The 57,671-nt window shown below is 54.1% G+C and carries 48 protein-coding genes (1 of these 48 running past the window's edge); 33 read left to right on the top strand and 15 right to left on the bottom strand.

The genetic code is table 11. From position 1 onward, the window contains the following. The 9 genes from tnpC to TH25_RS11765 all read left to right on the top strand — a co-directional run. Positions 1–888: IS66 family transposase (gene tnpC / locus TH25_RS11725; RefSeq protein WP_114088617.1), on the top strand; the 888-nt coding region annotated here is incomplete at its 5' end. A gap of 45 nt (positions 889–933) precedes the next feature. Continuing rightward, complete coding sequence (locus TH25_RS11730; protein WP_114088618.1) at positions 934–3,087, top strand: type I secretion system permease/ATPase; 2,154 nt, start codon at positions 934–936, stop codon at positions 3,085–3,087. Continuing rightward, positions 3,071–4,513, top strand: coding sequence for an HlyD family type I secretion periplasmic adaptor subunit (locus TH25_RS11735; protein ID WP_114088619.1), 1,443 nt, complete (start codon positions 3,071–3,073; stop codon positions 4,511–4,513). The genes TH25_RS11730 and TH25_RS11735 overlap by 17 nt, the downstream gene beginning before the upstream one ends. 668 nt (positions 4,514–5,181) lie before the next feature. After that, positions 5,182–6,222, top strand: coding sequence for an amidohydrolase family protein (locus TH25_RS11740; RefSeq protein WP_114088620.1), 1,041 nt, complete (start codon positions 5,182–5,184; stop codon positions 6,220–6,222). A 2-nt stretch (positions 6,223–6,224) separates the two neighbouring features. Continuing rightward, positions 6,225–7,184: a Bug family tripartite tricarboxylate transporter substrate binding protein gene (locus tag TH25_RS11745; protein WP_220151400.1), complete on the top strand. Its 960-nt coding sequence runs from the start codon at positions 6,225–6,227 to the stop codon at positions 7,182–7,184. Positions 7,185–7,258: 74 nt separating this feature from the next. Continuing rightward, positions 7,259–8,236, top strand: coding sequence for a TRAP transporter substrate-binding protein DctP (dctP, locus tag TH25_RS11750; protein WP_181847582.1), 978 nt, complete (start codon positions 7,259–7,261; stop codon positions 8,234–8,236). 26 nt (positions 8,237–8,262) lie between these two features. Beyond that, positions 8,263–8,763 (top strand): TRAP transporter small permease, encoded by a 501-nt coding sequence (locus tag TH25_RS11755; RefSeq protein WP_181847584.1) that lies wholly within the window; start codon positions 8,263–8,265, stop codon positions 8,761–8,763. Then, the gene (locus tag TH25_RS11760) at positions 8,763–10,058 is read left to right on the top strand and encodes a TRAP transporter large permease (protein WP_114088622.1); all 1,296 of its coding nucleotides are present in this window, start codon (positions 8,763–8,765) and stop codon (positions 10,056–10,058) included. Before TH25_RS11755 ends, TH25_RS11760 begins: the two co-directional genes overlap by 1 nt. 3 nt (positions 10,059–10,061) lie before the next feature. Further along, positions 10,062–11,009 (top strand): SMP-30/gluconolactonase/LRE family protein, encoded by a 948-nt coding sequence (locus TH25_RS11765; protein WP_114088623.1) that lies wholly within the window; start codon positions 10,062–10,064, stop codon positions 11,007–11,009. 93 nt (positions 11,010–11,102) lie between these two features. On the opposite strand, the gene TH25_RS11770 is transcribed toward TH25_RS11765, so the two are convergent. The 6 genes from TH25_RS11770 to TH25_RS11795 form a co-directional block, all read right to left on the bottom strand. After that, complete coding sequence (locus TH25_RS11770) at positions 11,103–12,245, bottom strand: alpha-hydroxy acid oxidase (protein ID WP_114088624.1); 1,143 nt, start codon at positions 12,243–12,245, stop codon at positions 11,103–11,105. Beyond that, positions 12,242–13,756: a tripartite tricarboxylate transporter permease gene (locus tag TH25_RS11775; RefSeq protein WP_114088625.1), complete on the bottom strand. Its 1,515-nt coding sequence runs from the start codon at positions 13,754–13,756 to the stop codon at positions 12,242–12,244. Before TH25_RS11775 ends, TH25_RS11770 begins: the two co-directional genes overlap by 4 nt. A gap of 16 nt (positions 13,757–13,772) precedes the next feature. Beyond that, the gene (locus tag TH25_RS11780; protein WP_114088626.1) at positions 13,773–14,228 is read right to left on the bottom strand and encodes a tripartite tricarboxylate transporter TctB family protein; all 456 of its coding nucleotides are present in this window, start codon (positions 14,226–14,228) and stop codon (positions 13,773–13,775) included. Between the two features lie 185 nt (positions 14,229–14,413). Beyond that, complete coding sequence (locus TH25_RS11785) at positions 14,414–15,364, bottom strand: Bug family tripartite tricarboxylate transporter substrate binding protein (RefSeq protein ID WP_114088627.1); 951 nt, start codon at positions 15,362–15,364, stop codon at positions 14,414–14,416. A 280-nt stretch (positions 15,365–15,644) separates the two neighbouring features. Then, positions 15,645–16,325: an RraA family protein gene (locus tag TH25_RS11790; RefSeq protein WP_114088628.1), complete on the bottom strand. Its 681-nt coding sequence runs from the start codon at positions 16,323–16,325 to the stop codon at positions 15,645–15,647. Positions 16,326–16,347: 22 nt separating this feature from the next. Then, on the bottom strand, positions 16,348–17,370 hold the full coding sequence (locus TH25_RS11795) for a hydroxyacid dehydrogenase (protein ID WP_114088629.1): 1,023 nt from the start codon (positions 17,368–17,370) through the stop codon (positions 16,348–16,350). A gap of 177 nt (positions 17,371–17,547) precedes the next feature. Here TH25_RS11795 and TH25_RS11800 point away from each other — a divergent pair, with 177 nt between their 5' ends. Beyond that, on the top strand, positions 17,548–18,429 hold the full coding sequence (locus tag TH25_RS11800) for a LysR family transcriptional regulator (protein WP_114088630.1): 882 nt from the start codon (positions 17,548–17,550) through the stop codon (positions 18,427–18,429). Positions 18,430–18,676: 247 nt separating this feature from the next. On the opposite strand, the gene TH25_RS11805 is transcribed toward TH25_RS11800, so the two are convergent. Beyond that, positions 18,677–19,423, bottom strand: coding sequence for a GntR family transcriptional regulator (locus tag TH25_RS11805; RefSeq protein WP_220151401.1), 747 nt, complete (start codon positions 19,421–19,423; stop codon positions 18,677–18,679). Positions 19,424–19,548: 125 nt separating this feature from the next. Between TH25_RS11805 and TH25_RS11810 the strand changes: the two genes are divergently transcribed. The 9 genes from TH25_RS11810 (at position 19,549) to aptA (ending at position 29,848) form a co-directional block, all read left to right on the top strand. Further along, entirely contained in the window at positions 19,549–20,583 is a 1,035-nt protein-coding gene (locus TH25_RS11810; RefSeq protein WP_114088631.1) for a transporter substrate-binding domain-containing protein, read from the top strand. 93 nt (positions 20,584–20,676) lie between these two features. Further along, positions 20,677–21,846: an ABC transporter permease subunit gene (locus TH25_RS11815; RefSeq protein WP_114088632.1), complete on the top strand. Its 1,170-nt coding sequence runs from the start codon at positions 20,677–20,679 to the stop codon at positions 21,844–21,846. Positions 21,847–21,850: 4 nt separating this feature from the next. Next, complete coding sequence (locus tag TH25_RS11820) at positions 21,851–22,936, top strand: amino acid ABC transporter permease (RefSeq protein WP_114088633.1); 1,086 nt, start codon at positions 21,851–21,853, stop codon at positions 22,934–22,936. 12 nt (positions 22,937–22,948) lie between these two features. Beyond that, positions 22,949–23,689, top strand: a complete 741-nt coding sequence (locus TH25_RS11825; RefSeq protein WP_114088634.1) for an amino acid ABC transporter ATP-binding protein — start codon at positions 22,949–22,951, stop codon at positions 23,687–23,689. 51 nt (positions 23,690–23,740) lie between these two features. Next, positions 23,741–24,619: a dihydrodipicolinate synthase family protein gene (locus TH25_RS11830; RefSeq protein WP_114088635.1), complete on the top strand. Its 879-nt coding sequence runs from the start codon at positions 23,741–23,743 to the stop codon at positions 24,617–24,619. A 58-nt stretch (positions 24,620–24,677) separates the two neighbouring features. Continuing rightward, positions 24,678–25,916, top strand: a complete 1,239-nt coding sequence (locus TH25_RS11835; protein ID WP_114088636.1) for an NAD(P)/FAD-dependent oxidoreductase — start codon at positions 24,678–24,680, stop codon at positions 25,914–25,916. A gap of 24 nt (positions 25,917–25,940) precedes the next feature. Continuing rightward, positions 25,941–27,419 carry an aldehyde dehydrogenase family protein gene (locus TH25_RS11840; RefSeq protein WP_114088637.1) on the top strand — a complete coding sequence of 493 codons (1,479 nt, stop codon included), beginning with the start codon at positions 25,941–25,943 and terminating at the stop codon, positions 27,417–27,419. Positions 27,420–27,422: 3 nt separating this feature from the next. Further along, positions 27,423–28,469: a proline racemase family protein gene (locus TH25_RS11845; RefSeq protein ID WP_114088638.1), complete on the top strand. Its 1,047-nt coding sequence runs from the start codon at positions 27,423–27,425 to the stop codon at positions 28,467–28,469. A 59-nt stretch (positions 28,470–28,528) separates the two neighbouring features. After that, positions 28,529–29,848, top strand: coding sequence for an omega-aminotransferase AptA (gene aptA, locus TH25_RS11850; protein WP_114088639.1), 1,320 nt, complete (start codon positions 28,529–28,531; stop codon positions 29,846–29,848). A gap of 141 nt (positions 29,849–29,989) precedes the next feature. Here aptA and TH25_RS11855 read toward each other — a convergent pair whose 3' ends face one another. The 4 genes from TH25_RS11855 to nirB are packed head-to-tail and all read right to left on the bottom strand — an operon-like array spanning position 29,990 to position 36,512. Further along, a complete protein-coding gene (locus TH25_RS11855; RefSeq protein WP_114088640.1) occupies positions 29,990–31,018 on the bottom strand; it encodes a siroheme synthase in 1,029 nt (342 codons plus the stop codon). Continuing rightward, positions 30,990–33,698 (bottom strand): nitrate reductase, encoded by a 2,709-nt coding sequence (locus TH25_RS11860; protein ID WP_114088641.1) that lies wholly within the window; start codon positions 33,696–33,698, stop codon positions 30,990–30,992. The genes TH25_RS11855 and TH25_RS11860 overlap by 29 nt, the downstream gene beginning before the upstream one ends. Continuing rightward, positions 33,688–34,035 (bottom strand): nitrite reductase small subunit NirD, encoded by a 348-nt coding sequence (nirD, locus tag TH25_RS11865; protein WP_114088642.1) that lies wholly within the window; start codon positions 34,033–34,035, stop codon positions 33,688–33,690. Before nirD ends, TH25_RS11860 begins: the two co-directional genes overlap by 11 nt. A 5-nt stretch (positions 34,036–34,040) precedes the next feature. Further along, positions 34,041–36,512, bottom strand: coding sequence for a nitrite reductase large subunit NirB (gene nirB / locus TH25_RS11870; protein WP_114088643.1), 2,472 nt, complete (start codon positions 36,510–36,512; stop codon positions 34,041–34,043). A 715-nt stretch (positions 36,513–37,227) separates the two neighbouring features. Here nirB and TH25_RS11875 point away from each other — a divergent pair. The 3 genes from TH25_RS11875 (at position 37,228) to TH25_RS11885 (ending at position 40,513) form a co-directional block, all read left to right on the top strand. Beyond that, positions 37,228–38,595, top strand: coding sequence for a NarK family nitrate/nitrite MFS transporter (locus TH25_RS11875; protein ID WP_114088644.1), 1,368 nt, complete (start codon positions 37,228–37,230; stop codon positions 38,593–38,595). Between the two features lie 139 nt (positions 38,596–38,734). After that, positions 38,735–39,325, top strand: a complete 591-nt coding sequence (locus tag TH25_RS11880) for an ANTAR domain-containing response regulator (protein WP_114088645.1) — start codon at positions 38,735–38,737, stop codon at positions 39,323–39,325. A 3-nt stretch (positions 39,326–39,328) separates the two neighbouring features. Further along, positions 39,329–40,513, top strand: coding sequence for a CmpA/NrtA family ABC transporter substrate-binding protein (locus tag TH25_RS11885; protein WP_114088646.1), 1,185 nt, complete (start codon positions 39,329–39,331; stop codon positions 40,511–40,513). A 97-nt stretch (positions 40,514–40,610) separates the two neighbouring features. Here the strand turns inward: TH25_RS11885 and TH25_RS11890 are convergent, their stop codons facing one another. Then, positions 40,611–43,040, bottom strand: a complete 2,430-nt coding sequence (locus TH25_RS11890; protein ID WP_258549128.1) for a YbcC family protein — start codon at positions 43,038–43,040, stop codon at positions 40,611–40,613. After that, positions 43,037–44,623: a proton-conducting transporter transmembrane domain-containing protein gene (locus TH25_RS11895; RefSeq protein WP_114088647.1), complete on the bottom strand. Its 1,587-nt coding sequence runs from the start codon at positions 44,621–44,623 to the stop codon at positions 43,037–43,039. Before TH25_RS11895 ends, TH25_RS11890 begins: the two co-directional genes overlap by 4 nt. A gap of 102 nt (positions 44,624–44,725) precedes the next feature. Between TH25_RS11895 and TH25_RS11900 the strand changes: the two genes are divergently transcribed. After that, positions 44,726–45,604 (top strand): LysR family transcriptional regulator, encoded by an 879-nt coding sequence (locus TH25_RS11900; protein ID WP_114088648.1) that lies wholly within the window; start codon positions 44,726–44,728, stop codon positions 45,602–45,604. Between the two features lie 175 nt (positions 45,605–45,779). Here the strand turns inward: TH25_RS11900 and TH25_RS11905 are convergent, their stop codons facing one another. Next, entirely contained in the window at positions 45,780–46,547 is a 768-nt protein-coding gene (locus TH25_RS11905) for an SDR family oxidoreductase (protein WP_114088765.1), read from the bottom strand. Between the two features lie 255 nt (positions 46,548–46,802). Here TH25_RS11905 and nikA point away from each other — a divergent pair, with 255 nt between their 5' ends. Genes nikA through nikE form a run of 5 tightly spaced genes read left to right on the top strand, consistent with a single transcriptional unit; the run spans position 46,803 to position 51,838 of the window. Then, the gene (gene nikA / locus TH25_RS11910) at positions 46,803–48,389 is read left to right on the top strand and encodes a nickel ABC transporter substrate-binding protein (protein ID WP_258549129.1); all 1,587 of its coding nucleotides are present in this window, start codon (positions 46,803–46,805) and stop codon (positions 48,387–48,389) included. Next, positions 48,386–49,336 (top strand): nickel ABC transporter permease subunit NikB, encoded by a 951-nt coding sequence (nikB, locus tag TH25_RS11915; RefSeq protein ID WP_258549130.1) that lies wholly within the window; start codon positions 48,386–48,388, stop codon positions 49,334–49,336. The genes nikA and nikB overlap by 4 nt, the downstream gene beginning before the upstream one ends. Then, positions 49,333–50,211, top strand: coding sequence for a nickel ABC transporter permease subunit NikC (gene nikC / locus TH25_RS11920; RefSeq protein WP_114088649.1), 879 nt, complete (start codon positions 49,333–49,335; stop codon positions 50,209–50,211). Before nikB ends, nikC begins: the two co-directional genes overlap by 4 nt. After that, positions 50,211–50,996: a nickel import ATP-binding protein NikD gene (nikD, locus tag TH25_RS11925; protein WP_114088650.1), complete on the top strand. Its 786-nt coding sequence runs from the start codon at positions 50,211–50,213 to the stop codon at positions 50,994–50,996. Before nikC ends, nikD begins: the two co-directional genes overlap by 1 nt. Continuing rightward, positions 50,993–51,838 (top strand): nickel import ATP-binding protein NikE, encoded by an 846-nt coding sequence (gene nikE / locus TH25_RS11930; RefSeq protein ID WP_220151403.1) that lies wholly within the window; start codon positions 50,993–50,995, stop codon positions 51,836–51,838. The genes nikD and nikE overlap by 4 nt, the downstream gene beginning before the upstream one ends. 56 nt (positions 51,839–51,894) lie before the next feature. Here nikE and TH25_RS11935 read toward each other — a convergent pair whose 3' ends face one another. Beyond that, positions 51,895–52,785, bottom strand: a complete 891-nt coding sequence (locus TH25_RS11935) for a helix-turn-helix domain-containing protein (RefSeq protein ID WP_114088652.1) — start codon at positions 52,783–52,785, stop codon at positions 51,895–51,897. 190 nt (positions 52,786–52,975) lie between these two features. On the opposite strand from TH25_RS11935, the gene TH25_RS11940 reads away from it, so the two are divergent. The 5 genes from TH25_RS11940 to TH25_RS11960 all read left to right on the top strand — a co-directional run. Beyond that, positions 52,976–53,998, top strand: coding sequence for a TRAP transporter substrate-binding protein (locus tag TH25_RS11940; RefSeq protein ID WP_114088653.1), 1,023 nt, complete (start codon positions 52,976–52,978; stop codon positions 53,996–53,998). 112 nt (positions 53,999–54,110) lie between these two features. Next, positions 54,111–54,638, top strand: coding sequence for a TRAP transporter small permease (locus tag TH25_RS11945; RefSeq protein WP_114088654.1), 528 nt, complete (start codon positions 54,111–54,113; stop codon positions 54,636–54,638). Next, entirely contained in the window at positions 54,635–55,921 is a 1,287-nt protein-coding gene (locus TH25_RS11950; RefSeq protein ID WP_114088655.1) for a TRAP transporter large permease, read from the top strand. The genes TH25_RS11945 and TH25_RS11950 overlap by 4 nt, the downstream gene beginning before the upstream one ends. 11 nt (positions 55,922–55,932) lie before the next feature. Continuing rightward, complete coding sequence (locus TH25_RS11955) at positions 55,933–56,778, top strand: dihydroorotate dehydrogenase electron transfer subunit (RefSeq protein WP_114088656.1); 846 nt, start codon at positions 55,933–55,935, stop codon at positions 56,776–56,778. Beyond that, positions 56,772–57,671, top strand: the 5' portion of a protein-coding gene (locus TH25_RS11960; protein ID WP_114088657.1) for a dihydroorotate dehydrogenase. It continues 45 nt past the right edge of the window; 900 of the gene's 945 nt are visible here — the first part of the coding sequence; it begins with the start codon at positions 56,772–56,774; the stop codon falls past the right edge of the window. The genes TH25_RS11955 and TH25_RS11960 overlap by 7 nt, the downstream gene beginning before the upstream one ends.

Genomic DNA, 57,671 nt, shown 5'->3' on the forward strand with positions numbered 1-57,671 from the left:
TGGGTTGGCAAATGCGCAAGCCTGATGCGGCCCCTGATCGATGCGATTGAACGGCATGTTCTGGCCGGATCATATCTTCATGCCGATGATACACCGGTGCCGGTGCTTGATCCCGGTCGGGGAAAAACCAGGCAGGGACGGTTATGGATTTATCTTCGCGATGAACGACCTCATGGCAGCGACATACCGCCAGCCGCCCTTTATCGCTATACGCCTGATCGCAAGGGCCTGCATCCGCAGACGGTCTTAAAAGACTTCACCGGCCATCTGCATGCCGACGGATATGCCGGGTTCAACAAATTGTACGGCCCCGGCAATCAGCCTGTCCGGGAGGTGGCCTGCTGGGCGCATGTGCGGCGCAAGATCCATGATGTGTATGAGAAAACCGGATCAAAGCTGGCCAGGGAGGCTCTCGACCATATCGGGCATCTGTTCGACATCGAACGGCAGATTATCAACAAGCCGCCCGATGACCGTTTGGCGGTGCGTCAGTCTCACAGTCTGAGGCAACTTGACGAAACAAAAACCTGCTTCGAGCATTCCTTGCGCAAAATACCGGGCAAAAGCGATCTGGCCGGGGCGTTGCGTTATGCCCTGACACGGTGGGACGCTTTGATCTGCTATGCTTATGACGGCAGATGTGAGATCAGCAACAATGCCGCTGAACGGGCGATACGACCGTTGGCCATCGGTCGAAAGAACTGGTTATTTGCCGGTTCAGATACCGGAGGTGATCGGGCTGCTGCCATTTACAGCCTGATTGAGACGGCAAAGATGCAGGGCCTTGATCCGCGCAAATACCTCAGCATCGTCCTTCACCGCATTGCCGATCATCCGATCAATCGGATTGACGACCTGCTTCCCTGGAACATAGACATCCAGGACTGATCTACTCTCCGAAAGGCATTGTTGGCCCTGTCAAGGTAGCCGTGGCTGGACGCTTACCAAGAATCCAAAGATAGTGGGTTGTTGGCGTTGGTTACAATTTTGCGTTTTTTTAATATGCCTGCAGATCCAGAGCAGATCAGGCATCAGTTTGGGAAGCCTGGTGCATTTTTCGCAATTGAAGATCTGCAATTGGCGGCCAAGCGACTAAAATTGAAATCCCGAATTATTCAGTCAAGCTGGGAACGCCTATACAAAACACATCTTCCTGCCATTGCCGAGATCAGGAATGGCAGCTTTGTTATCATTGCCAAGATAGATGCAGAACAAGGAAAAGTCCTTTTGCAGGAACCGGTCGCAGGGCGTGCGGTTGCTGTTGATAAGGCCGAATTTGAAGATAAGTGGTCTGGGCGTTTGTTGCTGGCAACGCGCCGTGCGGCGATCCTTGGTCAGGGTGGGAAATTTGATATTTCCTGGTTTGTTGCGGCTCTGTCGAAATATCGCCGGATATTTATTGAAGTTCTGATCGCTTCCTTTTTCCTGCAATTATTTGCCCTGATTTCTCCGCTGTTTTTCCAAGTGGTGATCGATAAAGTTCTGGTTCATCGGGGGCTTACAACGCTTGATGTATTGGTTTTTGGGTTGCTTGTCGTCTCGGTGTTTGAGGTGTTACTGGGCACGCTTAGAACCTATATCTTCTCGCACACGACAAACCGGGTTGATGTCGAGCTTGGCGCGCGGTTGTTCCGGCATTTGCTGTCTTTGCCGATGGGATATTTTCAGGCACGTCAGGTCGGACAAAGTGTTGCGCGCGTGCGTGAGCTCGAAAGTATCCGAAATTTCATCACAGGCTCAGCTTTGACCCTTGTGATTGACCTGTTCTTCACCATCGTGTTTTTTGCGGTGATGTGGCATTTTAGTCCGCTTTTAACCGTGATCGTTCTTGGATCCATACCGTTCTTTGTTATTTTGGCCTTTGTTGTGACCCCGATCCTGCGCCGACGGCTGGATGAGAAGTTTCAGCGCGGGGCAGAAAACCAAGCCTTTTTGGTCGAAAGTGTGACCGGGGTTGAGACGCTTAAGGCGTTGGCGGTTGAGCCACAAATGCAGCGCCGATGGGAAGAGCAGCTTGCCGGTTATGTGCATTCAAGCTTCAAGACTGCCAATCTTGGGAATGTGGCAGGTCAGCTTACCCAGTTGATTTCAAAAGTTACCACGGCACTCACGCTTTATTTTGGGGCAACCGCTGTCATTACTGGGGACATGACCGTCGGACAACTCGTGGCATTTAATATGTTGGCTGGGCGTGTCACCGGACCGATCCTGCGTATGGCTCAGCTTTGGAATGATTTCCAGCAGGCCCGAATTTCAATTGATCGTCTTGGTGATATCCTTAATTCCCCGACCGAACCAACCTATAATCCGAACCGCTCAACGCTTGATGACATCAAGGGCGAGATTAAATTTGATCTGGTTACTTTCCGCTATCGTCTCGACGGCCCGGAAATCCTGCGTCGGGTCGATCTGAATATAAAAGCGGGTGAAGTCGTAGGAATTGTCGGGCCCAGTGGATCGGGCAAAAGCACCCTGACCAAACTTGTTCAACGGATGTATGTTCCAGAAAGCGGTCGCGTATTGGTCGATGGTATTGATCTTTCAATGGTCGATACCGCGTGGCTACGCCGTCAGGTTGGCGTGGTATTACAGGAGAACATTTTATTTAACCGGTCCCTCCGGGAGAATATCGCTTTATCCGATCCCGGTATGCCGATGGAACGCGTTATTGAAGCCGCCAAGTTGGCGGGTGCCCATGAATTTATACTTTCATTGTCTGATGGATATGACACCAAGATTGGAGAGCGGGGTTCAAATTTGTCGGGAGGGCAGCGCCAACGCGTGGCAATTGCGCGCGCCTTGATCAATAATCCCCGTATTTTGATCTTTGATGAAGCGACCAGTGCGCTGGACTATGAATCAGAAAAGATCATTCAGGAAAACATGCGGCGCATTTGTAAGGGGCGAACAGTTCTAATTATTGCTCACCGGTTGGCTGCTGTTCGTGATGCAGATCGAATTATCACAGTGGAATCCGGTCAGGTTATCGAAGACGGCACGCATGATGAATTGCTGCGCCAAGGAGGGCGTTACGCCAAGCTCTATCAATTACAGGCAGGGACGATAAGTAATGTCGCTGCGCAATAAGGTTCTGGGCATCTGGATAAGTGCAAAAAGAGCATTCAAAGCTGTTTGGGTGAAGCTTGCCAAGTTTTTCCCTTGTTTGAAGTCGGACAATCCTAAATCACGTCATGCTGCGCAGGAACGTCAGTTTCTACCAGCTGCAATTGAAATAATGGAAACGCCAGCTAACCCGATTGGTCGAGCCGTTGCTTTGTCGCTTGCTGGTTTCTTTATCATTGCACTGGGTTGGGCCGTGATTGGTGAAGTGGATGTAGTAGCTGTAGCGCAAGGCCGGCTCGTGCCAACAGGTGGTGTTAAACAAATACAACCACTTGAAATGGGTACGGTGCGGGCTATTCATGTTCGTGACGGACAGCACGTTCTTGCAGGGGATTTGCTGCTCGAACTAGATCCAACCGAAAGCGAAGCAGACAAGGGACAATTGCTGCATGAACGCGATGCGTCAGCTCTTGATATTGCGCGCCTCAAAACTTTTCTTGATGGTCTGGAAAACCGAGAAATTCCGGCTTTGCCAAGGCATGCTGCGCTTAATGATGAAATTCTGCAAACAGCAGAGCAAAAACTGCGCAGTGATCTTGCTGCTTTTTTTGCCAAACTTGCTGCCAAGGATGCTGAAGCTGCAAAGCTTCGGGCTGAGCGCGCTTCCATCAAGGCGGAGATCGCGAAAAGTCGTGAGCTCTTGCCTCTTTTAGTGGAACGTGAAGGGTCTCTTTCAGGACTCGTTTCAGAAGGTATAAGCACCAAACCGGTCTGGCTTGAGGTCAAACAACAACTGATTGAAACAAAAAGCAATCTGGAGATATATCGAAATCGCCTTGAAGAAGCTGATGCGTCGATTATGGCGGCAGAGAAAGATCGTGAAAACCTGATTGCGCAGACCAAGCAGCAAACGCTTGAAAAGCTGCTTGATGCACGTAACAAATTTGAGACCGCTGTGATTACACTTCGCAAGGCAGAAAGCCGCGAGAATCGTCAACAGTTGCGCGCACCTGTTAGTGGTACGATCCAGCAACTGTCGGTTCACACGGTTCGTGGTGTTGTTTCGCCTGCTGAAAGTTTGATGGTGGTGGTACCTGACGACGCAGAGCTTGAAGTGGTCGCTAAGATTCAGAATAAGGATGCTGGTTTTGTTCGTACAGGGCAGGCAGCTGTGATCAAAATTGATAGTTTTCCGTTTACCCGCTATGGCAAGATAGATGGGAAGATCAAAAGCATCTCGCGTGATGCTATTCAGGACGAAGATTTAGGGCTGGTATATGAGGTTCGTGCGACACTTGATACTTCAGAAATCTTCGCAGATGGACGGCTAGTTAAGCTGACGCCTGGGATGACCGCATCGGTTGAAGTGAAAACCGGAAAACGACGCATTATCGAATTCTTACTTTCCCCTGTGATGAAGTATGGAGATGAAGCGCTAAGAGAGAGATAACTGTCGGCGAGTAACACTACTTTCCTTCAAATTTCATCAAATCCTCAGAATGTCACCTTTTCTGTCAATTTAGCGGTTTTTTGTCAGCTTATCTGTCTATCCGTGTCAATTTGTCAGGAAATCGGAAAATACCAAGTGTTTGATTTTACGACATGTTGGATGTCAGCTTTTCTGGCACGTGACACCTAAATTCATATTTTATATCAATGATTTGTGGTTGTTTCTCCCCACGAAAATAAAAGCCGTGGGGAAAGACTTTTGATGATGCTCGCGACAGGTTGAGCTATCAATCAGGCCGGTTCGTGCACGGTGTGTTACATCCGTTCTCGATGACCTTTCAAACTTTCAGATCCCCGGTTTTGTCTCAATTGCATGCGGTTTGCGGGATGGCGCATTGTCGCCAATATGCCGGATCTTTGATATTCACCTTGTTGGATGAATTTATTAAGAAAAACTGCATTAAATAACTAAAATTATTCGCTTATGTGAAGCATGTTTCGTCCTGTAGGCTTTGCCGACATTAAAAATTGACCGAGCAAACCAAAGGTTAAGCCGGTTACGGGAGGAAACAGGAAGATGTGTCTTGATATACGCGCTGAGTCCGCCAAGGCGGGGAAGGTTATGCTCAAGGTTCCGCATCCCCTGCGCGTGAATGGAAAGTTGGTCTGATGAAAGGGCCGCATGCGCCTGTGCGCGTGGATTGGCTTTCACGGCATATGGAACCGATTCTTGATCCGGGGCAACCCATTCTCGATGCCCATCACCATCTGTGGGACCGTCCCGACAGCCGGTATCGTTGTGAAGATTTTCTGGCTGATATCGCGCACGGACACAATGTCCTTGCCAGCATCTATGTGCAATGTCGCACAGGCTACCGGCCGGATGGGCCGAAAATGTTGCGTCCTATTGGTGAGGTTGAAACCATTCGTAGATGGGCCTGCAATGCCGGGACAAATGCTTTTCCTGCCAAGCTTATTGCCCATGCTGATTTGTTGCTGGGATCATCTGCCCAGGCGGTGATCGACGCCTTGATGGAGGCCGGAGAGGGGACGATTTGCGGTATTCGCAATACCACGGCCTACCATCCTGACCCGACTTTGACATCAAACCCCAAACCTGCGCCGGCAGGATTATTGAAAGCCGATACATTCTTGCAGGGTGCCGGTGTCGTTGCACGGGCGGGGCTGGTTCTGGATATCTGGGCGTATCAAACCCAGCTTGATGACGTTTTTGATCTGGCGGCAGCACATTCTGATCTGACAGTTGTCATCGACCATATGGGCGGTCCGCTGGGTGCCGGGGCGTATCGGGAAAACCGTTCAGCCCATTTTGAAAGCTGGCGGGCAGGGATAGAGCGTTTGGCGCAATTGCCCAATACCCGGATCAAAATTGGCGGCTTTGGCCTGATGGTGATGGGGAAGGATTATCATCTGGCCGATACCCCGCCATCGTCAGAGCAACTTGCATATGACTGGCAGCATCATGTTGATGTTTGTCTGAACGCATTTGGTGCCCAGCGTGCCATGTTTGAAAGCAATTTCCCGGTTGATAAGGGCATGTTTTCCTATCCCGTGCTGTGGAATGCCTTCAAACGCCTTGCCAGCCCCCTTTCTGCCGATGAGCGTGCTGCCCTGTTTCACGGGACTGCGGCTGCGACCTATGGCATCGATTTTTCAAAATTTAAAATAAACACTTCAGGGAGAAAATGATCATGAAACCAATTCTGAGGTATCTGCTGTCCGGGGTCGCCGTTCTGGGCGTGTCCATCACGCCGGCTCTGGCCGATTCATATCCTGTGAAACCTGTCGAGATTATTGTCGGATATTCTGCCGGGGGTGGTACGGATGTGATGGCCCGTACCGTGGGAACTTACCTTGAGAAGGCCCTTGCTGGTGACGAAGGTGTGGTTGTCAAAAATATGCCCGGTGCTGGCGGTCAGATCGGCTTTACCGCCGTTGCCAAGGCGAAACCTGATGGATATACGCTTGGCACCTTCAATTTGCCGGCTGCGTTGGCACTGACCATAGATCGCAAGGCGGATTACACTGCCGGGAGTTTTACCTATCTGGCAAATTTTGTGAAAGATCCGAACACCATCGTGGTGTCCAGGGAATCCGGCATCAAAAGCCTGAAAGACTTGCTCGACCAGGCTGCAAAAACACCTGAAAGCGTGACGATGGGATTGTCGTCGCTAGGCGGGAACGATCATTTCGCAGCTATTTTGATGGAAAAGGCTGCACATGTTGATTTTTCCTTTGTGCCGTTCAAGGGGGCAGCCAATGCCCGCACGGCAATCATGGGAGGGCATGTGACAGCGGGTACCATGACCCTGGGACAGACCATCGGTTATGCCGACAATCTGCGTGTTCTTGCGGTGCTTGACGACGAACGCTCCCCCTTTGCGCCAGACGTTCCGACGGCCCGGGAACTGGGATATGACGTTGAGATGGGGTCTTATCGTGGCATTGTGGCGCCCGCAGGTTTGCCCGAAAAAATCCGTGACAAGCTGATTGCGGCACTTCGTGCGGTCAATGATGATCCGGATTTCCAGAAAACATCAGCCAAACAGGGCAGTCCGATTTCTTTTATTGCAGGGGATGATTTTGCCGCCCTGGCCAAACGACAGATTGCCGTTGCCAAAGATATTTGGGAATCAAGCCCTTGGAAATAAGGCCGAAATAAAGAATCGGCCGGTTGAATTTAACGTCGCAAAGGCGACGGTCTTATCGAGAACAGGAGGAAACGATGAAGCTTTTGAGAGTTACAACTGTTGCCTTGTCATTGGTGTTGGGAGCATCAGGTGCCAAGGCAACAGACTGGACGGCTTATACCTATTCGTCGGTGTCAACCACAGCAGCGGTGAAGGGGATGACCCGGATTGCCGAAAAGGTTTCCGAGCAAACAGGTAACGACCTGAATATCAAACTGCATTTGGGAAAAACGCTGCAAATTGCATCGTCGGACATTACCCAGGCGACAGGTGACGGCATTGTCGATTTTGCTGCGGATTATTTCTTTTCCGGCAGTGTGCCAATTGCCCGCGTTCTCAATTTGCCGCTTTTGATCGAGAATGATGCCGAATGGACCAAGGCCTATGCGGCGATGGAGCCGATCCTGAAAGAGGCCTTCGCCAAACAGGGTGTTGTGTATCTGGGGGGCTATCGTTATCCGTCGCAGGTTTTCTTTACCACGTTTGATATGAAATCGCTGGCCGATCTGAAAGGACATAAAATTCGTGTAACCTCCCCTGAACAGGGCCATTTTGTTGAGGCATTCGGGGGCGCGCCGATTACTTTGTCTGGTAGTGAAGTGCCAACCTCGCTTGAGCGTGGTGTGATTGACGGCGTGCTGACTGCAAGTGCAGGCGGTGCCAAGAACTGGCATGAATTCCTGCCTTACAATTATCGTTTCCCCGTGAATTACGGGAATTCGGTAATTATCGCCAATGCGGATTCTTATGACGATTTGCCGGAAAAAGACCGTCAGGTATTGAGCGATGTTGTCAGTGCAGAAGGCCCGGCAATTACGACGGCCTTTAACGAAGACGAGATTGTTCAGATGAACAAGCAGCGTGACGCAGGTATGAAAATTGTTGAAGTTGACCAATCGGAATTGCCTGAAGCACGCAGGAAAATGGCAGCCTATTGGGAAGAATGGGCCGCAGACAAGGGGCCGGAATATGTCAAGGCTTTGAAAATTGTGCGTGAAGCGATTGGCAAGTAATCATGTCGACGCACAAGGAAAAAGCGATGCCAGGCTTTTTGGGCCATTTGTTTAATGGTGTGGCGCATGGTGTTTCCGTTTTGGCCGGGGTGACGCTTGTCGCCCTGGTCGTTCTCGTTGTAGCCGAGATCATCGCGCGGTCTGTTTTCAATACCTCTCTGGCGGTCGTCGAGGAATGCGTCGGCTATTTCGTGGTTTTGCTGATGGTATTGGGTGCGGCGATGGCGTTGCGCAAGAACGATTTGTTCCGGGTTTCATTTATTGCCGATGTGCTGCCCCCCGCACTGGAGCGGGCAAGCCGGGCTGTGTATATCTTCATTGCCCTTGCCGTATGCTGCGTTTTTGTGTGGCGGACAGCCGATCTTGTCGCCAGTTCATTTTCCCGCGGCAAAATTTCCCAAACCGCAATGGAAACCCCGTTATGGATTCCACAGCTTGCCCTGCCGATTGGTTTTTGTGTGCTTGCCGTGTTTTTAATTGAACATCTGTTGCTGGTTCTTCGCAGCTCCGATACGGGAGGCAAATAATGGAAGTCATTCTTGCCTTCGGCCTTTTGATCGGTCTTATCCTTGGCGGGTTTTGGGTGCAATTCTCCGTTTCGACGGCGGGACTGTTCTATATCTGGTTGCTAAATGGTTTTTCGGGCTGGAAGGCGCTGGGGCTGGTGAGTTGGGGGGCTGCCAACAGCTTTACTCTGGCAGCTATTCCGTTATTTGTTTTTATGGCGGAAATTCTTCTGGGCAGCGGCTTGAGTGCCCGTCTTTATAATGGTGTCGCACCCTTTTTCCGCTGGCTTCCTGGTGGGTTGCTGCATACCAATATTGCCGGGTGCGGGATTTTTGCGGCCATTTCGGGGGGGAGTGCCCCGACTGCTGCGGCCATGTCAACGGTTGCCCTGCCGGAACTATCCGAACGTGGTTATAATCGTCGCATCGTGGCGGGATCGCTGGCTGCTGGCGGAACGCTCGGGATTTTGATCCCGCCCTCCATTACCATGATCATCTATGCGACCTTTACCGAAACATCTATTGCCCATCTGTTTGCGGCCGGGCTTGTTCCGGGCATTTTGCTGGCATTGGCCTATATGGGCTTTATCATGCTGCGTGTCTGGCGCAATCCGTCATTGGTGCCCGTCGAGCGGACCGTTTCCAGCCCCGGAGAGTTACGTCGTGCTGCTTGCGATATATTGCCGTTTTTACTGCTGATTGTTGTTGTTCTGGGCAGCATATATGGTGGTTTGGCGACGCCGACGGAAGCTGGTGCAATCGGGGTGGTTGGGGCATTGATGATTGCCACCCTTTATCGTCGCATGTCCAAAAACATGATAACAGAGGCCATTTCACGCACCTTGCGGATGAGCGGCAATATCCTTTTCATCGTTTTTACGTCGATGATTTTCGCTTATGCGACAGCCTTGTCCGGTGTTGGTGATCATTTGGCGCATTGGCTGGAGGCTTCCGGCTATTCCAAATTCGTCTTCCTGCTGATGATTATGGTCGTTTTCACCATTCTTGGATGCTTTATGGAAGGTTTGGGGATGATTGCGATTATCGTTCCCGTGATCTTTCCCGCCCTGATGGCAATGGGCGTTGATCCGGTCTGGTTTGGCGTATTTGTCGTGATTTTGGTGGAACTGGGGCAGTTGACGCCTCCTTTGGGCGTTATCCTGTTTGTTGTGGCCAGTTCGTCAAACAAGGTGACGGTTGAGGATGTTGCCTTGGGGGTTGCCCCCTTCTTTGGCATCATCTTTCTTTTCATTCTGCTTCTCATTGCCGTTCCTGAAATTGCATTGTGGTTTCCATCCTGGAGCCTAGGAGGATAAAATATGAGTTATCCGTTTCCAGAGCCCGTTGTGATTGACGCAACGGTTTTTACTGAATTGCCCGAGGTTTTCCGGCGGCGAAATACCAGTTCCTATTGGGCGGAACGTAACCGTCGGGGGGCGGCGGTAGATTGTTTTCTTGAGGGGCCGTCATTTGACAGGGATGGCAATCTGTATTTTGTCGATATTCCCTTCGGACGTATTTTCAGGGCAGAACCAGATGGTGTGATCAGCCAGATTGCTGAATATGACGGTCAGCCCAACGGTTTGAAAATTCATCAGGATGGACGGATTTTTATCGCCGACTTTCAGAACGGCATCATGTTGCTTGATCCGGCAACCGGTGCCGTAACGCCCGCACTTCGCGATGCTGAATCCGAGGGCTTCAAAGGATGCAATGACTTGCATTTTGATCGCAACGGCGTGCTTTATTTTACCGATCAGGGGCAGACAGGTTTGCAGGACCCGACAGGGCGCGTATTTCGCTGGAACCCCGATAGCGGTGAGTTGCGCTGTTTGATTGACAAGGTGCCCAGCCCGAATGGCCTGGTGCTTGATCTGGCAGAGCATGTTTTGTATTTGGCCGTGACACGGGCAAATGCCGTTTGGCGGCTGCCTTTGTCACCCAGCAATCGCGTGGTAAAGGCGGGCCTGTTTTTGCAATTCAGCGGCGGTCGGGCCGGGCCGGATGGTCTGGCGCTGACCGATGCCGGGGGTGTTGTGGTTTGCCAGACCGGAATGGGCCTGGTATGGGTCCATGATGCCCTGGGACGACCCATTGCAGTTGTGCGATCTCCGCGAGGACTGGGGACAACCAATTGTGCGTTTGGTGGCCCTGATAACCGGACGCTTTACATTACGGAATCTGACACGGGGACAATCCTCAAGGCGGAATTTGCGCCTGAACTGGGTATTAAAGGGCACGCCATGTATTCAGGGCATGGTGTATAATGCTGATCTGATCTATGACGACATGGGGCCGGATATTTGCGCCCTGATTGCGAAGAAGCCACTCAAAATAACGGGTGGCTTTTCCGTTTGGGGTCATAATTGCATAAGAATGTCAGGCGTTAATTCATCGATAGTGCGTTTCCCCAGTAAACCCATGTCACGATGCAGTTCGGATTTCATAATTTCGATTGCATTTCCAACACCGTTTAAGCCATCTGCGACTGCGGCATAAAGGAAGGGGCGCCCGATAAAAACAAAGGATGCCCCAAGCGCGATTGCCTTGATAACATCTGTGCCGCGACGAAAACCGCCATCAATCATAACCGGGATGTTACCCGCAGCCGTGACTGCCCCGGAAAGGACACGCAACGGGGAGACTGTTCCGTCAAGCTGACGCCCGCCATGATTTGACAAAATAATCCCGTCACAGCCAAGGGCTGCAATTTCCTGTATGTCCGGACCCGCCAGAACGCCTTTGACAACCAGTTTACCCTGCCATTGATCCCGGATCAGCTTTAAATGATCCAGGTTCAGGTGATCTTTCCGACCGAAATCACGCGCAACATTGCGTGACATGATCGGGGCGCTGCGTGTTGCATATGAATTTTCAAAATGCGGCATCCCTTTGCCTAACAGAGTGCGCGCGAATGTCCCAAAGACCCATCCCGGATGTGTTCCGAATTGCCACAGGACTTTGGGGGTGAACCGAAGAGGGGTGGAAAAACCGGCCCGGATGTTGTTTTCGCGATTGGCGAGAACTGCTGTATCGACGGTGATGACAAGCGTATGGAAGCCGGTGCGCGCTACGCGGGCGACAAGATCGCGAATTTTGTCCTCTTCACCAGGCAAATAGGCCTGAAACCAGCAGTCCGGGTTGGTTTGGTAAACTTCTTCCATCCGGGTCAGGGATGATCCACTCAGAATCATCGGGATATTTTGTTCGCCTGCAGCCTGTGCAAGTGCATTGTCCCCGTCATAAGCCATAAGGGCGGCAATGCCCATCGGGGCAATGCCAAAGGGGGCTGCATATGTTTTGGAAAACAGGCTAGCGGAGATGTGACGCTCGGAAACACCGCGCAAAACGCGCGGAACAAAGCCCCATTTGTGAAAAGCGGCCCTGTTGTCGTGCAGGGACGCCGATGTTTCCGCAGCACTGGAGATGTAGGTATACAGGGGGTGCGGAAGGCGGCTGCGTGCAGCCGCCTCATAGTCGTCAAGGCACAGGAAGTTCGTCATTGGCCTGAAGAGGCGTTGTCTGATTTACGGGCTCTGATCACGCGCATGACCAGTGGGCAAACAATGACACCGACTGTGATGGCAATGATGATCTGGCTTGTAGTGTTCTGCCATAGCGTTGACCAGTCATTGCGGCCAATGCGGAGTGCCAGGCGCAGGTTTTCTTCGGCGAAGCTGCCCAGGATGAGACCCAGAACCACAGGGGGAAGCGGGAATCTCAGTTTGTCCATGAAATATCCGACCAGGCCAAAGCCAAGGGTCAGATAAACATCAAACATCCGTCCGTTGATCGAATAAACCCCGATAAAGACCAGCGCGATGATAATGGCGCCCAGCATCGGTCGCGGCAGGCGAAGCACCTGGGCAAAGCTGTTGGTTGCCAGTGATCCGCCAAGGAAAATCAGCAATATCGCCCCAAACAGGAATTGCCACATAAACCCGAAAACAAGGTCGGGATTATCGCGAAACAGCATGGGGCCGGGTTGCAGGCCATGAATAAGAAGACCACCCAACATGACAGCGGCAACCGATGTTCCCGGTACGCCCAGCGTCAGGGCGGGGATCATGGCAGATGCCGTGTCGGCATTGTTGGCCGTTTCGGATGCCGCGACACCTTCAGGTTCACCTTTGCCCCATTCCGACGGATTTTTGGCCGCGCGTCGGGCTTCGTTATAGCTCAGAAATGCTGCCATCGAACCACCGGCACCGGGCAGAATGCCAATCAGAACACCGATGACACTTGAACGCAGCCAGGTTTTCCAGAAACCCAGCATCTGGGGAATGGCCTTCCAGATGCTGCCGGTTCCCAGATTGAATTTATCGGTTGTTGCCTCAAGATGGGCATTTTCAAGAAGGTCAATAGCGGGCGGAAGGGCATAAAGCCCGACCAGCAGAACAACGATATTAATACCGTCCAGCAGTTCCAGGTGGCCAAAGGTAAGGCGTTCATACCCTGTGATGGTGTCCAGCCCGACGATCGATACCGTAACCCCGAATGCGGCACTGATCAGGCCCTTGATCGGATCGCCGCCAAGCAAAAAGACAATCGAGGACAGGCCAAAAACAGCAACCCAGAAGATTTCGGCCGGGCCGAACAGCAGCGTTACCTGTGCCAATGGGGGGGCAAGCAGCATCAAAACAATGGCAGAGACAATGCCGCCGATCGCCGATGAGACAACAGCAACCTGAAGGGCAAAACCGCCACGCCCGGATTGTGCCATTGGATAGCCATCAAATGTGGTTGCGACGGCTGCCGGCGTGCCGGGAATGCGCAACAGCACCGCAGGAATGGCGCCGCCATACATGGCACCGTTATAGATACCGGCCATCATTCCCAAGGCGACCAGCGGGTCAAGACCAAAGGTGAACGGGATCAGAACCGATATTGCCATTGTCGCGCTGAGGCCGGGAAGGGCGCCGACACAGATACCGGCGGTAACGCCAATAACAACAGATAAAAGGTTGGCCCAGCCCAGCACCTGCGGCAGAGCATCGAGAAGATTGGAATACATGTCGAATGCTCCGGCGTCAGGACTGGAAGAATTCGGGCGGGAGGCTCTGATTCATGAGAACCAGAAAGATCAGGGCAATGCCGCCAACGAAAATCAATGTTGCAAGTGCAATACCCTTAAGCTTGCGATAGCCAAAAAGCCATGAAACCACGGGCAGCATTAAAAGAGTTGAGGTATAGAAACCTGCATTTGCAACCGAGATCACATAGCCCGCGACGCATGCCACAACCAAAGCAAATCGCGGCAGCGATGTGAAAACCGGATTTACAGATACAGCACCCGATTTGATAAGGTTGCGCAGGATCATAAGTGCCGACAGGCCAATGATTGTGCATAACATGGCTACCGGAAGGAGGGCGCTCATATAGGGCATGTCTGTCACTTTGGTGAGCAGCCATGCGGCCACGGCGATCAATACAACGCCCGCAATATTGTCCGGATGCAATATGCGTGAACCGGTTTGGTTCGTCATGATGCAGGTCTCTCGATCAGTTGATATTTGGCTGCCTGACGATGCAGATGTCGCGCGTCGGGGAAGTCTGCCGGTCTTGGCATCTTCCAGGCAAACCGGGGGTGTCGTTTGGGAATAGCTGCCAAAGAGGTTATCTGAACCTCTTTGGCAGCAGTCATGTCAGGAGAGTGTTCCCATCTCGCCTGTTATTTCCAGGGCGTGGTTTCCCAAACCTTTTTGGCGAAATCATACTGCTCATGGGTCAGGGCTTTGAAGTCGTCGCCCAGTGTCAGGTTGACCGGGTTGCCTGAAGCAACCATCGCTTTCGAGAATTCGGGGTCGTCGTAAGCTTTTTTGAAGGCATCCAGAAGTTTTTGACGAACATCATCAGGAAGCCCCTTGGGGGCAACAAATCCACGCAAGGATCCGTTGACGACATTATACCCCTGTTCGGCAAAAGTCGGGATGTCATCTGCCAGGCTGGAGCGTTCCTTCGTTGCCAGGCCAATGACGTTGAGTTCGTCCCGGAAGCCCAGAATTTCGGACAGGTTGAAGATGCCCATTGCAACATGACCGCCCATTACTGCGGTACGTGCCGGTGCAGACCCTTTGAAAGGCGCAATGGTGAACTGGGCACCGGTATCCTCCTGGAGGCGCACCAGGAAGAGGTGATCGTCACCTCCCAGGCTTGACATACCAACGGTGACGGCACCGGGATCGGCCTTGGCAGCTTTGATCAGCTTGTCCATCGTGTCGATCTCGCTGTCCTTGGCCGTCACGATCACGTTGGGATCATCGACCACATTGGCAAGATAGGTAAAACTATCGGCAGAATAAGCGGCATTCCGGTCAAGTGTGCGTGCCATCATGCCAGGCAGGTTAAACGTGCCAAGCGTGTATCCATCGGGTTTTGCCTTGGCAACTTCGGTAACGCCGATCTGGCCGCTGGCACCCGGGACATTCTTGACGACCACAGTTGCCCCATCGCCCAGATAGCGCTCCAGAAATGGTGCGACGGTACGCGCCATCACATCGGTGCCACCTCCGGCCGCATAACCGACGATGATTTCGATCTTCTTTTCAGGGTATTGCGCAAATGCGCTTGATGTGAACGCCGTGACAAAGCAAGCGGCGGCCAAAAGAGTTTTGAGTTTCATTTTAGTTTCCTCCCTTATTTTCATATTCAACCCTACATCACGCTTTTTTGTTAATGAAAGAGAATAAAAATTCATTATAGCGACAGTTTATCTAACTTTATGACGAAGGGTCGGGTGTGTTTGACTGTTGCGGTTGGTGATTCCTGTGTTCTCTGTTGCAAGTCTTTTTGATGTTTCCCGTGTTTCAGGCGGGAGACCATGTTGGGGACGACCCCTGCCAGCCAGTTAGTTGGCCGGGTGGGATGGCCTGGGGGCTGGCAGGGGCAGTATTCCGGGCTGGTCAGGCCGAAATGATTTCGACACCTGCGTTGGCAAGGGCCTTGTCTACCCAGGAGCGATCATTGGTGCGTTGCCTGATTTGTTCCATCTGGCGTTCTTCGGCATCCTGTTTGGCCAGTGTTGCTTGCAGAATACCGGGTGCTTCGGCGACTGGCACAGACAACACCCCGTCGGCATCGCCCAGGACGAGGTCGCCTGCTTCAATGATCATGCCATCAATCGAGATCGTCGAATTGATTTCGCCCGGGCCGAACTTGTAGGGGCCTCGATGGGTGACGCCGACGGCATATGTTGGCAGGTTCACACGGCGAAAAGCATCAAGATCACGCAGGCAGCCATACAGAACAAAACCGGCAACGCCACGGTTAACGGCATGGGCAAGCATCAATTCTCCCATCAGGGCGTTATTAAGGTCGCCAGCCCCGTCAACCACGATGATGTCGCCCGGTTCGGCCATATCAATGGCCTTGTGCAGCATGAGATTGTCGCCTGGCCGGCATTTTACGGTAATTGCCGGCCCCACCAGTACGCCATCGGTGTGCATCGGGCGCAGTTTGGTGCCACCTGCATAAAGTCGGCTCATGCAGTCGCTGACATTTGCAACGGGCAGAACACGGAATTTTTCGACCAGCTCGGCTGAAATTTTCTGTTTACGCGGGAAAATACGATTTCCAACAGTCATTGTGTTTCCTCTTGCCGGATGTTTATGCGTTGAGCGCTGTTTTTGACAGTCGCGCTTTTCCCGTCGTGAATATCTCGGGATTGACGATCCGCTCCTGGGCAATTTCCTCGCCATCAAGAAGCTTGATAATACCTTCGACGGCCAGGACCCCGACACGGCGGCCCGCCCCAGCAGTGACACCGCCGACATGCGGCGTGACAACAACTGTTCGCTCATTCATCAGGGGATTGTTTTGTGCGGGAGGTTCCTGCTCGAATGTATCAAGTCCGGCCCCGGCAATGTGCCCGCTTTGAAGGGCGGGCAACAGGGCTGCTTCGTCAATCAGGCCGCCACGTGCGGTGTTTATCAGATAGCTCTGCGGGTTCATGGATTGCAGGCTTTGGGCATTGATCAAATGCCGGGTAGCGGGCAGTAACGGGCAGTGCAGGCTGACAATATCGGAGATGGCCAGCAATTCTTCGACCGTGGCGACGCGTTTGATATTTTCTGTGTTAAAAAGGGCTTCGTCGGCCATCGGGTCATAGGCGATGACATTTAAGCCAAGTCCCGATGCAAGACGTGCCGTGTGGCGGGCAATGGCACCAAAACCCACCAGACCCAGTGTCTTTCCGGCAATTTCAACACCAAGAAACCCGGCTTTTTCCCATCTGCCATCGCGAAGTCCGCGATCAAGCGGCACAATCTGTTTTACGGTTGCCAAAAGTAACGCAATGGTGTGTTCAGCCACAGAAAGCGCATTGGCACCAGGGGCACGCACGACGGCAATCCCGCGTTTGCTGGCCGCATCAACGTCAATATTGTCAACTCCGGCACCATGTTTGGAAATCACTTTGAGATCGGGTGCCGCATCCATGATATGGGCACCGATTTTTCCCATACGCGATATAACGCCCTGAGGACGATAGCGTGTTAAATGATCAATCAGGACATCGTCTGACGGATAGGGCGGTGTATGGATTTTGTGAATTCCGGCTTTTTCGATCAGTGCGGATGCTTCCTGATCAAGATCGGGGCCGGTAACAAGGATATTCACAGATTCGGTCATTTTCCCACTCCGTAAAACGGCAGCGGATCGAGATAACCCCGCATGCTTCTTCCCTAATGCAATTCTTGTTTGATGCGCTTTTTCAGCTCCCCTGATGATTAACGATAGATTATTTTTATAAAAGCGAATATTATTTCCGGATAAATTAAGTATTTCTGGATTAGTGGGGTTGGTGCAATGGATACCCGTCAACTCAAAACGTTGGTTGCTGTTTCGGAACACGGCACATTCGCGCGTGCTGCAGAATATGTACATTTGACGCCATCCGCAGTCAGCCAGCAGATGCAGGCGCTGGAACAGGAAATGGGGGTGAGTCTGTTTAATCGCGAAACACGCCCGCCCACCCTGAATGTGCATGGATTACAGCTTCTTGAGACGGCGCGGTCTGTTTTGCGAGTGGTTGAGGAAACCCGAAGTGCTCTGCATGGAGAGCGCAAAAGCGGGACCTTGAATATCGGGTCCGTACGCACAAGCACCATTGGCCTTTTGCCCAAAGTGATCGTGTCGCTAAGATCGGTCTATCCTGACTTGCGGATCAATCTGCGCGTTGGCCTGTCGAGTTCGATGATCAGTGATGTTCATGCCGGGCGCCTTGATATGGCGATTGTTGCCGAACATCTTGGCATTCCCCAGGGGATGGTCTGGCGACCCTTTATTCGTGAACCTTTGGTTGTCATCGCCCCGCCAGGTACGCCGGATATGGCGGCGCGCGAAATCCTTGAAACACTGCCTTTCGTAAGATTTCGCAGCAATGTTCCCCTTGCACATCTGATTGATCTGGAGTTGTCACAAATGGGGATTGTCACTGCGGATACCGCCGAAATCGACACGATCTCGGCCATTGTGGAATGTGTCATGGCCGGACTTGGCGCAACGGTGGTACCACATATCGCAATTCGCGAGGATATGCAGAATCTGGTTGTTAAACCATTTGGCGACCCGCAGGTTTATCGTCAGATCGGCGTTGTTCAGCGCATGACATCTGCAAAGATGGATCTTCTCGACCTGTTCCATGACAAATTGGCAACCCTTGCCGGAGAATTCGGCGTCCCGCGCTAGTTGAATGGCGTATCTGGCTTTGATGCTATTTCCTGTGAATGGGAACGTGTTTCTGTAATGCGGACATGACGAGCTTAAACGTTATTTTTTCTGTAAGTTTGGCAACTTTTTATCAGCTTATGCGTCAATCCGCGTCAACTTATCTGGCACCAGGAAATCTCTTTGGTGGCAAAAGAGCCCTTGATCAATGAGGCCTTGTTTCCGTGTTCATAATTCGCGGGTACGGAGAGGCAAAGATTACGGGCAATTATGACAGAAGACTTTTTGAATAATCAAAGCCATCCAGATATTTTGCCTGAATAAAGCGCATGAACCGGTCATGGAACTGGCGTGTATGTGCATGTGCAAGTTGATCTGCTTTTTCCGCATCCTTCATCAGGATCGCTTCGATCATATCATCATGTTCCGAGGTAAGAAGGGATTCCCCGGGAGAGGATGACAGATAGTCAAAGTGCATGTGCAATAAACGCCGGCCCTCATCGAGCATGCGGGCATAGCCCTGCTTGAAATAGGGGTTTCCGCCCGCGGTTGCGATTGCCACGTGGAAGTCCCGGTTGGACGCGGACATATTGAGATAGTCATTTGTCTTGCACGCATCTTCAAAGGCGCGAGCGTAATTTTCAATGGCCATCAGGTCATTTTCGCTGCGGTTCATCGCTGCAAGGCGCGTACAGACCCGCTGATAAAGATCCAGCGCCTCGACATACCGGGGGAATTGACCAAGATTTATCGGGGCAACCAGCGTCGAGCGGTTGGACAGCATACTGACCAGTCCATCGGCGGATAATCGCACCAGGGCTTCACGAACCGGAGAGCGTGACATGCCGAATCGTTGCGCCACAAGGGTTTCCTCAAGCGGTGCCCCGGGCGCGATTTCGAGCGTAAGTATTTCAGCCTTGAGTTTTTCATACACATAGGCCGAGCCACTGCCCTTTGATCTGGGTTTGTGGTCTAGGGTCTGTTTTTCAGCCATATCAATTGATTGAACCTTCATTAACCCGAAAATGCGCCTGCTGTTGATTAGCACCGCTTCATGTTTTGCACAAAATATATTGACGTGTCGTCACTGTGTCGACAAGCTATTTGTGTCTACATAAAGTCGACACAGGGAGAAAATTAATGAAGAATATTTTTGCTGCTATACTTCTGGGGGCTTCGCTGGTTGCGACCGGGGCCGCTGCGCAGGAACAGGGTGGCCGTTTGAAAACGGTGTTGGATCGCGGATCTTTGCTCTGCAGTGGTCATAACGGATCGTTCCTGGGATTTGCTGAAGTTGATGATCAGGGTAAGTGGAAAGGGCTTGATATCGAGCTTTGCCACGCGCTTGCCGCAGGACTGTTCGGGACTTCGGAAGGGCATCTTGAAATTGTTCCGATTAGTTGGGCGCAACGCTGGCCTGCCCTTCAGTCGGGTGACATTGATGTTGTCATCAAGGTGTCTGGCTGGACGCAAAGCCGGGATACGGAGCTGAACCTTCAGTTTAGCCGTCCGTATTTCATTGGTGCGTTTCAGGCGATGACGAAGACCGAACTGGGTGTAAAATCCATTGCGGAACTTGATGGTGGAACGATTTGCGTCGCTGCGGGGACTTCAACAGAGCTTGCCGCCGCAACTTATTTGCAGTCGAAATCCATCAAGGTTGAACTGCTGACCTTTGAAAATGGCGACGAGCTGCGCAATGCCTATTACGATGGCCGCTGTGATGCGTATATCGAATGGGCGCCATCTCTTGCCGCTGCACGGCTTGATGCCCCCGATGGGGCCGAGGCACATGTCATCCTGCCTGATGTGATTGATCTTGAAGCGGAGGGGATCGTCGTTCCGGAAGGGGATCCGAAATGGCTTGACGTTCAGAACTGGATGCTAAGCTCGCTCTGGTTTGCCGAGGCGAACGGTATTACGTCTGAAAATGTTGATGAAATCCGGGCAAACCCGCCGTCTGCGACGATTGAGAAATTCCTGGGTGTAACACCCGGTTATGGCGCACGTCTTGGTCTTTCCGATGACTGGGCCTATAACATGATCAAGGAAGTTGGCAATTTTGCGGAAATCTATGACCGCAGTCTTGGTGACAGTTCGCCCTATGGCCTGCCACGTGGCATCAATGCGCTGTATTCTAACGGTGGCGTGTTCTACCCGTTGATCGTGGACTAGAGCTTCCAGAACTTTCATTCCAGGTATTGCCCGGGCATTTGTTTTTTATTTATTGCCCGGGCATTTTTCCAAAGCTTTCTTTGGAGGTTGGGCATGCTTGCCATCCTCAAGAACCGACATGTCAGAGATACCGGCTTTCAGGCAGGTTTTGTCGGCGCCCTTGTCATTTTGATCGTTGCCCTGGTGGTTACTGGCAAAGCCAACCTTGAAGCACAGGGGCTGACATCCGGGTTTGGTTTTCTCGAACGCTCGACGGGGTGGCGCATCAGTTTTTCGCTGATCGACTATACCACGTCGTCGCCTTACTGGCTGGCGCTTGTTGTCGGGTTGCTCAACTCGCTATTTCTTGGCGCGGTCTCGCTCAGTTTTGCAACACTCATTGGCGTTACTGTTGGTGTCATGAGGACGTCGGGTAACGGTATGGCAGAGCTTGTCGGGACAACCTTTGTCGAGATTTTCCGCAATGTGCCGCTGATTCTGCAACTGCTGTTCTGGTATTCCCTGCTGCTGTCGCTGCCAGCACCTCGTGAAGTCGAACCGGTGCTGGGCGTATTCGCCTTTACCGGGCGCGGGATCTATATCCCGGGACTGAATATAACAGGTCTTTCCGCCTTTTTGATTGTTGTGTCGCTGATCGCTGGCGCAAGTGTCAATCTCTGGCTGTCAACAGCGGAACGCTTCAAGACTGTTTCGGTTGCGGTGCGACGCAAATGGAAAATCTGTCTGTGGCTTGGCGTAGCGATCGTCGTGTTTGCAATCACCTGGTGGGGGCGGCTGCCTGAAACGCCGTTCTTTACCATTCCGGAACATCGCGGGCTTAATTACCGGAATGGCATTCGTGTTTCGCCAGAGCTGTTTGCCTGCATTATCGCAATTTCGATTTATGGTGCCGCCTATATCGCGGAAATCATTCGTTCCGGGTTTAACGCGATTTCCCCTGGTCAGGGCGAGGCCGGACATGCGCTTGGACTGTCACGCTGGCAGATATTTACCCGGATCCGTTTGCCATTGGCAATTCGCATCGTCATGCCAACCCTGATCAATCAGTATGTCTGGCTGTTCAAGGCCACGACGATTGGCATTGCCATCAGTTTCACCGATTTCTTCATGGTTGTTTCGACCGCGATCAATCAAAGCGGTCAGACGCTTGAACTGATTGCCATTTTGATGGGCGGATTTCTTGTCATCAACTATTCGATTGCCTGGGTGCTGAACCGTGTCAATGACGCGATCAAGCTCAAGGGCACGCAGATGAGGATATAACCCCATGAGTGTATCCAAATCCGTTTCACACGATGGTGTGCCCATATCGATTTTCGGGGCTATCCGTAAAAAATACTTTGCCACCCCGACCGATATCGTCGTTTCGTCCATTTTGGCAGTTCTGGTGCTGTGGTTGCTGGCAAACGTCATTGACTGGGCATTTGTCAAGGCGGTTTTCGGTGCCGGTCGGCGCGACGACTGCCTTGCCGCAGAAGGGGCCTGCTGGTCGGTGATCGCATCACGCTGGCGGATTGTCCTGTTCGGTCTTTATCCGTTCGAGGAACAGTGGCGTTCCGGTGTGGCCTGCCTGATCATGGTGATCGTCGCGGCACTGTCCTGCGTTCCATATTTTTGGAACGGGAAACGTTTGCTGGGTTTGTGGCTTTCGGGATTTGCGGTTTTTTATGTGTTGATGCGCGGCGGGTTTTTGGGCCTGACCCCGGTTTTTGAACAGAATTGGGGTGGTCTTGCCCTGACGCTCTTTATCTTTGCGGCTGTCTGTATTCTCGGGATGCCGATGGCGATTGTTTTTGCGCTGTTGCGTCGATCCGAACTGCCGTGGATTTCGCGGACAATGGGCTTGATCATCGACACGATCCGTTCGCTGCCGCTTTTGACCATCATGTTCACCTTTGCAATCGTGTCGCCGTTCGTCCTGCCGGACTGGGCCGTCGGGGACAAGCTGTACCGGGTGATTGTGGGCTATGCGATTTTCTTTGCCTGCTATCAGGCAGAGATCATCCGTGGCGGCATCCAGGGGTTGCCTGCCGGTCAGGAAGAGGCGGCCAAGGCACTGGGCATGGGGTACTGGCACCGAATTGGTTACATCGTTTTGCCCCAGGCCTTTCGCAATGCTTTGCCACCAACGATCAACCAGATCGTGATCACGTTCAAGGAAACGTCGCTTGTCACCATTATCGGGTTCTTTGACGTGATGGCATCCGGGCGGGCGGCATCAGGGACGGCGGAATGGAGCTTTGCCCATGTCGAAGTCTATTGCTTCGTCGCCCTGATCTTCTTTGTCTTTGTTTTCTCCCTGTCGCGCTACGGCGCCTATCTTGAACGCCGCCTTGGCGTCGGTCGCCGGTAAAGGAGCATATCCATGACTGAGCACGCGATCCTTATCAGGAACATGAACAAATACTATGGCAGTTTCCATGCGCTCAAGAACATTGATCTTGAGGTCAAACGGGGGGAACGGATCGTGATTTGCGGACCATCGGGTTCGGGAAAATCGACCCTGATCCGGTGCATTAACCGGCTTGAAGAACATCAGTCCGGTGACATTGAAGTCATGGGCACGATGCTTGACGAGAATGTTGATCATATCGATGAAATTCGCCGTGAAGCCGGAATGGTGTTTCAGAATTTCAATCTGTTTCCCCACATGACGATTTTGGAGAACTGCATCCTTGCCCCGATGCTGGTGCGCAAGATCGACCGTGTCGAGGCCGAGAAAACCGCAATGGAATATCTCGCGCGGGTCAAGATTCCGGAGCAGGCCAGCAAGTATCCTGGCGAACTTTCAGGGGGGCAGCAACAACGTGTGGCGATCGCACGCGCCTTGTGCATGAAACCTGAACTCATGTTGTTTGACGAGCCGACATCGGCGCTTGATCCGGAAATGATTTCCGAAGTGCTCGATGTGATGGTCGGCCTGGCCGAGGACGGCATGACGATGGTGTGTGTCACCCATGAGATGGGATTTGCCCGACAGGTGGCCGACCGTGTTGTTTTCATGGCCGATGGTCAGGTGATCGAGCAGGCGGAACCGGAAACCTTTTTTGAAAATCCGCAAAATGAAAGAACGAAAACATTCCTAAGTCAGGTGCTCGGCCATTAATGGCCTGATTGACGCCCTGATATTCAAATCCGAAAGACTGAAAGGATGATTATGAAACTCTCAGGTGTGATGCCAGCTCTCGTTACTCCGTTTGACCAGGATGGCAATATTGATTTTGATGCTTTTGAAAAGCATCTTACCAATCTGCGGGCCGCAGGTGTAAGTGGCTGGGTGCCGTGCGGATCTTCGGGTGAATATAATTTCATGTCCGATGCCGAACGCGAAGAGGTCCTGAAATTCGTCAAGGACTTTGCGATTGACGGTGAAACCCTGATTGCCGGGACAAATGCCCCCCATACCAAAGGCGTTATTGCGAATACCGCACGGGCCAAGGAACTTGGTTATGATGCGGTGCTTCTGGCAACCCCGTTTTACACCAAGCCGACCGATGCCGAATTGCTCAATCATTTCAAAACGGTACTTGATGCAGTTGATATCAACCTGGTGCTGTATTCCTATCCGGATAAGGATGGCATCGAGATTTCCTATGATGTGATGGACGGGCTTGCGGATCATCCGCGCGTGATCGGGATCAAGGAAAGCTCCGGTTCCCTGCAACGGGCGATTGGCATTGCAACCCGTTATGAAAACCGTATCCAGCTTGTTTCCGGGTCGGATGACATTGCGCTCGATTTCATGTTTTGGGGGGCGGAAAGCTGGATTTGTGGTCCGGCCAACTGTATGGCCAAGGCGGTATGTGATCTTGATCGTACCTACAAGGCTGGCGATCTTGAAAAAGCAAAGCAGCAAATGGCGACCCTTTATAAAGCAATGAACATTCTGGAATCCGGAAAATTCGTTCAGAAGCTTAAATATGGCTGTGAATTGCAGGGAACTCCGGTTGGCGAATGTCGTGCGCCACTCGGTCCGTTGACGGACACCGAGAAAGCGGATTTCCGTGCTGCGATGGAGCCGATCCTCAATTGGTAAACCGCTATCGGTCGGGTGATGTATTCACCCGACCTCGCGTTTGGTTGGATTGAAGTCGATGCAAAAAGTGATCGTCATTGGTGGCGGTGTTGTTGGCATTTCCTGTGCCCTGAAGTTACAGGATGATGGTTATGACGTTACCGTTCTAGAGCCGGGGCAACCGGGTGAAGGTGCCAGTTGGGCATCGTGTGGCAGCATCGCGGTGAGCGAGGTTGTGCCGCTATCCAAACCCGGGACCCTGCGCCGCGCACCGGGCTGGATGCTTGATCCGGCGGGGCCCCTGACTTTGCGGGCCGGTTCTGCCTTGCGGGTTTTACCGTGGTTTTTGCGGTTTGCCGGCAATGCCCGACCGTCACGGATTGAGGCGATCAGCCGGGAAATTTCGGTGCTGACGAGAACCGCGCTGGTCGACACGCAGGCGCTTTTAGCTTCGCTTGGCTTGTCCGGCCTGTTGCGACATCAGCCCGTGATCGAGCTTTATGACAGTGCACGCGACCTTGAACATGAACGGGCCTTCCATGATGCTCGTCGGGCTCTTGGATTTGAACTTGAAGAAATTTCGGGCGCGCAGGCAGCCGAAATGGAGCCGTCAATTGCAGCGGATTTTGCCCGTGCGGTTGTTCTGAAAGACTGGCGGTCTGTGGTGGATGCCAAGCGGTTCGTTGCGGAGCTGCACAGGGTATTTGTCGAACGCGGCGGCCAGGTTCGTCACATCAGTGCGCAGGGGTTTGCCCGGGAAGATCAAAAGGTTGTCGCAGTCCAGGACGACAGGGGCGACACCCATGTCGCGGATCAGTTCGTGATCTCTGCCGGGGCCCATTCACGCAGGCTTGCCGCAGAACTTGACTGTTCCATTCAGATGGAAGGTGTCATCGGGTATCAGACATCGTTTGATGATCCCGGGGTAAAGGTTGAACATGGGCTGATTTATGCCAAGGGTGGATTTGGCATAACACCCTATGAAAGCGGATTGGCCGTAGCAGGCAGTATCGAATTTGCGCATCTTGATGCGCAACCAAACTGGAAACGGGCGGACATCCTGGTGCAAAAGGCCAAACGTGTCTTGCCGGGCCTGAAAACCGAAGATGGCCTTCGCCGTTTTGGTCGCAGGCCGCTGACACCGGACACCAAACCGATCATTGACAGGATACCGGGCATTGAAAACGTGATGTTGGCGACAGGCCATGGTCAGCTTGGCGTGACCCTGGCGGCAACCACCGGACGTCTGATTTCCGACATGATAACCGGTCGCCCGTTGCCATTGGATATGGCGGCCTACAGGGTTGACCGTTTTTAGGCCGAATGCACAGGAGAACACGAGATGCAGGACATGCAATTCATCGATGGCGAGTATATTCCTTCGGCATCAGGCAAAAAAATTGACGTCATCGACCCGTCAAATGGCCGGGTTTATCATCAGGTCAGTGCCGGAAACGCCGAGGATATCGACAAGGCGGTTAAAGCGGCACGCGCAGCTTTTGATGACGGTCCGTGGCGCAAAATGTCCGGCGGGGAACGCGCTGCCATTTTGCGCAAGATGGGCGACATCATCAATGAACGTGTCAATGAACTGGCAGAGCTTGAAGTTCAAAATAACGGGAAACCGTTGCCCGAAGCCATTTGGGATATCGAGGACACGGCGGGATGTTTTCACTTCTATGCCGATTTGGCAGAAGAACTTGATCAGGATGAAGGAAAAAACATTCCTTTGTCCGAACCACGGTTTTCTTCGATTGCCGTACGCGAACCGGTGGGCGTGGCTGGAGCAATCATTCCCTGGAATTTCCCGATGCTGATGGCTGCCTGGAAAGTTGCACCGGCATTGGCGGCGGGGTGTAGTGTGGTTTTAAAACCCTCTGAAGTCACGCCGATAACCGCGCTTGAATATGGCGTGATCGCGCAGCAGGCGGGGCTGCCCAAAGGTGTTTTGAATGTTGTGACCGGTCTTGGGCCAGATGCGGGTCAACCCCTGACGGATCATCCGGGCGTGGACAAGCTGGCCTTTACCGGCTCGGTGCCGACGGGGTCCAAAATCATGGCGGCGGCGGCACGCGATATTAAGGCGGTCAGTCTTGAGCTGGGCGGGAAATCGCCGCTGGTGATTTTTGAAGATACCGATATTGAGGCCGCCGTAGAATGGATCATGTTTGGCATTTTCTGGAACAAGGGCGAGGTGTGCTCTGCCACGTCGCGCGTTCTGATCGCGCGCAGCATTTATGACAAGGTGCTGACACGCCTGATCGAAGAGGCGCAAAAGGTCAAGATCGGCCACGGAATGGAAAAAGGCGTTCTGTTGGGACCGATCGTCAACAAATCGCAGTTTGAAAAGATAAAGGCCGCCATTGCCCGCGGCCAGGAGGAAGGGGCGACCCTGGCTTCAGGCGGCAAAACGCCAGAGGGTCTGGAGGAAGGTTATTATCTTGAACCGACCATTTTTACCGATGTGCCGCTGGATAGCTGGATCTGGAAAGAGGAAATTTTTGGCCCTGTGGTTTGCGTCCGCCCGTTTGATGGTGAAGAAGATGCCATCCGGCAGGCCAATGATTCCAGATACGGCCTGGCCGCTGCGGTGATGTCTGCCGATCTTGAGCGGGCCAATCGGGTGGCGCGTGCCTTTCGTGCCGGAATTGTCTGGGTGAATTGTTCCCAGCCAACATTTACCGAGGCTCCGTGGGGGGGCTACAAGCAGTCGGGCATTGGCCGGGAACTGGGTGAATGGGGCCTGAACAATTACCTGGAAACCAAACAGATCACGACTTTTAACGATACAAGCCCCTGGGGCTGGTTCCTGAAAGGCTAAGTCATGCGGTGGTCACGTGTCATTCAAACTGTCGATGTTCACTGTGAAGGTGAAGTCGGCCGGGTGATTGTCGGGGGTGTTCTGGACATTCCCGGCAGAACAATGGGCGAAAAACTGACCTATCTGAACGAGACGGATGACAGTTTACGCCGTTTTCTGTGTTCAGAGCCGCGTAGCGGACCGGCAGGATCGTTCGTCCTGTTGACACCAGCCTGCACGCCGGGCGCGGATGTGGGGATGATTGTGTTCCAGCCCGATCAGGCACATGCGATGTCGGGTTCAAATGCCATGTGTGCCGTAACAGCCATTCTTGAAACCGGGATGCTTGCGATTACCGGTGAAAAAACGGTTGTGACGCTTGATACGGCTGTGGGACTGGTGCAGGGAACGGCAACATGCCGCGATGGCAAGGTGGAATGTGTTTCTATTGATATGCCAGCCGCATTCGTTGCCAGGGCTCATCAGGTGATCGATACCCCCCGTTGGGGGCAGGTAAGATATGATCTTTGTTTCGGTGGCGTGTTTTATGCGCTGGTTGATGTTGATCAGGTGGGTTTGGACATTATCCCCGAAAACTCCAGGGATCTGGCAACTTTCGGTGTGGAACTGCGCAACCGGATTGCCGCTGAAACCGACATCGTGCATCCCCTGATGCCTGACGTGCATGGTCTGGCTTATGTCATGTTTCGCAAACAGCTTGATACCGGTGTCGTGCAGACCTGTACCACGCTTCGTCCCGGTCGGGTTGACCGCTCGCCGTGCGGTACGGGGTCCAATGCGTCAATGGCGGTGCGCTATGCCAGCGGTCAGGCGCAGATTGGCGATGTCATGATTACCCGTTCGATCATTGGCGGAGAATTCGAGACCCGGCTGCGCGGCACCCAGGAAGCGGGGTCTTATCAAGCCGTGCTGACAACCATCTCCGGACGCTGCTGGATATATGCCATGACACAGATCGGGTTGGACCCGGCGGACCCGTTTCCACATGGCTTTATTCTGTCCGATACGTGGGGAGGGTCAGCCAAGGGTATTCAAGTGACCAGCGACTAATATCCAGTGAAACAGCTTATACGGCCAGTCTGGCAAATTCAAAATAACAGGACGTCACCATGTCTCATCACTCTCCCAATGATCTGAATGCCTTCTGGATGCCTTTTACGGCAAACCGCCAGTTCAAAAAGCAGCCCCGGATGTTTGTCGCGGCCGATGGCATGTATTACACGACAAACGACAACCGGAAGATTCTGGATGGTACGGCGGGGTTGTGGTGCTGCAATGCCGGTCATAAACGTCCGAAAATTGTTGAAGCCGTGCAAAAGCAGGTGGCCGAACTTGACTATGCGCCGGCCTTTCAGATGGGGCATCCCAAGGCGTTTGAATTGGCCAACCGCCTGATTGATATTGCACCGGACCATATGGAGCATGTGTTTTATACCAATTCCGGTTCTGAATCGGTTGAAACGGCGCTCAAGATTGCGCTGGCTTATCACAGGGCGCGCGGGGATGCCGGTAGAACACGCCTGATCGGGCGTGAACGGGGGTATCACGGCGTCAATTTTGGCGGCATTTCGGTTGGCGGGATTGTCAATAATCGCAAATTCTTTGGCAGTTTGTTAACCGGTGTGGACCATTTGCCCCATACGCACCTGCCAGACAGAAACGCCTTTACGCGCGGGCAGCCCGAACACGGTGCATACCTTGCCGATGATCTAGAGCGGATTGTCAGTCTGCATGGTGCAGAAACGATTGCGGCTGTTATTGTCGAGCCTATGGCCGGATCAACCGGCGTGTTGTTACCCCCCAAGGGCTACCTTGAACGCCTGCGCGAGATTTGTACCAGGCACGGTATCCTGCTGATTTTTGATGAAGTGATTACCGGTTTCGGGCGTCTTGGTGCCGGGTTCGGGGCGGATTATTTTGGTGTCAAACCAGACCTCATGACGACAGCAAAGGGCTTAACCAATGGTGTTGTTCCGATGGGGGCCGTGTTTGCAACGGCGGAAATTCATGATGCCTTCATGACGGGTCTCGAAAACGCCATCGAGTTATTTCACGGTTATACCTATTCCGGAAATCCGATTGCGGCAGCGGCGGGGTTGGCAACACTTGATACATACCGCGACGAGAGACTTTTTGAGCGGGCAGCCGACCTGGCTTCTTATTGGGAAGATATGCTGCATGGCCTCAAGGGCCTTCCCCATGTTATCGATGTCCGTAACCTTGGCTTGATTGGTGCGATCGAGCTTGAACCGATTGCGGGTAAGCCGACGGAACGTGCATTCAATGCGTTTCTCAAGTCCTACGACAAGGGATTGCTGATCCGAACGACGGGAGACATCATTGCACTGTCTCCTCCCCTGATCATTGAAAAACATGAAATTGACCGCATCGGCGAGACACTGTCGGAAGTCCTGGGCCAGATTGAGTGATCAGGCCGTATTGTCCATGTGGGGCATCCGAATTTTAAACTAATGGATCGTTTTTAAGGTCGGATGGCGCCTCCTTGTGGCACATAAAATTTTTTCGCCAGTATTGGTTACTGTATCTGCTATGGCTCCGATACTGGCGGTTTATCGGGTGGCAGAATGTTGTGTGCGTTGGTGATGAAGACTTAACCACATCACATTTAGCCCCTGTGCGGTAAAAAAGCGCGTGCGGCGGTACAATGCGGTTTGATCCTCCGACGGTTCACCGGCTGTTTGCGGCATGTCATCAACAGAGACGAGTGCCGCATCGCGGCGGGCAAGGGCAAGGATCTCGGGCGAGATTGCGGTATCGTGAAAAATGATGTCGGACGTTTCGATATGGCGGGCAATACCGTGTGGAATGTCATAGGCATTATTTACGGAAACCGAAGTCTTGAACAGTTGTCCGGTGGGTATCGTTGTGGTGCTGCTTTGCGGCGTAAATTGATGCAGATCTGCCAGCAGGTTGTGCATTGTGATTTTTTCAGCGAAATCAGCCTGTAATACATTCTGGAAAAAACGTGTCCAGAAACGCTGGCGTGACAGTGTATCACCCAGATGTGTTGCAACGGTTTGCCGTGCCTCCCGGGCAATGCGGGCAATATGTGACAGACTTGCCGGAAAAACCGTTTCCAGCCGCTGGCGTAGAATGCGGGCAAGGGCGGGGGCACAGGCGCCGGTTGAAATCGTGATCATCACCGGCGCCCGGTCCAGAATGGCCGGGACGATGAAATCGCAATGCGGCGTCTTATCAACGACATTAAGCAATATATTGCGCCGTTTGGCCGCTTTCTCGACGCGTTTTGTCAGGCACGGATTATCGGCAGCATCAAACACCAGAACCGCGCCATTGATCATGGTATCGACAAACGGCTGGCGTTCCCACGTGATCTGGCCTGTATCATACATTCGGGCGATGTCATCGCACAGTTCGGCAGCAATAACGGTGATATTGGCATGTGTGCGCAACAGCAGACGCAGCTTGCCTGCGGCAACATCGCCCCCGCCCAGAATGACGACTTTTTTGTCCTGGACTTTGACAAAGGCCGGGAAATAGCCGAATTTTTCACCTGCCTGGTTTTGACTTGCAGCAGAGTCCGGGATGTTATTCTGCGGCGCGCGGTAATAGGTCATCAAGGATCTCCTTTATCTCCGGCAGGCAGGATCCGCATCCTGTTCCCGCCTGAAGCAACCGGCCGATATCGGTCGCCGTTACGGCGTTCTGTTGTGAAATGGCTTGCGTGATTGCCGCAAGCCCCACCGAAAAGCACGAACAGATCAGCCGGTCATTGAGGGCGCCGGCCGCAGGCATGCGCCCGGCCAGAAGAGCATTGCGTTCATCCGGTGCGATGGCATCCGTTGCAAACAGGTTCGAGACCCAGTCACGGCCCAGAGCCGGGCGATCCCGACCGATAAAAAGTGCGCCGGTCAGGCGGTTGTCTTCAAGGCGGGCGAAACGGTGAATGCCTTTTTGGGTATCGTTATATTCAATGATGTGTCCGTGATCGTCGTGGGGGGAAACCGGCAGCAGGGACTTGAACAAAACAGGTTTGTCACCGGCGATTTCATAAATCATGCTTCCCGGACCCGTGGCCCTGACCCAGTAGGGAAGGCCGGAAAGGTCCACCGGCTTTTTGGAAAACAAAAGCCCCTGCCAGCGCGGCTCAAAAGGCGTGAGCGCCACTGGAACATGTTTGCTTTCGGGCTGGCCGGAAAGCGGGTCAACATTGGGGGGCAAAAGCCGCCCGATGCCGCCATTTGCCGAAAAAACATCATTCCAGTGCATCGGCATGAAAACCTGGCCCGGCGATTGCGCATCTGTCACCAGAACCCGCATGAGTGCGGTGCCGTGCTGGCTGGTGATGCGGGCAATTCCGTCATGTTTCAGGCCATAAAGGCTGGCATCGGCAGGATGAACTTCCAGCAGTGGTTCCGGGCGATGGGCGCTCAGGCGGGCAGCAGTGCCGGTTCGGGTCATGGTGTGCCACTGATCGCGATAACGCCCGCTATTGGCAATTAGCGGGAAGTCGGTGCTGGCCTGCGCCAGCGGGGTCGTGTGTTGAACGGCCAGCATTCTGGCCCGGCCATTTGACGTGGTGAAAATGCCGTTGCCATACAAGCGTTTGGCCCCACCGTCAGGCTGGTCGTGGCGCGAGGCAGGCCACTGGAAAGGTGTCATGGCGTCATAGCTTGATTTTTTGGCCTTGCGCCACATGCCGATGTCAAACGCCCGCAATCCGTCATTTTCAAATTCGGACAGGGCGGCATGTTCGGCAAAAATATCGCTTGGATCCCGGTATTTGAAGGCCCTGACATAGCCCATTGCCTTTGCAACTTCGGACATGATCCACCAGTCCGGCTTTGCCAGCCCGGGGGGCTTGCGGAACGGGCGCTGGCGGGAAATGCGCCGTTCGGAATTGGTCACAGTGCCCGATTTTTCGGCCCAACCGGCGGCGGGCAGTTTGATATGGGCATGGCGCAATGTGTCGGTATCGCTGACCACATCAGACACAATGACCAGCGGGCAGCGTGACAGGGCCAGGCGCACCCGGTTGGTATCGGGCAGGCTGACGGCCGGGTTGGTGCCCATGATCCAGACAGCCCTGATCTCGCCTGTTTCAATGGCGCGGAACATGTCAACCGCCTTGTAGCCTTCGCCGGGTTCAAGGCAGTCGGATCGCCAGAACCGGCGCACCCGGTCCACATCAAGCGGGTTATTGGGATCCATGTGGGCGGCAAGCTGATTGGCCAGTCCGCCCACTTCACGCCCGCCCATTGCATTGGGTTGGCCGGTGACGGAAAACGGGCCGGAACCCGGTTTGCCGACCCGCCCGGTTGCCAGATGGCAATTGAGGATCGAATTGACCTTGTCCGACCCGCTTGAGGACTGATTGACCCCTTGCGAAAACACGGTCACCGTGCGTTCAAAGGTGGCAAACCAGTTAAAAAACGTTTCCAGTTTTCCCAGACCCGAGCCGAGTTCATCAGCAACTTCATGGGTGTCGAGCCCGCATTTTTTGGCGGTTGTCTCGATATCCGGGCAGTCGGCGCGGGCCTCTGCCACGGCGTGTTCATAGCCTGTCACATGACGGGCTATGTAACGAAGGTCGGTATTGCCGGTCTGGTCCAGCCAGGCCAGCAAACCATTAAACAGGGCCACATCGCTGCCCGGTTTGATCGGCAGGTGCAGATCGGCAATATCGCAGCTTGCCGTTTTGCGCGGATCAATCACGACGATTTTGGTGCCGTGTTTTTCCCGGGCTGCCCGCAGGCGCTGGTTTAACACCGGGTGGCACCATGCCAGATTTGATCCGGTCAGAATAACCAGATCGGCGATTTCCAGGTCCTCGTAACAGCCCGGCACAACATCGGCACCAAAGGCACGTTTGTGCCCAACCACGGTGGAGGCCATGCACAGACGCGAATTGGTGTCGATATGGGGTGATCCGATAAAGCCTTTGATCAGTTTGTTGGCAACGTAATAATCCTCGGTCAGAAGCTGGCCCGAGACGTAAAATGCCACCGACTTGCGACCATGCTGTGCAATGGTGTCGCGCAGGCGGCGCGCCGTTTCGTCAATGGCTGTGTCCCAGCCAACCTTTGCACCGTCCACTTCTGGTTCCGTCAGGCGAAAATCGTGTGCCTGTTCGGCCATTACCGTGTCGATCAGGGCCGCCCCCTTGGAGCAGATGCGTCCAAGATTGGCCGGATGATCAGGGTCGCCGCCCGCGGCCCATCCATCGCGGGTGGGGGATATGATCAGGCCGCAGCCAACACCGCAATAGGGGCAGGTTGTTTTGACCTCATCCCGCATGGCGCAATCCGGCTTGCAGGTCCGTCAGGCCAATATGGACAATGCCGTCAATGACGCGGCATTCAACCTTGCCGGCACAGCCGTCATCCGGGCCCTGTGCCGCACCGGTTTCCAGTGAAAAAACCATGTTATGCAGCGGACAGGTGACAAAATGCCCATGCACAATGCCCTGGGCCAGTGGCCCCTGTTTGTGTGGGCAACGATCCAGAAGGGCGAAAACCTGATCATCAAGGGTTCTGAAAATCGCAATCCTGTCGGTTCTGGTTTGCAGGGTGCGCGCGCCCTGGCGGGGAATATCGGCAACCGGGCCAACGTCAATCCAGCTTAAGTCTGTCATCTGTTTTACTCCGCGGCGATCATGGGAAGGCCCTTGAACTCGTGGGCATCAACGTTTTCGGAAGCGCGCTCTGCCCAGGGGTCTTTCTGTGCGTTTTTCTGACTGCGCATAAAGCGGTCAAACAGCGCTTTGCGATTATCCGCGTCATCGACAACCCGCTCCTGCACATGTTTCAGGCCGACACGCTCAATCCAGGGGGCGGTACGTTCCAGATAGCGCGCTTCTTCGCGGTAAAGCTGGATGAAGGCACCGCAATATTCCTTGACCTCGTCATCGGTTGTGACCTTGCACAAAAGATCGGTGGCGCGGACATGAATGCCGCCATTACCGCCCACATGCAGGTCCCAGCCACCATCGGTCGCGACCACGCCGAAATCCTTGATGGTGGCTTCCGCACAATTGCGCGGGCAGCCGGAAACAGCCATTTTGAATTTATGGGGCATCCAGGATCCCCAGGTCATTTTTTCGAGCTCGACAGCCATGCTCATCGACATCTGGGTGCCAAAACGGCACCATTCCTGCCCGACACAGCTTTTGACCGTGCGAAGTGACTTGCCATAGGCATGACCCGACACCATGCCCGCCGCGTTTAAATCGGCCCAGACGGCGGGCAGGTCTTCTTTTTTGACCCCTAAAAGGTCGATGCGCTGACCGCCCGTGACCTTGACGGTCGGGATGGCGAATTTGTCGGCAACATCGGCAATGGCGCGCAATTCACGCGGGTTGGTCAGGCCCCCCCACATGCGCGGCACCACCGAATAAGTACCGTCCTTTTGGATGTTGGCGTGAACGCGTTCATTGATGAAACGCGATGCGCCGTGGTCCACATATTCATCCGGCCACGCCGCCAACAGATAGTAATTAAGTGCCGGGCGGCAGACATGGCAGCCGTCGGCTGTTTTCCATTCCAGTTCCTGCATGACGGCGGGCATGGATTTCAGGTTTTTGGCGATGATCAGACGACGCACACTGTCATGGTCATGATCGGTGCAGGTGCAAATCGGTTTGACGGTGGCGGCCTGATAATCCCCGCCCAGGGTTGCGGCCAGAAGGTTTTCAACAAGTCCGGCACACGACCCGCAGGAGGCAGATGCCTTGGTGTGCCCTTTCACCTCGTCAAGGGTTGTCAGTCCCTTTTCCGTGATGGCGGTAACAATGGTGCCTTTGCAAATGCCGTTACAGCCGCAAATTTCTGCATCGTCTGGCAGGGCTGCAACGGCATCAAGAGGGTTTCCGGCGGCCCCCCCGGCAAAGGCCTGTCCAAAAGCAAGGGTGTCACGCAGGTCGGTCACATCCGTGCGATCCTTCATCAGTTGGAAATACCAGCTTCCGTCGGATGTGTCGCCATACAGGACCGCCCCTTTGATTCTGCCATCCTCAAGGACGATGCGCTTGTAAACGCCGCGCCCGGCATCGCGGAAGACGATTTCCTCGGTTTCGCCCCCGCCTGAAAAATCGCCAGCGGAAAAAACATCAACGCCGGTAACTTTCAGTTTGGTCGAGGTGACAGACCCGCCATAACCGCTGGTCTCTATTTCTGCCATGTGGTCGGCAAGGGATTTTGCCATTTCAAACAGCGGCGCAACCAGCCCATAGCATTGCCCCCTGTGCTGAACGCATTCGCCCACGGCAAAGATTGCGGGATCACTGGTGGTCATGACATCGTCAACGACGATGCCGCGTTCAACCGTAAGGCCCGCTTCTGCGGCAAGGCGTCCATTGGGGCGAATGCCAACCGCCATCACCACAAGGTCCGCTGCGATCATGCGGCCGTCTTTCAGGCGAACGCCGGTAACATGTTCCGTGCCGACAATTTCGGCGGTGTCGGCCTCTGTGATGACCGAAATGCCGCGCCGTTCAAGCTCCTGTGCCAGCAAATATCCGGCAGAAGGATCAAGCTGGCGTTCCATGACATGCCCGGCCAGATGCAGGACACTGACATCCATGCCGCGTGATTGCAGGCCAACCGCGGCCTCAAGCCCCAAAAGGCCCCCGCCAATGACAACGGCAGACCCGCCCTTTGCGGCGGCACCCAGCATGGTGTCAACATCATCGACATCGCGGAATGTAACCACACCTGTAAGCTTGTGCCCCGGAACCGGGATGATGATCGGGTCCGAACCGGTTGCCAGCAGTAACTGGTCATAGCCGGTTTCCGTACCACTTCGGGAAATGACAACTTTGCGCGCACGGTCGATTTTCACCACCGGATCGCCGGAATACAGATGAATTCTGTTGTCGCGATACCAGTCCGGCGTATTGATGACGATTTCGTCAAAGCTCTTTTCACCTGATAACAGCGGCGAAAGCATGATCCGGTTATAATTGACACGCGGTTCGGCACCAAAAACCGTGATGTCGTATTTTTCCGGTGCGCGGGATAAAACTTCTTCAACGGTCCGCATCCCGGCCATGCCGTTACCAATGACAACCAGGCGGGGGCGGACGGTTCGTGATACTGCGGTGACGTGGTTCATGTTTATGTTTCCTCGTCGCGGATGCGAAGTTGGCACAAAAAAACGCCCGATGCGGCCTGCCTGTAAAAAAGGCATTTCGCAACGGACGTCGTTATCCGGTGAACCCGTCATTGGATTCTTTATATATGTAATCGGCTTCTCAGCCTGGGCAGCGGGCGGCTCTGCCTGCGCTCCTGCGTTAACTCATTCAAGTGCCATGCCAGAAAAGAAAATTTGACCGGTTATCTTCTAACTATCTGAAATATTGTCGAGAAACGCAACCCCCCTGGCAAGGGTAACATTCCTGGAATGGCAATATGATTAAAAAATAATCATCATTAAAAGTGTATGGTGTATTTTTGTGCATTTTTTGATCTCGTGCGTCAGGCGAGTTTTTCCCCTCGCGAATGCGATGATATAATATTTTTAAAAATCAGTACCTTGCCCTATTTTTACCGCATTGCGAAAAAACTGGCTTGCCGTTTGCAGGTTAACCCCGTGTGTGAGCGGCTTTGACGAAAGCAGGCCCAATGACGGGTGGCTCACAGTTCTTCGTCCAACGGCGGACGATCAGACGTTTGGAACAGCCGCGCGGATTGCCGCGCAGCCTTTCCAGTACGAATGACGGGTCGCCTGCGGACATCTTCCCGATGCAGCATGAGACCCATGAGGAAAAACCGTCGGTCGTTTGTCGCAGATGTCTGCTCTGCACGACCAAACAGAGGGGCTTCACATCATGGAAATCAAGAACAAGGCTACGCGCATCAATCTTTTCAGTCTCAAGACTGTTCAGATGCGCACCTTTCACCTTACCTGGCTTTCCTTCTTTTTATGTTTTTTTGGCTGGTTCGGGATCGCGCCGCTCATGCCGCTGGTGCGCGATGACCTGGGACTTAGCAAAAGTGAAATCGGCAGCACCATCATTGCATCAGTTGCCATTACGGTGCTGGTCCGTCTGCTGATTGGTCCGCTTTGTGACAAGATCGGGCCGCGCAAGACCTATACCGGTCTTTTGGTGCTTGGGTCGCTTCCTGTCATGCTGATCGGGCTTGCCGACAGTTATCAGACGTTCCTGCTGGCCCGTCTTGCCATCGGTTCTATCGGCGCATCCTTTGTCATCACGCAATATCATACCTCGATGATGTTCGCGCCCAATGTCGTGGGTACGGCAAATGCGACAACGGCAGGCTGGGGCAATCTTGGGGGCGGTGTCACCCAAATGGTTATGCCGCTGATTTTGGCGATGGTGCTGGGTTTTGGTGTTTCCGAAACGATGGGTTGGCGTCTGGCAATGGTATTTCCGGGCGCGATCATGCTGGTTGTGGCGGCCCTTTACTGGTTCTTCACCACGGACTGCCCGGATGGCAACTATGCCGATATGCGCAAAAGCGGTGCTTTGAAACCGGAAGATGATCATGCCGGTGCGACCAAAGGCATGCTGGCAGCCATTTCCGATTATCGGGTTTGGGCGCTGTTTTTGGTGTATGGGGCGTGTTTTGGTGTGGAACTGACCATCAACAACATTGCCGCCATTTATTTCTATGACCAGTTTGAACTTTCGCTGGCAACAGCGGGCATGATTGCGGGTCTGTTTGGGTTGATGAATATTTTTGCCCGGACCCTGGGGGGCGTATTTTCGGATAAATTTGCCGCAAAAAGCGGTCTTTCGGGACGGGTGAAGTTTTTGTTCATTGCCCTGTTCATCGAAGGGATCGCGCTTGTTGCCTTTTCGCAGATGGAAGCCCTGCTGGTCGCGGTTGCGGTGATGATCGTCTTCTCGCTGTTTGTCCAGATGTCTGAAGGTGCAACATTTGGTATCGTGCCGTTTGTCAATCGCCGGGCCCTTGGCGCGGTTGCGGGGATTGTCGGTGCCGGTGGCAATGCCGGTGCGGTTGCGGCGGGCTTTTTGTTCAAATCCGAAAGCCTGACCTATCAACAGGGGCTTTTGTATCTTGGTATTGCCGTGACCGTTTGCTCGTTTGCCGCTTTGGCCGTTCGTTTCTCGCAGGCAACCCAGGCCGAGGAGAAGGAACGCTTTGATCGCGCCCATGCCGAGCGTCTGGGTGCCTCAAGTGCAAGCGCGACACCGGTTGCGGCAGAATGATATAATCTGCCACAAGACTTTTCCCGGGGTGCGGCGCATATCGCACTCCGGGACATACCCGGACCCGAAAAAGGCCGGGATATAAAAAGAGTTTCGAGAGATCAGGCCCGCAAGGGCTGTCAGGGAGTTAAGGGGTAACTTGGTAAAGCTGGAAGAATACAACATTCTGGTGATCGACGAGAATCCCGATCGTGCCGCCATTGTCGAACGCGGCCTGGTCGAAAGCGGATATGCGCGGGTATCGCGCATTGGAACGTCGCATAATCTGGTTGCCCGCATTCAGGCGCTGGCACCCGACATTATCATCATCGATCTTGAAAACCCGGACCGCGACACCCTTGAACAGATGTTTCAGGTATCGCGCGCCATTGCGCGCCCGATCGCCATGTTCGTGGATCAAAGCGATGCCTCCATGATCCAGGAGGCGGTTTCTGCCGGTGTCAGTGCCTATGTTGTTGATGGCTTGCGCCAGGACCGCATTCGTCCGATTGTGGATATGGCGATTTCGCGGTTTAACGCCTTTGACCAGTTGCGCCGCGAACGTGACGAGGCACAGGCCAAGCTGAGTGAACGCAAACTGATCGAGCGGGCCAAGGGTCTGCTGATGAAGGAAAAAGGCCTTTCCGAGGAAGAATCCTATAACCTGCTGCGTAAAAACGCGATGAAGCAGAACCGCAAGATCTATGAGATCGCGCAAAGTGTCATCACGGCGTTTCAGTTGGAGTTTTAAGTAATGGCAAACAGGGTTCGTCTTGGATTTGTGCCGCTTGTTGATTGTGCCATTCCGGTTGTCGCGCGTGCGATGGGGTTTGCCGCACGTGAAAATATTGAACTTGAGCTTGTTCGTGAACTGTCCTGGGCGGCCATTCGCGACAAGCTGTCTTTTGGTGTTTTTGATGCGGCGCATATGCTTGCCGGTATTCCGATAGCCGGCCGTCTGGGGCTGGGCGGATTGCCCGTGCAGAATATTGTGGTGCCAATGGCGTTGGGCCGTGGCGGAAACGCGATTACGGTTTCCACCCCGCTTTATCAAAGAATGCTCAAGGCGGACCCGTATGCGATGATGGGGCCACGCGGCCTTTCGGCCCGGGCATTGAGAAAAGTGATTGACGAGGACAAGGCGGCGGGCCGCCCCGTGCTGTCCTTTGCGACCGTGTTTCCGTTTTCAAGCCACAATTATGAATTGCGTTACTGGATGGCTGCTGCCGGTATTGATCCTGATCAGGATGTCAATATTGGCGTTATTGCGCCGCCGCGCATGTTTGACAGCCTGCGCAATGGCTGGGTTGATGGCTATTGTGTTGGCGAACCCTGGAACCAGCGCGCCGTGTTTCATGGCGACGGGGTTATTGTTGCGCTGAAAGACGATATTTGGCCGCGTAGCCCGGAAAAGGTACTGGGCCTGCGTGAAGACTGGGTGCAAAACAATCGCGATGTGGTTGCTGCCCTGGTACGTGCCCTGGTGCGTGCGGCAGAATGGGCCGATCAGCCCGGCAACCGTCTTGAACTGGCCCATATTTTATCCGAGGAAGCCAATGTCGGTGCCCCGTTCGAGGTGCTGAAGGCATCGCTGTGTGGCAGGCCGGTGTTGCGACCGGGGGAGCCACCTGTTGAAATGCCCGACCGCCATGTTTTTTACCGTTATACAGCCACATTCCCCTGGCTTTCGCAGGGGCGTTGGCTGGGCGAGCAAATGAAACGGTGGGGGCAAATTCCCGGGGATGTAAATCTTGATCGGGTTATTCCTGATGTTTACCGTCCGGACCTGTATCGTATGGCTGTTGCCGGGCTGGATGTTCTGGTACCGCAAAATGATTCGCGCATCGAAGGTGCTGCCGATGCACCGGACCGGTCGCTGGTCGGTCCGGACAGGTTTCTTGATGACAGTGTTTTTGGGTATCGCGACGGTCTGTCATGACCACAGTTCCGGAACGGCGCAGGCCGGGATGATGCCGGATATAAAACCGGTGTGATTTTGTATCCGGCAGTCAAATTTTCATTTTTGTTCTCCGGTGTCAGTCCGTGTGCCGTGCCCGGGAAACATCTTCCCATTTGCAATCGCCGAGATAGCGGTGGTCAAGTTTGCCTTCGTTATTGAAGGCAAGAAGATGCAGCCAGCCATTGTCAAACAGGGCGCGGACAGCGGGATGTTTTTGCAGCACTGTGTTGATGGCATCCGTCGGGGCATCAATACACACTGTTAACCTTGCGGGGTCATGAACAAATGTGTTGCCGTCATGCACGGACTGGATGGGCAGGCCGGTTCTGAGATGCCCGCCATTGCCCTCGTAAACGCCAATGCCGCCAACCACGTTGTGCAACAGCTTGTTGCCCGCGCCATAAAGCTCCGGGGCGACCGTTGAGGCATAATATTGCAGGCTGATCCAGCTTGCCACGACAACCGGGGCGGTCAGGATCAATTCCAGAACGGCAAAGTCATTTTGGGCATCGGCCCTGAAATCATAATCATGCAGGAAGCTTTCGCCCTTGAGGTTGGCCCCGGCACTGGTGGAGCGGGGGGCGGCGATGAAATATTTGCACCCTGCCAGCCCCCATTCCGGCCGTGTTTCCGACCAGTTGGTGGCACGGGCCATGATGGCCTGGGCATTATCGGCCCCGGGCAACCGTGCGGCCCGTTCGCTGCGGGCAAGGGAACCGGCCTGGGCGAGGAAATCGCGCAGTTTTGCCAGGGCGGCATTGTCTGTGGGCCGGTCAATGTCCTTGTCAAACAGGGTCATGGCATCGGTTGTCGTATCATGCAGACCGGCAATAAAAACGGTATCGTCCGGAATGGAGATACCCCGTTTTTCAAGCCCGTCGCGCACCCCCTGGTCATTGAGCAAATCGGCGAGCAACCGGGCATTCACATCGCCCGTATGGCCGCCACAGGCCCCGCAATGCAAGGCACTTTTGTGCGGGTTGTTGGTCACATTTGCGCCGTGCCCGGCCAGCAGCACAATCCGGGCAAAGTTTGCGGTAAAGGACATTGCCCGAAGGACTTTTTCGGCAATATCGCATTTGCTGTTTTCATCGAGCGACGTTTTAAAGGCCGGTTTCGGGGCGGCGGCAGAAGCCTTTTTACCACTGCCAAAGCCAAGCGTCTGTTTTGCCAGTTTCCACAAATAAGCCGGGCCGATGGCATCGACATAGGCAAAGGAGGTCAGGGCGGCTGTTTTGAACTGATGCCGGGGACGGATGGTTTTGTTGGTCAGTTCATTCATCATGGCATCGGATTTTGCTGCGATACCTGTCGCTGCCTCAAGACCCGGGGCCAATAAAACCGGCAGGCGGTGTTCGCACAGGGCGGATTGCGCCCCCTGATGGGAAACGGGCAGGCCAAAGAAACCGGCAAAGCCCAGGGTTTGAATATCCGGCGAGAGGGATTCAAAGGCGCGCCGGAAGACTTCGGAACGCACATCAATGCAAAATGCCGCCTGAATGAAGGGCGCTTGTTGCGCCGGTTTGGCGGGGGCATCTGTTGCGATATGTTCCGCCAGACTGTGCTGAAGGCTGTTTTCATAGGCGGTTTGCGCAATTTCCCGCACGATATTGGCTGTCGCTGGCGTGATGGGTTGCGTAAGGGCGTCCAGGGTTTCCGGCCAGGCGGTGTGAAGGCGGGTCTCAAACGCCAGATATAGCGCCAGGTCCCAGCTTAACCGCATGGCAAGCAGATCCATGATCGTGTCGTCGGAACGTCCGTCAAGCTCTGCCGTCCAGCGCAGATACCGCGCATGTTGTGCCCAGCCATTGATCGATAACAGCGCCTGGTGGAACTGGTTTGCCAGCCCCGCGTGCGATGGATTAAGGATGCCTGTGATTTTTTCGATCGCGGTCCGCCCGTCTTCTGGAAGGTCGCCAATGACAGAACAAAAGTCCGCCAGACCCAGAATTTCGGCGGTTTTATCATTGCTGGCCCAGGCCTGCCATGATTTCCAAGCAGATTGTGTGGTGAACGCGCCTTTCCATAACGCACCCCCCTGATCAAAATGGCAGGCGGCCCAGCGACCAATGCAATCATTGATGATGGTCGGCCAGGCTGTCCGGGTTGCCAGAGCAACACTTTCGGCCAGGGTTTTGATTTTGGCCGGTGCGGTCGTGATGTGGGCAAGGCTGTCGATGAGGTCGGCGACAGATGCCGGTTTGTCCGGATAGGGCGCTGCCTTCAGGGCCTGTTGCAGGGCCGCTGTTGTGATCTCGCCGGTGCTGATTTTGGTTTGATACCAATTGGCTGGCATCAGAATGTCGGTCCCTGCAAGCCGTTGATGCAGGGTAGCAACCTGTGCCAGCCGCATATCGGCCTGCCCGACAAACGGATTGACGGCCACCGTATTTTCCAGGGGCCAGGCCGGGGCGATTTGCGCGGTGGCATGATCAATGGCGTCCTGGATAGCGACCGGCATGTTTTTGTCCGAGGCGAAGGTTTGGGGATTAACGGTTATATTCATGCTTTTTCTCCGCTCTGCGGTGCGCGGCTGCCCTGGCTGCGCCAGGTGCCGGCAATCCGGTCGATATAGGCGTTAATGTAAAAGCCGTTGCTGATATGGATATAAAGGCGGGCTGACCTGCCCGCCCGATGCCGGGCCGCGAGCAGCCCGGTTTGCATCAAACCAAGCAGGGCAAAGCTGATGATCACCGTGATGCTTAGTGCCCAGATGGCGGCAGAGCTGCCTTGCCAGACCGGGAAGAACGCCGCCGTGCCGTAGGTTGCCGCCGTGTGAAAGCCGAAATAGGCGACGCACACGCCAATCGCCCCAAGAACAGCGACCCCAAATTTGCGCGAAATGCCGTTTTCACCCAGCACCGAAAGCGCAAATTGCGAGATGGCAAAGACAACCACCACACTTAGCGCGATGACAGCCGGATCATGGGCCGCGCCAAAAATCACACTGGCAAGAATGCAGATCAGCAGGCTTAGGGCAAATGCGGTGGCAAGCTGAAGCGAACTGGCGGTTCGTTGCGGCCCGCACTGGCGGATTTTATGCAGCTTTTCGATCATGCTGCCCGACGAGAGAAAGGCATTGGCCTTGTAAAGCGAATGCGCAACGATATGCAGCAGCGCCAGGGCGAACAGGCCCAGCCCGCATTGCAGGATCATGAAACCCATTTGCGAAATGGTGGACCATGCCAGCCGGGTTTTGACGGCAGGCTGCGTGATCATGACGATGCTGCCAAAGATGGCGGTGAATAAACCCAGCAGGGCGATTAACACCATCATGGATGGTGCCATCACCACCACGTCTGAGAGGCGGATCAAAAGGAAGCCGCCTGCATTGACAATACCGGCATGAAGCAGGGCCGATACCGGGGTTGGGGTTTCCATCACCTCAATAATCCAGCCGTGGGTGGGGAATTGTGCCGATTTCATCATGGCCGCGATGGCAAGCAGCCCGACGATCCAGCCTGCCGTTCCATTCAGCGCAAGGGTGTGGGCGTTTGCAGCGATGGTTGAAATATCAAGGCTGCCAAAATGCTGATAGATCAGCCAGAACGCGCCCAGAAGGGCGGCATCCCCCAACCGGGCAATGACAAATTTTTTGCGCTGCGCCCGTTTTGCGGCGGGCCGGTTGCCATAAAACAGCAGCAACCGGTGCAGCATCAGGCTGGTAAATATCCAGAAAAAGGCGAACTGGGCCAAATTGGCGGACTGAACCAGTGCTGACACACTGGCAAGGGTCAGCCCGAGATAGCCGATAAAGGTGCCCTGGCGGCCTTCGCGGCGCAAATAGGACAGGGCGTAGGTTACAATCACCCAGGCCAGGAACGCGACCAGGCACAACATGGTGATGCTGACGGGGTCGATCAGACCGTGAAACGCCAATACGCCGTAGATCGGCAAGGTAAAATGAGTTTGTCCGTTCACACCCAGAAAAAGGGCGCTGCATGCTGCAAATACCAGCGCAGCCACAGCCAGGCATTTAACAAGCTGTTCGGCGCGCTTTGTCAGATGATGACCGCCAGCGAAGCCGATCAACCCTGCAAGTGCCAGGCTGATGACGGTTAAAAATGGCAGGAATGATAGTGCAATCACGGAATAAACCCTCTCTGCTCGAATTGCGCAGACAATAGGGGCATATGCGTGATAAATAAAAATATATAGTTATTATGTTTTTGTTCTGTTTAAGTGAACGATATGGCCGAGTTCAACTATCATCATCTGCGGTATTTCCATGTTGTGGCCCATGAAGGGCATTTGACGCGTGCGGCCGAAAAGTTGCATGTGTCGCAGTCGGCATTATCAAGCCAGATCAAACAATTGGAAGAAAGGCTGGGTCAGCAGTTATTCGAGCGGCGGGGCCGGTCCCTTGTTTTGACAGAGGCCGGCCGGATTGCGCTGGACCATGCGGACGCGATTTTCGCCACCGGGCGGGAACTGGTTAACACGCTTAAACAGGCCGGGGTGGCGCGCCGCCCCTTGCGCATCGGGGCCATTGCAACATTGTCGCGTAACTTTCAGTTATCATTTTTGCGGCCTGTTTTGGGCAATACGGATATTGAACTGGTCCTTCGGTCAGGCAGTTCGGCGGAATTGTTGAGTGCGTTAAAGGCATTGCAGCTTGACGTGGTTCTGACCAATCAGCCCCCCGATGCCGATGCCCTATCGGGTTTTGTGGTGAAAACCGTTGATACCCAGCCTGTCGGGTTGATCGGGGTGCCCGAACTGTGTGCCGAGGGGGATGACCTTCAGCAGTTGCTCAAAGAAGCTCCGCTGATTTTGCCATCTTTTTCCAGCGGGATGCGCATGGGGTTTGATGCGCTATGCGACCGCCTGGGAATTGCACCACAAATTGCCGCCGAGGTGGATGATATGGCGATGATGCGTCTTTTGGCGCGCGAAGGGGCGGGTGTCGCCGTTATTCCGCCAATTGTTGTCAAAGACGAGATTGAAAAAGGCGACCTGGTCGAGGCACGGGTGCTGCCCGAAATTGTCGAGATATTCTATGCCGTTACAATGCGTCGCCGTTTTCCCAATTCGGCGATGACTCAGTTGTTTGCATCTGATATTCTGTGAATCTGTCGTCAACTGCCAGTCCTTGTTGGTGGATGTACCGTGCCTGCGGATTGGGGGTGTCGTAGCAGCGGATTTTGCCGTTAAAAAAAGTTCAACGACATCAAAACGGCCGATTATTCAGGCTTCTTGGCGCGCAGCACGGTTTTGGGTCCGTTTACCGACAGAATATCATATCCTATAAAACCGATATCATGCCGCCATCGGCATAGATGATCTGGCCATTCACATAATTTGACGCATCGGAACACAGGTAAATGGCGGTGCCGATCAGTTCTTCCGGTTTGCCCCAGCGGCGTGCCGGGGTGCGGCCCTTGACCCAGGCGTCAAATTTTGGGTCCGATGTCAGGGCTTCGTTCATATCGGTCAGCATGTATCCCGGGCCAATGGCATTGGCCTGAAGGCCCTGTTCGGCCCATTCGGCAGCCATTGCCTTGGTCAGCATTTTTATGCCGCCCTTGGCAACGGTATAGGGTGCAACGGTGGCGCGGGCCAGTTCGCTGGTCAGGGAACCGATATTGACGATTTTGCCGTGGCCGCGTTTGACCATGCGTTTGGCGGCTTCACGGCCAATCATGAAGGCCGATGTCAGGTTGGTATCGATCACCCGTTGCCAGTCGGCGGTATCAAGCTCCAGCATTGGTTTGCGAAACTGGATACCGGCATTGTTGATCAGGATGTCAATTTCGGTCCCGGTCTGGTCAAATTCGTGAAAGGCGCTTTTGATCGCTGCCTCGTCGGTGACATCAAACAGGGATGTTTTTACCTTCATTCTGGTCGCCGACATTTCATTCTGTGCGGTTTCAAGGCGTTGTGCATTGGTGCCGTTTAAAATGACGGATGCACCGGCAGCGGCCAGTCCTTCGGCAAAGGCGCGACCAAGACCACGGGACGACCCGGTAATCAGGGCTGTTTTTCCCGTCAGCGAGAACAGTTCCAGCGACATGGTTCCTCCTTTGGAGATGGTTTTCAGTCTTTGGGTTTGCAAAAGGTTTGCTGATATATGCAGCGTAACCGTCGTTATAGCAGATTTTGGGGCAGTTTCCCGGATCAGGTGCAGCGCATAGTCTGAAAGACCGCCAAACGTTGCATTTTCGCTCGATTGTTTCGTGAAAAAAGATTTTGGCGCAGTGACTTGACTTTCCTGTCGCACCAAATGTATGAACTTTTCACAAAATTTCATACATTTGGTGCGGGATTAATGTGGAATCGTATCGCAAGACGGATCGGTTTTTTGTGTTTGGTGCTTGTCGTCGTGATGATGGGCGCGCAGCCGGGTGTTGCCGGTCCGGTCCTTAATTTTTCCTGGCCGGTGAATGTGGGGCCGCTGAACCCGCATCTTTATGCACCCAATCAGATGTTCGCCCAAAACATGGTCTATGAACCGCTGGTGAAATATCGGGCTGATGGCACGGTGGGGCCGTGGCTGGCGGAAAGCTGGCAGGTATCGAACGATGGCCGGGTCTATCATTTTCGGTTGCGCCAGGATGTCACATTTTCCAATGGCGAAGCGTTTGATGCGGCAGCCGTGGTTGCCAATTTTAACGCTGTGCTGGCCAATCGCCCGCGCCATGCGTGGCTGGAACTGGCCAACCAGATTGTCGATGTTACAGCCGACGAACCATATGACGTTACCCTGACGTTAAAGGACCCTTATTACCCGGTTTTGCAGGAACTGGCCCTGCCGCGTCCGTTTCGTTTTATTGCCCCGTCGCAATTTATTGATGGTGGCACGATGAACGGTATCAAGCGACCAATTGGTACCGGGCCGTGGATATTGCGCGAAACCCGCCTGGGCGAGGAGGATGTTTTTGTTCGCAACGATCATTATTGGGGACCAAAGCCGTTTTACCAGCAAATTACGGTCAAGGTTATTCCCGATCCGAACAGCCGGGCCGTGGCCTTTGAAACGGGTCAGATTGACCTGATTTACGGCACCGATGGCCCGATTTCACCCGATAGCTATGAACGGTTTCGCACGTCAGGCCGTTATCTTGCCGCATTATCCGCCCCGTTTGAAAGTCAGATGCTGGCATTAAATACCCATCGCGGTCCGACGCGCGATCTGGCGGTGCGTCTTGCCATCAATCATGCGGTGAACAAGGATTTGATCATCGACAAGGTCCTGTATGGTACCCAGAAACGGGCCGATACCCTGTTTGCCCCGAATGTGCCTTATGCCGATATTGGGTTGAAACCGTATGAATTTGACCCCGATCAGGCATCCACCTTGCTTGATCAGGATGGTTGGCTTCTGCCTGAAGGCGGGAAAATCCGGATCAAGGACGGCAAGCCGCTTCAGATTGATCTTTCTTTTGTCGGTACCGATGCGGTTGCCAAATCCATTGCCGAAATTGTGCAGGCGGATTTGCGCAAAATCGGCATTGATGTGGCCTTGATGGGCGAGGAAGAAAGCAGCATCTATGCCCGCCAGCGCGATGGCCGGTTTGGCATGATCTTTAACCGCACATGGGGCGCGCCCTATGACCCGCATGCCTTTGTCAGTTCGATGCGCGTGCCATCCCATGCCGATTATCAGGCACAGCTTGGCCTGCCCGACAAGGCAAAGATTGATGCCGAAATTTCGCAAGCCCTGATTGAAACCGACGCGGAAAAACGCCGCGCCCTTTATCGCGATATTTTAACGCGCCTGCATGACGAGGCGGTTTATCTGCCGCTGACCTATGTCACGGCGGTGGCGGTTGCCAAACCGGAACTGGGCCACATCCCGTTTGGCGCAATGGCCAGCGAAATTCCCTTTGAAAAACTGGGGCTCGCCGCGCCATGAAATTGCTTCGTTTTACCCTCAAGCGGCTTTTGTTCTTAATCCCGATGCTGTTTGTGGCCTCGATTGCGATCTTTTTGATGTTGCGTTTGGGGCCAAGTGACCCGGCGATGGATTATTTACGGTTATCGCGCGTGCCGCCAACGCCCCAGGCGCTGGAAAATGCGCGGCAGATGCTGGGCCTGGATTTGCCAATTACGGTTCAGTATTTTACCTGGCTGGGTAATGCCCTGCATTTTGATTTCGGCGTGTCTTATGCGCTGCAACGCCCGGTTTTGCCCGATATTTTGCACTATCTGCCCGCAACCCTGCAACTTGCCGGTGTCGCGCTGCTGTTAACGCTGGCTGTGTCGATCCCGCTGGGGATATGGGCGGCACGCCATCGCGATGGTTTGCCCGACCAGTTTGTGCGGCTGGTGGCGTTTTTGGGGGTGTCGATGCCAAATTTCTGGCTCGGCTTCCTGCTGGTGTGGCTGCTTTCCATCGAGTTGGGCTGGTTGCCGCCAATGGGGCGCGGAAGTGCAAGCCAGATGATTATGCCAGCCCTTGCCATTGCCTTTATGTCCCTGTCCATCAATGCCCGGCTGTTACGGGCCAGCATGCTTGAAGTATCCGGGCAGCGGCATGTTTATTATGCCCGGTTGCGCGGGTTGGGGGCGGGCAAAGTTGAACGGTCGCACATATTGCGCAACGCCCTTTTGCCCATTGTGACGGCAACCGGCATGCATATAGGCGAATTGATTGGCGGCACCCTGGTGATCGAAAGCATTTTTGGCTGGCCGGGTGTGGGCCGCTATGCCGTTTCGGCGATTTTCAATCGTGATTATCCGGTGATCCAGTGCTTTACCCTGATGATGGTGCTGGTGTTCGTTTTGTGCAATTTGATTGTTGATATTGTGTATGCGTGGCTTGATCCGCGGATCCGCCTGGGGGTGGAGGAAAAGGCATGATCAGCATCGCACAACAACGTAACCGCCCGCTGGCGGCAACCTTTGCCTTTTTGGGGAATGCAAGCTGGCTGGTCAAGGTTTCGGCTTTTCTGGTGATGGCCCTGGCGGTTTTGGCGGTATTTGGCCCCTGGATCATGCCGTTTGATCCCGGCGAGGTCGATTTGACCAATCGTTTGCTTGCCCCTGGTGCAGCCCACTGGCTGGGTACGGATCATCTGGGGCGCGATATTTTATCACGCCTGATTGCGGGCACGCGGGTGTCGCTGGGTGCGGTGGCCATCTCGCTTGTCGCGATCATGACCGTGGGCATTCTGGTGGGCGGGACTGCGGGTTTTCTGGGCGGGCGTGCGGATCAGTTGATCATGCGTGTGACCGACATTTTCATGACCTTTCCTACCCTGGTGTTGTCCCTGTTCATGATTGGCATGCTGGGCACCGGGCTTGTCAATGTGATTGTCGCAATCGCCCTGTCGCACTGGGCCTGGTATGCGCGCATCGTGCGCAGTATCGTCATGTCGTTGCGCCATCGCGACTATATTTTGGCCTCCCGGCTGGCCGGTGCGGGGCGGGTGCACATTTTCACCGAACATCTCTTGCCCGCAACCCTGTCGCAGTTGCTGGTGCTGGCAACGCTGGATATCGGGCATATCATGCTGCATGTCGCCGGGTTGTCGTTTCTGGGGCTGGGCGTGATGCCCCCGACACCGGAATGGGGGGTGATGATCAACGATGCACGCCAATTCATCTGGACCCAACCGCTGCTGATGCTTTGGCCCGGCCTGGCCCTGTTTCTAAGCGTCATGGCCTTTAACGTGATGGGTGATGCGGTGCGGGACCGGCTTGATCCCCACCTGAGTGCGGAGCATGTTCATTGATGGCACCTTCAACCCTGTCGATTGCCAATTTGACGGTCACAACACAAAAGAATGGCGAAATCCGCAAGCTGGTTGACGGTTTGTCGCTGGATATTGCATCGGGCCGGGTTTTGGCGCTGGTGGGGGCGAGCGGGTCGGGAAAATCGCTAAGCTGTGCGGCATGTCTGGATGTTTTGCCCGCCGGGGTGATGCGGCAGTCAGGGCAGGTCACGCTGGATGGTGCAGGCGTTGATTTTGCCACCCTGCGCGGCAGGATTGTCAGTTCGATCATGCAAAATCCGCGCAGCGCCTTTAACCCGGTCATGACGATGAAGGCCCATGCGCGCGAAACCCTAAAGGCGCTTGGCCTGCCTCGGGATGCCGGGAATGCGCGCCTTATTGCCGCCTTTGAGGATGTGGGGCTGGAGGAGCCCGAACATATCCTTGACCTGCATCCGTTCGAGATGAGCGGCGGCATGTTGCAACGGGTGATGATCGCGTTGGCGCTTTTGGGGGATCCGCCCTTTCTGTTTGCCGATGAACCGACCACCGACTTGGACCTTGTGGTGCAAAAACACATCCTGGATTTGCTGGAAGGGGTGGTGATGCGTCGCGGAATGGGCATTTTGCTTGTCACCCACGATATGGGCGTGGTTGCGCGGCTGGCCGATGATGTCGCGGTGATGGATGCCGGAAAAATCGTTGAACAGGCGCCGGTTCATCAGGTGTTTGAACGGCCTTCCCATCAGATCACGCGCAATCTGGTTGCGGCACATTTGTCACTTTACGGGCAGGAGGTTTCGTGATGTCGCTCTTATCGGCCCATGATATTACACATGGCTATCGTCGTTCTTCATTGCTGGGGCCATCGCGCTATCAGGCGGTGTTAAAGGATGTGTCGATGGATATTAACCAGGGCGAAACCCTTGCTCTTCTGGGGCGTAGCGGATGTGGCAAAAGCACGCTGGCCCGCCTGTTGATTGGTCTGGAAACCCCAACCCGTGGCGTGGTCCGGTTTAAAGGACAATCCCTGAACCGCCTGTCATCTGCCGACCGTCGTGCGATGCGCTGTGCCGTGCAAATGGTGTTTCAGGATTCCATTTCAGCCGTAAACCCGCGAAAAACAGTGGGCGACATTATTGCCGAACCGTTGCGCCATTTAACCGATATGACGGCGGAACAGCAAAACAGGCGGGTTGCAGCGTTACTGGAATCGGTTGAATTATCCGCCGGGGATGCACAAAAGCATCCTGTCGCGATGAGCGGCGGACAGCTCCAGCGTGTTTGTATTGCCCGCGCGCTGGCCCCGAACCCGTCACTCGTCATTCTGGACGAGGCGGTATCGAACCTTGATTTGCTATTGCAGATACAAACCCTGGATCTGCTGCGCGGGCTTCAGGAAAAATCCGGCCTGTCATTTCTGTTTATTACCCATGATTTGCGCCTTGTGGAACGGTTTTGTTCGCGCGTTTTGGTCATGGATGGCGGCAGAATTGTCGAGGAAACAAGGGTTCACGGGCAGGTTCATTTGGTGCATCCGGCTGGCAAACTGTTGCAGGACGCCATTCTTCCGGCCTGGCCCAAAGGCTGTGTAAATCCGGATCATGTTGGCAAAACCGACAGGCAGCCAATGGTTGCCAACTTCTGATTCTGGCAAGAAGCGGTTTTAGGGAGGTTCAAACAGCCCCTGTACCTGTTTGACCCTTACAGGTCACACCCCAGAATTTCGCGTTCAATATAATCCGCACCTTCTTCGCCCTTCAGGCTGCGTCGCCACAGGCGGTTGGTCATTTCGGTATAAAGCTCGATCGCTTCGGGCGCAGCACTTACGGTGGCGACACCCAGGCGGATATTGGCAAATGTGCCCAACCGGAACGGGCTGACAACGACACGGGTTTCCGTGCCCTGTTTAAAAAGCTGGAAGGTGGCACCGGGCATGGAATCAACAATCACACCCACCTGGGTACCAATGGGCTGGTCGCGTAACAGGCGGGCGATGTTTTTGATTTCGTTGCGCGCAATGTCGCGGCGAAATTCCAGATCGGCCCGGCTGGGCGCAAATGTGCCGACAAAGCCGGTGCGCAGAAATTGCGACAGTTCGGCCGCACAGACCAGGCTAACGGTATTGGGGGTGCGTTCGCGAAACGATTTCTTGCGCTGTTTCAGGATTTTCATCAGCGCATCGACATCGCGCAGTGCTGTTGTCCGGTCTGATGCGTCTTCAGGGATGCTTTCGGTCAGAACGGTGGGTAAGATTTCGTCAAACCGGTCGGTGGTCAAAAGATAGGAAACCGGGTCAAACAACATGCTGATCTGATCCGCATTTTCTTCAAGCTGACGCATCCGTTCAAAAAAGCTGACGGCAGACCCGATATATTCCACGCCGACACCCAGAAGATTGGGCAGGGTGACATTCAGCCCGTCGGCAATTTTGCCAAGAGTATCAAGTTTGGGGGGATGGCCGCCCTCATAGCGATAAATGGCAGCACGCGAAACGCCGATCCGTTCGGCCAGTTCCTCGGGCGACATGCCTTTGCCCATGCGAAACGCCTTGATCCGCTGGCCGATATCTTCTCCCGCGATTTCTGCACTCATGTCACTGTGTCGCATGTTGTTTTGGCAAATCAGAATATCTGACTATAGCGCAAAATTTCAAAAAATCTCAATTATTAAGATTTTTTTTCATAAATCTCTTTTTTGAGAAAATTATTGACTTGTGTGATGAAGCTGGGAAGATGGCCTTTCATTTTTCGATTTGTCGAAACCTGTCAGGGGGCATCAACTAATGACGTTTTCAACACCGGCGAAAATATTCGCTGCCGCGCTGTGCATTTCGGGTATGACTGCGTTTTCCGCGCAGGCTGCCGAATTTGTTGCAAAGATCGGCCATCTGGAATCAGCGCAGCAAAGCCGGAACATCTATTTGGAAAAAGTTGCCAAGCTGGTGAATGAACGCACCGACGGCAATGTTGAATTTGAAATTTATCCGCAAGGCCAGCTTGGCAATCAGCGCCAGATGACCGAAGGCACCCAGCTTGGTGTGCTTGAGGCGACGGTTTCCCCGGCGGCTTTCCTGGGCGGGTTTAACCCGGCGGTGTCGGTTCTTGATATTCCCTATCTGATGCCGCAGGATTTCAAGCAGGCGCAGGCGATTCGTGATAGCGCCTTTGGCAAGGAATTGCTGGCGTCGTTTTCGTCAAAAGGTGTGGTTGCCATTGGCCTGTGGCCGAACGGCTTTAAGCAGTTCACCTCGAACAAGCCGATTGAAGACTGGAAAGAATTTGCCGGTCAGAAATTCCGCGTGATGGATTCCAACATCCTGATCGAACAGTTCAAGGCAATGGGTGCCTCCGCGATTGCTCTGCCGTTTGGTGAACTTTACACCTCACTTCAGATGGGCGTTGTCGATGGGGAGGAAAACCCGCTCGATACCATCGAACGCATGAAATATTACGAAGTTCAGAAGAACCTTGTTGTGTCCGATCACGGCGCAATGGAAGACGTGATCCTGTTTAACGAGGCATTCTGGAATTCCCTGCCGGAAAATTACCGCAAGGTGATTGTCGATACCTTCCATGAAGTGATCCCCGACCTGGTCAAGGACAAGGCTGACAAGGTTGCCGCCGCCCTGGAAGTGGTTAAACAGAATGGCATGAATGTGCGTGTTGCCACCCCGGAAGAACGCAAAGCCCTGCGTGAGGAAGTTTATCCGGCGACCAAGGCCGCCTATATCGAGCGTGCCGGTGACGAAGGCAAAAAGCTGATCGGCCTGTATGAAAAGGCCTATGCCGACGTGGTTGGTAACTAATCATCGAATGGCGGCATGGTGCGGTTTTTCGCACTGTGCCGCCATTTTTGTTTTTAAATTTTCCAATCATCGGCACCAGCGATAAATATAAACGATGCCGGGGAGACTGCACATGGCGACGCTTTTAAAGGTTCTTAGAACCACCGAGCGTGTTTTTCTTGTTACCATCTTTTTGATGATGGTCGGGCTTTTTACCCTGGGCGTTGTGGTGCGCGAGGTTGCGCCGCAATATTCCAGTGATTTTTCCTGGATCGAGGAAGCCGTTCAGACGCTTAATCTGTTTCTGGTTTTCTGTGCGCTGGGGTTGGCCCTGGAACGCAAGCGCCATGTGGGTGTGACCACCTTTAGGGATTCCATGCCCCTGCCGGTCCGCCGATTCGTTTTTGGCCTGATCGATATTAGCGGTGTGTTGTTTTCAATTTACACCACCCGTCTTGGCATCGAGATGGTGCAGTTTGTGTTTGCCTCCGGCCAGCGTAGCCCGACCCTTAATATTGCAATGGGCTGGATCTATCTTGCGCCGACCATCGGTTTTGTTCTTTTGGGGCTGCGTTATGCCCTGAGCCTGTTTGGCGTGATTGACCGGTTCACCCCCGATACTGCCAATACCCCCACAACATCCGAAAAAGGAGCCGCATGATGCTGTTGGCCGCAATTATTGCAGCGACTGTCGTGATAATGGCATTGGGCTTCGAGATGTTGCTGGTTCTCGGCATTCCGACCCTTGCTATCAAGGAAGTTTTTTACGGACGGCTTCCCGATGTGGTGTTTGTTCAAAAACTTTTGGGCGGCATTAACCATTCCACCCTGCTTGCCATTCCGTTTTTCCTGTTTGCCGCCCAATTGATGGCATCGGGCCAGATCACCCGTCGCCTGATGGGGCTGGTCAGTGCGATGCTGGGCCATACGCGCGGCGGGATCGGTCATACCGTTATTGGTGGCTCGATGGCATTTGGCTCGGTTTCCGGTTCGGCCCCGGCCACGGTGGCCGCCCTGGGTGGTATGGTTTACCCGGAATTGCGCAAAAGCGGTTATTCGGAAAAATTCAGCCTGGGCCTGATTGTTTCCAGTGCCGAAACCGCCCTGCTTATTCCGCCCTCGATTACCTTCATTGTCTATGGCTGGATGACGGGCACGTCGGTGGCACAGCTATTTGCCGGTGGCCTTGCCATTGGTGTGGTGCTGGCGCTGATTTTTGCTGCCCTGGTGATGGTCCATGCCGCCCGGCAAAATGTAACCGCCCGCCCGCGCGTGCCCTGGAAGCAGCGCCTTGATGCCCTTTTCGCCGCTGGCTGGGCGCTGGGCATGCCGGTGATTATTCTCGGCGGTATTTATTCGGGCACCTTTACCCCGACCGAAGCCGCCGCCGTAAGTGTGGTTTACGCCATTTTTGTCGAGGGGGTGGTTTATCGTGAACTTGGTTTTCGCAAGCTGGTCGACATTTGCGAAGCCAGCGCCATTTCCACAGCGGTGATTTTTATCCTGCTGGCTTTTGGCGGTGTGCTGTCGTTTTTTGTGACTCTGGCCCATGTGCCGACGGCCATTTCGTCCTTTTTGGCCGCGATTGATGCCGGACCGATCCTGTTTTTGCTGATCCTCAATGTCTGCTTTTTGATTGCCGGCATGTTCATTGACCCCAATTCGGCCCTGTTGATTTTGGTGCCGCCGCTGTTTCCCGTGGCGACCAGTCTGGGCATTGATCCGGTTCATTTGGGTATGATTGTCACGCTCAATATCAGCCTGGGCATGATCACGCCGCCCTTTGGGCTGGATCTGTTTGTGGCGTCATCGACGCTGGATAAACCCGTTACCAAGATCATTGCCGGGGTGTGGCCCTTTGTGGCGGCGAACCTGATTGCCTTGTTGATCGTTACCTATATTCCGCAGATTTCGCTGTTTATTCCCAACCTGTTATTTAGGTAAGGAAACGTCCAATGACTGCCGCTGTCCTACATGTCACGCCGGATTCTGTTCCGGCGAACGAACGGGTATTTGAAAGTGAATGCCTGGTTAAAAGCAATATGCCGGTCAATAACGACTACCGGTTGCTGATCCTTGATGCCCCGGCCGAGATTCTGAACTGCACGCCGGGCCAGTTTTTTCACATCCAGTGCCCGGTGCGCGGGGGGCATCAGCCCTATCTGCGCCGCCCCATGAGCATCTATGGCTATTTCCCGGAAAAGGGCGAATTGCAGTTCCTTTATAAAATCGCGGGCGAGGGGACGGCAGCCCTGGCCGAACTTGAAAGCGGTGAAAGCCTGAATGTTGTGGGGCCGCTGGGCCAGGGTTTCCATATTGCCGATGACTGGCAAAACCTGTTGTTGCTCGCCCGTGGTGTGGGGCTGGCAACGCTGGCACCCTTGGCGCTGGAGGCACAGCGCCTGGGCAAAAAACTAACCGCGATTTGTAGTGCCCGTTCGCCCGAATTGCTGATGTCGATTGATTATTTCCGCGATTTGGGTGCGGAGATTATCACCGTTACTGACAGAGAAGGAACCTCTGACCTAGCCCATTTGCAGGGTGTGATTGAAGGTTTGATCGCGGGTCCGGGCATTGATGCCTTTTATACCTGCGGGTCCAACCGGTTGCTGAAGCTGCTTCAGGAACTGGGTGCGAAGCACGGCATTCCCGGCGAAATTGCCCTGGAACAGCAAATGGCCTGCGGGCTGGGCATGTGCCAGTGCTGTGTGCGCTCCTTCCGGGCGGAAAACGGCATTGTGCATAAACGGGTCTGCAAGGAAGGCCCGGTATTTGACCTTCAGGAGGCAATGGGATGGTAGATCTTTCCGTTCAGATCGGCGATTTGTGCCTGAAAAACCCGATCATGCCCGCCTCGGGCACATTCTCCGAGGATCTGGCGACGGTTTTTGACCTCAACCAACTGGGAGCATTGGTGACTAAAACCATCACACGCGGCATTCGTCAGGGCAACCCAACGCCGCGTGTGTGCGAAGTTTCGGGTTCGATGCTGAATTCGATTGGCATTCCCAGCAAGGGGGTAGGGCCGTTTATTGCCGATATGGTGCCGTTTTATCAGGCCTATAACAGCCCGCTGGTGGTCAGTATTTCCGGCAACACCGCCGATGAATTTGCCCGCCTGTGCGAGGAAATCAGCGTGCCCGGCGTGGCGGCGATCGAAGTCAATATCTCCTGCCCGAATATCGAGGAAGACGGCAAGGCCTTTGCCATGCGCCCGGCTTCCACGCTGGATGTGATGCGCAAATTGCGTGCGGCGACCGATTTGCCCTTATGGGCGAAATTGACCCCCAATACCGGCGAAACATCCGACGTCGCCCGTGCCGCCGAGGAAGGCGGGGCCGACGCCCTGGTGGTTTCCAACACCATGCTGTCCATGTCGATTGACGTTAAATCGCGCAAGCCGCGTTTGGGGAATTTGATGGGCGGGCTTTCCGGCCCGTCGCTAAAACCGATCAGCCTGCGCATGGCCTATCAATGTGCCAAGGCGGTGGATATTCCGGTTATTGGCTGTGGCGGCATTTCCACCATTGATGATGTGCTGGAATATCTGATTGCCGGGGCATCTGCCGTACAGGTTGGGACAGCGACCTTCATTCATCCGACCGTGATGGTGCAAATGATTGGCGCGCTTGAGGCCTATTTGACGGAACATAACATTCCCTCGGTTCGCGACCTGATTGGCAGTGTCCGTGAC

This window comes from Thalassospira profundimaris (assembly GCF_003326755.1).
Taxonomy (GTDB): Bacteria; Pseudomonadota; Alphaproteobacteria; order Rhodospirillales; family Thalassospiraceae; genus Thalassospira; species Thalassospira profundimaris_B.

Excerpts from the sequence above, each read along its gene's own strand:
- TH25_RS11735 (WP_114088619.1), top strand. The coding sequence starts at position 3,071 with ATGTCGCTGCGCAATAAGGTTCTGGGCATCTGGATAAGTGCAAAAAGA.
- TH25_RS11740 (WP_114088620.1), top strand. The coding sequence starts at position 5,182 with ATGAAAGGGCCGCATGCGCCTGTGCGCGTGGATTGGCTTTCACGGCAT.
- TH25_RS11745 (WP_220151400.1), top strand. The coding sequence starts at position 6,225 with ATGAAACCAATTCTGAGGTATCTGCTGTCCGGGGTCGCCGTTCTGGGC.
- dctP (WP_181847582.1), top strand. The coding sequence starts at position 7,259 with ATGAAGCTTTTGAGAGTTACAACTGTTGCCTTGTCATTGGTGTTGGGA.
- TH25_RS11755 (WP_181847584.1), top strand. The coding sequence starts at position 8,263 with ATGCCAGGCTTTTTGGGCCATTTGTTTAATGGTGTGGCGCATGGTGTT.
- TH25_RS11760 (WP_114088622.1), top strand. The coding sequence starts at position 8,763 with ATGGAAGTCATTCTTGCCTTCGGCCTTTTGATCGGTCTTATCCTTGGC.
- TH25_RS11765 (WP_114088623.1), top strand. The coding sequence starts at position 10,062 with ATGAGTTATCCGTTTCCAGAGCCCGTTGTGATTGACGCAACGGTTTTT.
- TH25_RS11770 (WP_114088624.1), bottom strand. The coding sequence starts at position 12,245 with ATGACGAACTTCCTGTGCCTTGACGACTATGAGGCGGCTGCACGCAGC.
- TH25_RS11775 (WP_114088625.1), bottom strand. The coding sequence starts at position 13,756 with ATGTATTCCAATCTTCTCGATGCTCTGCCGCAGGTGCTGGGCTGGGCC.
- TH25_RS11780 (WP_114088626.1), bottom strand. The coding sequence starts at position 14,228 with ATGACGAACCAAACCGGTTCACGCATATTGCATCCGGACAATATTGCG.
- TH25_RS11785 (WP_114088627.1), bottom strand. The coding sequence starts at position 15,364 with ATGAAACTCAAAACTCTTTTGGCCGCCGCTTGCTTTGTCACGGCGTTC.
- TH25_RS11790 (WP_114088628.1), bottom strand. The coding sequence starts at position 16,325 with ATGACTGTTGGAAATCGTATTTTCCCGCGTAAACAGAAAATTTCAGCC.
- TH25_RS11795 (WP_114088629.1), bottom strand. The coding sequence starts at position 17,370 with ATGACCGAATCTGTGAATATCCTTGTTACCGGCCCCGATCTTGATCAG.
- TH25_RS11800 (WP_114088630.1), top strand. The coding sequence starts at position 17,548 with ATGGATACCCGTCAACTCAAAACGTTGGTTGCTGTTTCGGAACACGGC.
- TH25_RS11805 (WP_220151401.1), bottom strand. The coding sequence starts at position 19,423 with ATGAAGGTTCAATCAATTGATATGGCTGAAAAACAGACCCTAGACCAC.
- TH25_RS11810 (WP_114088631.1), top strand. The coding sequence starts at position 19,549 with ATGAAGAATATTTTTGCTGCTATACTTCTGGGGGCTTCGCTGGTTGCG.
- TH25_RS11815 (WP_114088632.1), top strand. The coding sequence starts at position 20,677 with ATGCTTGCCATCCTCAAGAACCGACATGTCAGAGATACCGGCTTTCAG.
- TH25_RS11820 (WP_114088633.1), top strand. The coding sequence starts at position 21,851 with ATGAGTGTATCCAAATCCGTTTCACACGATGGTGTGCCCATATCGATT.
- TH25_RS11825 (WP_114088634.1), top strand. The coding sequence starts at position 22,949 with ATGACTGAGCACGCGATCCTTATCAGGAACATGAACAAATACTATGGC.
- TH25_RS11830 (WP_114088635.1), top strand. The coding sequence starts at position 23,741 with ATGAAACTCTCAGGTGTGATGCCAGCTCTCGTTACTCCGTTTGACCAG.
- TH25_RS11835 (WP_114088636.1), top strand. The coding sequence starts at position 24,678 with ATGCAAAAAGTGATCGTCATTGGTGGCGGTGTTGTTGGCATTTCCTGT.
- TH25_RS11840 (WP_114088637.1), top strand. The coding sequence starts at position 25,941 with ATGCAGGACATGCAATTCATCGATGGCGAGTATATTCCTTCGGCATCA.
- TH25_RS11845 (WP_114088638.1), top strand. The coding sequence starts at position 27,423 with ATGCGGTGGTCACGTGTCATTCAAACTGTCGATGTTCACTGTGAAGGT.
- aptA (WP_114088639.1), top strand. The coding sequence starts at position 28,529 with ATGTCTCATCACTCTCCCAATGATCTGAATGCCTTCTGGATGCCTTTT.
- TH25_RS11855 (WP_114088640.1), bottom strand. The coding sequence starts at position 31,018 with ATGACCTATTACCGCGCGCCGCAGAATAACATCCCGGACTCTGCTGCA.
- TH25_RS11860 (WP_114088641.1), bottom strand. The coding sequence starts at position 33,698 with ATGCGGGATGAGGTCAAAACAACCTGCCCCTATTGCGGTGTTGGCTGC.
- nirD (WP_114088642.1), bottom strand. The coding sequence starts at position 34,035 with ATGACAGACTTAAGCTGGATTGACGTTGGCCCGGTTGCCGATATTCCC.
- nirB (WP_114088643.1), bottom strand. The coding sequence starts at position 36,512 with ATGAACCACGTCACCGCAGTATCACGAACCGTCCGCCCCCGCCTGGTT.
- TH25_RS11875 (WP_114088644.1), top strand. The coding sequence starts at position 37,228 with ATGGAAATCAAGAACAAGGCTACGCGCATCAATCTTTTCAGTCTCAAG.
- TH25_RS11885 (WP_114088646.1), top strand. The coding sequence starts at position 39,329 with ATGGCAAACAGGGTTCGTCTTGGATTTGTGCCGCTTGTTGATTGTGCC.
- TH25_RS11890 (WP_258549128.1), bottom strand. The coding sequence starts at position 43,040 with ATGAATATAACCGTTAATCCCCAAACCTTCGCCTCGGACAAAAACATG.
- TH25_RS11900 (WP_114088648.1), top strand. The coding sequence starts at position 44,726 with ATGGCCGAGTTCAACTATCATCATCTGCGGTATTTCCATGTTGTGGCC.
- TH25_RS11905 (WP_114088765.1), bottom strand. The coding sequence starts at position 46,547 with ATGTCGCTGGAACTGTTCTCGCTGACGGGAAAAACAGCCCTGATTACC.
- nikA (WP_258549129.1), top strand. The coding sequence starts at position 46,803 with ATGTGGAATCGTATCGCAAGACGGATCGGTTTTTTGTGTTTGGTGCTT.
- nikB (WP_258549130.1), top strand. The coding sequence starts at position 48,386 with ATGAAATTGCTTCGTTTTACCCTCAAGCGGCTTTTGTTCTTAATCCCG.
- nikC (WP_114088649.1), top strand. The coding sequence starts at position 49,333 with ATGATCAGCATCGCACAACAACGTAACCGCCCGCTGGCGGCAACCTTT.
- nikD (WP_114088650.1), top strand. The coding sequence starts at position 50,211 with ATGGCACCTTCAACCCTGTCGATTGCCAATTTGACGGTCACAACACAA.
- TH25_RS11935 (WP_114088652.1), bottom strand. The coding sequence starts at position 52,785 with ATGAGTGCAGAAATCGCGGGAGAAGATATCGGCCAGCGGATCAAGGCG.
- TH25_RS11940 (WP_114088653.1), top strand. The coding sequence starts at position 52,976 with ATGACGTTTTCAACACCGGCGAAAATATTCGCTGCCGCGCTGTGCATT.
- TH25_RS11945 (WP_114088654.1), top strand. The coding sequence starts at position 54,111 with ATGGCGACGCTTTTAAAGGTTCTTAGAACCACCGAGCGTGTTTTTCTT.
- TH25_RS11950 (WP_114088655.1), top strand. The coding sequence starts at position 54,635 with ATGATGCTGTTGGCCGCAATTATTGCAGCGACTGTCGTGATAATGGCA.
- TH25_RS11955 (WP_114088656.1), top strand. The coding sequence starts at position 55,933 with ATGACTGCCGCTGTCCTACATGTCACGCCGGATTCTGTTCCGGCGAAC.